This is a genomic window from Streptomyces sp. NPDC088553, assembly GCF_044752965.1.
Lineage (GTDB): Bacteria > Actinomycetota > Actinomycetes > Streptomycetales > Streptomycetaceae > Streptomyces.
Genome location: NZ_JBIVMG010000005.1, coordinates 496,268 through 551,931, shown reverse-complemented (window position 1 = coordinate 551,931; position 55,664 = coordinate 496,268). Strand labels below are relative to the sequence as shown.

51 protein-coding genes (1 of these 51 cut by a window edge) are annotated in these 55,664 nt (G+C 72.5%); 15 read left to right on the top strand and 36 right to left on the bottom strand.

What is annotated here, in order from left to right:
* The 6 genes from ACIP8Z_RS19390 to ACIP8Z_RS19365 all read right to left on the bottom strand — a co-directional run.
* Positions 1 to 393, bottom strand: partial view of a GMC oxidoreductase gene (locus ACIP8Z_RS19390; RefSeq protein WP_402084851.1) — the start only. Its footprint begins 1,419 nt before the window's first position; the window shows 393 of its 1,812 coding nt (coding positions 1-393); its start codon is at positions 391 to 393; its stop codon lies off the left edge, out of view.
* Between the two features lie 53 nt (positions 394 to 446).
* Complete coding sequence (locus ACIP8Z_RS19385; RefSeq protein WP_402084848.1) at positions 447 to 2,111, bottom strand: succinic semialdehyde dehydrogenase; 1,665 nt, start codon at positions 2,109 to 2,111, stop codon at positions 447 to 449.
* Between the two features lie 152 nt (positions 2,112 to 2,263).
* Positions 2,264 to 4,096, bottom strand: a complete 1,833-nt coding sequence (locus ACIP8Z_RS19380) for a serine/threonine-protein kinase (protein WP_402084845.1) — start codon at positions 4,094 to 4,096, stop codon at positions 2,264 to 2,266.
* Positions 4,097 to 4,232: 136 nt separating this feature from the next.
* Complete coding sequence (locus tag ACIP8Z_RS19375; RefSeq protein ID WP_402084843.1) at positions 4,233 to 7,511, bottom strand: protein kinase; 3,279 nt, start codon at positions 7,509 to 7,511, stop codon at positions 4,233 to 4,235.
* A gap of 159 nt (positions 7,512 to 7,670) precedes the next feature.
* A complete protein-coding gene (locus ACIP8Z_RS19370; RefSeq protein WP_402084840.1) occupies positions 7,671 to 10,139 on the bottom strand; it encodes a protein kinase in 2,469 nt (822 codons plus the stop codon).
* A 186-nt stretch (positions 10,140 to 10,325) separates the two neighbouring features.
* Positions 10,326 to 12,032, bottom strand: coding sequence for a glycerol-3-phosphate dehydrogenase/oxidase (locus ACIP8Z_RS19365; RefSeq protein WP_402084838.1), 1,707 nt, complete (start codon positions 12,030 to 12,032; stop codon positions 10,326 to 10,328).
* Positions 12,033 to 12,303: 271 nt separating this feature from the next.
* Here ACIP8Z_RS19365 and ACIP8Z_RS19360 point away from each other — a divergent pair, with 271 nt between their 5' ends.
* Both ACIP8Z_RS19360 and ACIP8Z_RS19355 read left to right on the top strand, forming a co-directional pair.
* On the top strand, positions 12,304 to 13,545 hold the full coding sequence (locus ACIP8Z_RS19360) for a nucleotide sugar dehydrogenase (protein ID WP_402084835.1): 1,242 nt from the start codon (positions 12,304 to 12,306) through the stop codon (positions 13,543 to 13,545).
* A 114-nt stretch (positions 13,546 to 13,659) separates the two neighbouring features.
* Positions 13,660 to 14,148 carry a hypothetical protein gene (locus ACIP8Z_RS19355; protein ID WP_402084832.1) on the top strand — a complete coding sequence of 163 codons (489 nt, stop codon included), beginning with the start codon at positions 13,660 to 13,662 and terminating at the stop codon, positions 14,146 to 14,148.
* A gap of 71 nt (positions 14,149 to 14,219) precedes the next feature.
* Here the strand turns inward: ACIP8Z_RS19355 and ACIP8Z_RS19350 are convergent, their stop codons facing one another.
* The 4 genes from ACIP8Z_RS19350 to ACIP8Z_RS19335 all read right to left on the bottom strand — a co-directional run bounded on the left by ACIP8Z_RS19350 (position 14,220) and on the right by ACIP8Z_RS19335 (position 18,585).
* On the bottom strand, positions 14,220 to 15,344 hold the full coding sequence (locus ACIP8Z_RS19350) for a GuaB3 family IMP dehydrogenase-related protein (RefSeq protein WP_402084829.1): 1,125 nt from the start codon (positions 15,342 to 15,344) through the stop codon (positions 14,220 to 14,222).
* 106 nt (positions 15,345 to 15,450) lie between these two features.
* On the bottom strand, positions 15,451 to 16,953 hold the full coding sequence (guaB, locus tag ACIP8Z_RS19345; RefSeq protein ID WP_030318555.1) for an IMP dehydrogenase: 1,503 nt from the start codon (positions 16,951 to 16,953) through the stop codon (positions 15,451 to 15,453).
* A 168-nt stretch (positions 16,954 to 17,121) separates the two neighbouring features.
* The gene (locus ACIP8Z_RS19340; RefSeq protein WP_030318557.1) at positions 17,122 to 17,724 is read right to left on the bottom strand and encodes a sigma-70 family RNA polymerase sigma factor; all 603 of its coding nucleotides are present in this window, start codon (positions 17,722 to 17,724) and stop codon (positions 17,122 to 17,124) included.
* Positions 17,725 to 17,973: 249 nt separating this feature from the next.
* Positions 17,974 to 18,585 (bottom strand): response regulator transcription factor, encoded by a 612-nt coding sequence (locus ACIP8Z_RS19335; RefSeq protein WP_003948568.1) that lies wholly within the window; start codon positions 18,583 to 18,585, stop codon positions 17,974 to 17,976.
* Positions 18,586 to 19,017: 432 nt separating this feature from the next.
* Between ACIP8Z_RS19335 and ACIP8Z_RS19330 the strand changes: the two genes are divergently transcribed.
* Positions 19,018 to 19,407 carry a WhiB family transcriptional regulator gene (locus ACIP8Z_RS19330; protein WP_319310577.1) on the top strand — a complete coding sequence of 130 codons (390 nt, stop codon included), beginning with the start codon at positions 19,018 to 19,020 and terminating at the stop codon, positions 19,405 to 19,407.
* A gap of 109 nt (positions 19,408 to 19,516) precedes the next feature.
* Here the strand turns inward: ACIP8Z_RS19330 and ACIP8Z_RS19325 are convergent, their stop codons facing one another.
* Entirely contained in the window at positions 19,517 to 20,434 is a 918-nt protein-coding gene (locus ACIP8Z_RS19325) for a LysR family transcriptional regulator (RefSeq protein ID WP_402084826.1), read from the bottom strand.
* Positions 20,435 to 20,515: 81 nt separating this feature from the next.
* Between ACIP8Z_RS19325 and ACIP8Z_RS19320 the strand changes: the two genes are divergently transcribed.
* Together ACIP8Z_RS19320 and ACIP8Z_RS19315 are read left to right on the top strand one after the other, a co-directional pair.
* Entirely contained in the window at positions 20,516 to 21,190 is a 675-nt protein-coding gene (locus ACIP8Z_RS19320) for an MOSC domain-containing protein (RefSeq protein ID WP_402084823.1), read from the top strand.
* A 61-nt stretch (positions 21,191 to 21,251) separates the two neighbouring features.
* Positions 21,252 to 22,025 (top strand): SDR family oxidoreductase, encoded by a 774-nt coding sequence (locus ACIP8Z_RS19315; protein ID WP_187623396.1) that lies wholly within the window; start codon positions 21,252 to 21,254, stop codon positions 22,023 to 22,025.
* 31 nt (positions 22,026 to 22,056) lie between these two features.
* On the opposite strand, the gene ACIP8Z_RS19310 is transcribed toward ACIP8Z_RS19315, so the two are convergent.
* Positions 22,057 to 23,883, bottom strand: coding sequence for a DUF2264 domain-containing protein (locus tag ACIP8Z_RS19310; protein WP_402084820.1), 1,827 nt, complete (start codon positions 23,881 to 23,883; stop codon positions 22,057 to 22,059).
* Between the two features lie 209 nt (positions 23,884 to 24,092).
* Here ACIP8Z_RS19310 and ACIP8Z_RS19305 point away from each other — a divergent pair, with 209 nt between their 5' ends.
* The 5 genes from ACIP8Z_RS19305 (at position 24,093) to ACIP8Z_RS19285 (ending at position 29,440) form a co-directional block, all read left to right on the top strand.
* The gene (locus tag ACIP8Z_RS19305) at positions 24,093 to 25,190 is read left to right on the top strand and encodes a substrate-binding domain-containing protein (protein WP_402084818.1); all 1,098 of its coding nucleotides are present in this window, start codon (positions 24,093 to 24,095) and stop codon (positions 25,188 to 25,190) included.
* A gap of 123 nt (positions 25,191 to 25,313) precedes the next feature.
* Entirely contained in the window at positions 25,314 to 26,642 is a 1,329-nt protein-coding gene (locus ACIP8Z_RS19300) for an ABC transporter substrate-binding protein (protein WP_402084815.1), read from the top strand.
* A gap of 4 nt (positions 26,643 to 26,646) precedes the next feature.
* Positions 26,647 to 27,546, top strand: a complete 900-nt coding sequence (locus ACIP8Z_RS19295) for a carbohydrate ABC transporter permease (protein WP_402084812.1) — start codon at positions 26,647 to 26,649, stop codon at positions 27,544 to 27,546.
* Positions 27,543 to 28,400 carry a carbohydrate ABC transporter permease gene (locus ACIP8Z_RS19290; RefSeq protein WP_402084809.1) on the top strand — a complete coding sequence of 286 codons (858 nt, stop codon included), beginning with the start codon at positions 27,543 to 27,545 and terminating at the stop codon, positions 28,398 to 28,400. Before ACIP8Z_RS19295 ends, ACIP8Z_RS19290 begins: the two co-directional genes overlap by 4 nt.
* A 17-nt stretch (positions 28,401 to 28,417) precedes the next feature.
* Positions 28,418 to 29,440 carry a hydroxyacid dehydrogenase gene (locus ACIP8Z_RS19285; protein ID WP_402084807.1) on the top strand — a complete coding sequence of 341 codons (1,023 nt, stop codon included), beginning with the start codon at positions 28,418 to 28,420 and terminating at the stop codon, positions 29,438 to 29,440.
* Positions 29,441 to 29,959: 519 nt separating this feature from the next.
* Here the strand turns inward: ACIP8Z_RS19285 and ACIP8Z_RS19280 are convergent.
* Entirely contained in the window at positions 29,960 to 30,154 is a 195-nt protein-coding gene (locus tag ACIP8Z_RS19280) for a hypothetical protein (RefSeq protein WP_402084805.1), read from the bottom strand.
* A 52-nt stretch (positions 30,155 to 30,206) separates the two neighbouring features.
* On the opposite strand from ACIP8Z_RS19280, the gene ACIP8Z_RS19275 reads away from it, so the two are divergent.
* On the top strand, positions 30,207 to 30,905 hold the full coding sequence (locus tag ACIP8Z_RS19275) for an ester cyclase (RefSeq protein ID WP_402084803.1): 699 nt from the start codon (positions 30,207 to 30,209) through the stop codon (positions 30,903 to 30,905).
* Between the two features lie 71 nt (positions 30,906 to 30,976).
* On the opposite strand, the gene groL is transcribed toward ACIP8Z_RS19275, so the two are convergent.
* The 4 genes from groL to ACIP8Z_RS19255 form a co-directional block, all read right to left on the bottom strand.
* Entirely contained in the window at positions 30,977 to 32,605 is a 1,629-nt protein-coding gene (groL, locus tag ACIP8Z_RS19270) for a chaperonin GroEL (protein ID WP_189831601.1), read from the bottom strand.
* A gap of 110 nt (positions 32,606 to 32,715) precedes the next feature.
* Positions 32,716 to 33,024: a co-chaperone GroES gene (groES, locus tag ACIP8Z_RS19265; protein ID WP_073810087.1), complete on the bottom strand. Its 309-nt coding sequence runs from the start codon at positions 33,022 to 33,024 to the stop codon at positions 32,716 to 32,718.
* A gap of 175 nt (positions 33,025 to 33,199) precedes the next feature.
* On the bottom strand, positions 33,200 to 33,391 hold the full coding sequence (locus ACIP8Z_RS19260; protein WP_402084800.1) for a hypothetical protein: 192 nt from the start codon (positions 33,389 to 33,391) through the stop codon (positions 33,200 to 33,202).
* Positions 33,388 to 34,314 carry a polysaccharide deacetylase family protein gene (locus ACIP8Z_RS19255; RefSeq protein ID WP_402084798.1) on the bottom strand — a complete coding sequence of 309 codons (927 nt, stop codon included), beginning with the start codon at positions 34,312 to 34,314 and terminating at the stop codon, positions 33,388 to 33,390. The genes ACIP8Z_RS19260 and ACIP8Z_RS19255 overlap by 4 nt, the downstream gene beginning before the upstream one ends.
* 129 nt (positions 34,315 to 34,443) lie before the next feature.
* Between ACIP8Z_RS19255 and ACIP8Z_RS19250 the strand changes: the two genes are divergently transcribed.
* On the top strand, positions 34,444 to 35,631 hold the full coding sequence (locus tag ACIP8Z_RS19250; protein ID WP_402084795.1) for a methyltransferase domain-containing protein: 1,188 nt from the start codon (positions 34,444 to 34,446) through the stop codon (positions 35,629 to 35,631).
* A 30-nt stretch (positions 35,632 to 35,661) separates the two neighbouring features.
* Here the strand turns inward: ACIP8Z_RS19250 and ACIP8Z_RS19245 are convergent, their stop codons facing one another.
* From ACIP8Z_RS19245 to tsaB, 8 genes are all read right to left on the bottom strand, one after another.
* The gene (locus ACIP8Z_RS19245; protein ID WP_402084794.1) at positions 35,662 to 36,297 is read right to left on the bottom strand and encodes a hypothetical protein; all 636 of its coding nucleotides are present in this window, start codon (positions 36,295 to 36,297) and stop codon (positions 35,662 to 35,664) included.
* Positions 36,298 to 36,318: 21 nt separating this feature from the next.
* On the bottom strand, positions 36,319 to 37,524 hold the full coding sequence (locus ACIP8Z_RS19240) for an RNA polymerase sigma factor (protein ID WP_402085317.1): 1,206 nt from the start codon (positions 37,522 to 37,524) through the stop codon (positions 36,319 to 36,321).
* An 89-nt stretch (positions 37,525 to 37,613) separates the two neighbouring features.
* On the bottom strand, positions 37,614 to 37,979 hold the full coding sequence (locus tag ACIP8Z_RS19235) for a YciI family protein (RefSeq protein WP_402084791.1): 366 nt from the start codon (positions 37,977 to 37,979) through the stop codon (positions 37,614 to 37,616).
* 111 nt (positions 37,980 to 38,090) lie between these two features.
* The gene (locus ACIP8Z_RS19230; RefSeq protein ID WP_402084788.1) at positions 38,091 to 38,936 is read right to left on the bottom strand and encodes a polysaccharide deacetylase family protein; all 846 of its coding nucleotides are present in this window, start codon (positions 38,934 to 38,936) and stop codon (positions 38,091 to 38,093) included.
* A gap of 65 nt (positions 38,937 to 39,001) precedes the next feature.
* Positions 39,002 to 39,256, bottom strand: coding sequence for a hypothetical protein (locus ACIP8Z_RS19225; protein WP_383866509.1), 255 nt, complete (start codon positions 39,254 to 39,256; stop codon positions 39,002 to 39,004).
* Positions 39,253 to 40,368, bottom strand: coding sequence for a tRNA (adenosine(37)-N6)-threonylcarbamoyltransferase complex transferase subunit TsaD (tsaD, locus tag ACIP8Z_RS19220; protein ID WP_402084786.1), 1,116 nt, complete (start codon positions 40,366 to 40,368; stop codon positions 39,253 to 39,255). Before tsaD ends, ACIP8Z_RS19225 begins: the two co-directional genes overlap by 4 nt.
* Positions 40,358 to 40,828, bottom strand: coding sequence for a ribosomal protein S18-alanine N-acetyltransferase (rimI, locus tag ACIP8Z_RS19215; protein ID WP_402085315.1), 471 nt, complete (start codon positions 40,826 to 40,828; stop codon positions 40,358 to 40,360). The genes tsaD and rimI overlap by 11 nt, the downstream gene beginning before the upstream one ends.
* 23 nt (positions 40,829 to 40,851) lie before the next feature.
* On the bottom strand, positions 40,852 to 41,508 hold the full coding sequence (gene tsaB / locus ACIP8Z_RS19210; protein ID WP_030318607.1) for a tRNA (adenosine(37)-N6)-threonylcarbamoyltransferase complex dimerization subunit type 1 TsaB: 657 nt from the start codon (positions 41,506 to 41,508) through the stop codon (positions 40,852 to 40,854).
* 120 nt (positions 41,509 to 41,628) lie between these two features.
* On the opposite strand from tsaB, the gene ACIP8Z_RS19205 reads away from it, so the two are divergent.
* Positions 41,629 to 42,171: a hypothetical protein gene (locus tag ACIP8Z_RS19205; protein ID WP_402085312.1), complete on the top strand. Its 543-nt coding sequence runs from the start codon at positions 41,629 to 41,631 to the stop codon at positions 42,169 to 42,171.
* Between the two features lie 103 nt (positions 42,172 to 42,274).
* Here the strand turns inward: ACIP8Z_RS19205 and ACIP8Z_RS19200 are convergent, their stop codons facing one another.
* The 8 genes from ACIP8Z_RS19200 to ACIP8Z_RS19165 all read right to left on the bottom strand — a co-directional run bounded on the left by ACIP8Z_RS19200 (position 42,275) and on the right by ACIP8Z_RS19165 (position 50,384).
* Positions 42,275 to 42,466, bottom strand: coding sequence for a hypothetical protein (locus ACIP8Z_RS19200; RefSeq protein WP_402084784.1), 192 nt, complete (start codon positions 42,464 to 42,466; stop codon positions 42,275 to 42,277).
* Positions 42,467 to 42,600: 134 nt separating this feature from the next.
* Positions 42,601 to 43,101 carry a tRNA (adenosine(37)-N6)-threonylcarbamoyltransferase complex ATPase subunit type 1 TsaE gene (tsaE, locus tag ACIP8Z_RS19195; RefSeq protein WP_030318610.1) on the bottom strand — a complete coding sequence of 167 codons (501 nt, stop codon included), beginning with the start codon at positions 43,099 to 43,101 and terminating at the stop codon, positions 42,601 to 42,603.
* A gap of 10 nt (positions 43,102 to 43,111) precedes the next feature.
* Positions 43,112 to 44,302 (bottom strand): alpha/beta fold hydrolase, encoded by a 1,191-nt coding sequence (locus tag ACIP8Z_RS19190; RefSeq protein WP_402084781.1) that lies wholly within the window; start codon positions 44,300 to 44,302, stop codon positions 43,112 to 43,114.
* Between the two features lie 10 nt (positions 44,303 to 44,312).
* Positions 44,313 to 45,461 carry an alanine racemase gene (alr, locus tag ACIP8Z_RS19185; RefSeq protein WP_402084779.1) on the bottom strand — a complete coding sequence of 383 codons (1,149 nt, stop codon included), beginning with the start codon at positions 45,459 to 45,461 and terminating at the stop codon, positions 44,313 to 44,315.
* A gap of 227 nt (positions 45,462 to 45,688) precedes the next feature.
* A complete protein-coding gene (locus ACIP8Z_RS19180) occupies positions 45,689 to 47,152 on the bottom strand; it encodes an NAD(P)H-hydrate dehydratase (RefSeq protein WP_402084777.1) in 1,464 nt (487 codons plus the stop codon).
* A 193-nt stretch (positions 47,153 to 47,345) separates the two neighbouring features.
* The gene (locus tag ACIP8Z_RS19175) at positions 47,346 to 47,714 is read right to left on the bottom strand and encodes a holo-ACP synthase (RefSeq protein ID WP_402084774.1); all 369 of its coding nucleotides are present in this window, start codon (positions 47,712 to 47,714) and stop codon (positions 47,346 to 47,348) included.
* A 24-nt stretch (positions 47,715 to 47,738) separates the two neighbouring features.
* Positions 47,739 to 49,586, bottom strand: coding sequence for a glutamine--fructose-6-phosphate transaminase (isomerizing) (gene glmS / locus ACIP8Z_RS19170; protein ID WP_402084771.1), 1,848 nt, complete (start codon positions 49,584 to 49,586; stop codon positions 47,739 to 47,741).
* Positions 49,587 to 49,625: 39 nt separating this feature from the next.
* The gene (locus ACIP8Z_RS19165; protein ID WP_402084768.1) at positions 49,626 to 50,384 is read right to left on the bottom strand and encodes a hypothetical protein; all 759 of its coding nucleotides are present in this window, start codon (positions 50,382 to 50,384) and stop codon (positions 49,626 to 49,628) included.
* 223 nt (positions 50,385 to 50,607) lie between these two features.
* Here ACIP8Z_RS19165 and coaA point away from each other — a divergent pair, with 223 nt between their 5' ends.
* Positions 50,608 to 51,576, top strand: a complete 969-nt coding sequence (gene coaA, locus ACIP8Z_RS19160; protein WP_319310629.1) for a type I pantothenate kinase — start codon at positions 50,608 to 50,610, stop codon at positions 51,574 to 51,576.
* A 2-nt stretch (positions 51,577 to 51,578) separates the two neighbouring features.
* Positions 51,579 to 52,538: a DUF389 domain-containing protein gene (locus tag ACIP8Z_RS19155; RefSeq protein WP_402084766.1), complete on the top strand. Its 960-nt coding sequence runs from the start codon at positions 51,579 to 51,581 to the stop codon at positions 52,536 to 52,538.
* A gap of 68 nt (positions 52,539 to 52,606) precedes the next feature.
* Here ACIP8Z_RS19155 and glmM read toward each other — a convergent pair whose 3' ends face one another.
* The 3 genes from glmM to rplM all read right to left on the bottom strand — a co-directional run bounded on the left by glmM (position 52,607) and on the right by rplM (position 55,084).
* Positions 52,607 to 53,965, bottom strand: a complete 1,359-nt coding sequence (glmM, locus tag ACIP8Z_RS19150; RefSeq protein ID WP_402084764.1) for a phosphoglucosamine mutase — start codon at positions 53,963 to 53,965, stop codon at positions 52,607 to 52,609.
* 118 nt (positions 53,966 to 54,083) lie between these two features.
* Positions 54,084 to 54,596, bottom strand: coding sequence for a 30S ribosomal protein S9 (gene rpsI, locus ACIP8Z_RS19145; protein WP_015035601.1), 513 nt, complete (start codon positions 54,594 to 54,596; stop codon positions 54,084 to 54,086).
* 44 nt (positions 54,597 to 54,640) lie between these two features.
* Entirely contained in the window at positions 54,641 to 55,084 is a 444-nt protein-coding gene (gene rplM / locus ACIP8Z_RS19140) for a 50S ribosomal protein L13 (RefSeq protein WP_017239595.1), read from the bottom strand.
* Between the last annotated feature and the right edge of the window lie 580 nt (positions 55,085 to 55,664).

Genomic DNA, 55,664 nt, shown 5'->3' with positions numbered 1-55,664 from the left:
CAGCTCCTCGCGCCAGTCCGTGATGTCCTTCCACTGCGGGTCGTCGAAGAACGGCGCGAGCGGCTCGTAGAGGGTGTTGGCGTAGTTCAGGGAGCCGCCGCCGACGCCGGCGCCCGCGAGCACCATCACGTTGCCGAGCAGGTGGATCCGCTGGATGCCGTAGAGGCCGAGGGCGGGCGCCCACAGGAAGTTCTTCACGTCCCAGGAGTTCTTCGGCAGGGTCGCGCGGGTGAAGCGGCGCCCGGCCTCCAGGACGCCGACCCGGTAGCCCTTCTCGGTGAGGCGGAGCGCGGTGACCGAGCCGCCGAAGCCGGAGCCGACGACGAGGACGTCGTAGTCGTACGCCTCGTCCTCCGCCTGCTCCTGATTTTGGGTAGGGGGTACCGCGGTCATGGCTCTCCTCGTACGAAAAGGGGACGGTCGGGAGGGGGAGGCGCTGCGCCGGGTCAGCGCAGGCGCAGGGCCTTCATCGCCTTCAGGGACGCGCTCATGAACGCGGCGTACTTCTCGTCGTCCATCCCGAAGGAGGGCGCGAGCGGGATCAGCCGCTGCTGGGCGACGGTCTGGGCCTCGGTGTACTTGAGGATGCCCTCGGAGCCGTGGCGCCGGCCGAGCCCGGAGTCCTTCATGCCGCCCATCGGGGACTGCACGCTGCCGTAGGCGGGGGCGTACCCCTCGTTGATGTTGACGGTGCCGGTGCGCAGCCGGGCCGCGACCGCGTGGCCCCGGCGCGAGTCCTTCGTCCAGACCGAGGAGTTCAGACCGTACGGGGTGGCGTTGGCGAGGTCGACGACCTCGTCCTCGTCGCGGAAGCGGTAGATCGAGACGACCGGGCCGAAGGTCTCCTCGCCGCAGACGGCCATCGGCGCCTCGACGCCGTCGAGGATGGTCGGCTCGAAGAACAGGGGGCCGATGTCGGGGCGCGCGACGCCGCCGGCGACGAGCGTGGCGCCCTTGGCGACGGCCTCCTCGACGTGCTTCGTGACGGTCTCCAGCTGGCGGTCGCCGACGAGCGAGCCCATGTCGGCGCCGTACGCGAGGGAGTTGCCGAGCCGCATGGCCCGGGTGCGGGCGGCGAAGCGGTCCAGGAAGGCATCGGCGATCGACTCGTGCACGTAGAGGCGCTCGATGGAGATGCAGAGCTGGCCGGCGGAGGAGAAGCAGGCGCGGACGGCTCCGGCGGCGGCCTTCTCGATGTCGGCGTCCTTCAGGACGAGCATCGCGTTCTTGCCGCCGAGTTCGAGGGAGACCCCGACGAGCCGGGCGGCGGCGCCCTGGGCGACCTCGCGGCCGGTACGGGTGGAGCCGGTGAAGGAGACGTAGTCGGCGTGCTTGACGACCTCGGGGCCCACGACCGGGCCGTCGCCGAGCACGACCTGGAAGACCTCGGCGGGCAGCCCGGCCTCGATGAGCAGGTCACGGGCCCACAGCGCGGTGAGCGCGGTCTCCGTGTCGGGCTTCATGACGACGGCGTTGCCCGAGACGAAGGCGGGGAGCGCGTCGCCGACGGAGAGTTCGAGCGGGTAGTTCCAGGGGGCGATCTGCCCGACGACACCGCGCGGCTGGCGCAGCTCGGTGACCTTGGTGAGGGTCGGCACGACGCCGGTGTGACGGCGGGGCTTCAGGTACGAGGAGGCCTTGCGGCCGTAGTGGCGGGCGGCGACGGCGACCGCCTGCACCTCCTCGTGGGCGTGCAGGCGCGCCTTGCCCGTCTCCAGCTGGATGAGGTCGAGGACCTCGGACTGGCGCTGGAGGACCAGGTCGTGGAAGCGCAGGAGGACGGCGGCGCGGGCCCTGACCGGGGTGGCGGCCCAGGCGGCCTGGGCGCCACGCGCGCGCGTGAAGGCCTCGGCGACGTCGTCGGGGGTGGACTCGGGCAGGTCCGCCAGCTTCGCCCCGGTGAACGGCGTGTGGTTGGCGGTCCGGCCGGAGCCGACGACACCGCGCGTGAGCCGGGCGACCACCTCGGGCGTCACGACGTCGGCGGCCGTGCGGGCGCCGGCGGGCGCGGCCGCGACCGGATTGGTCGCCCCGGCGGGCGCGGCGGCTCCGGCCTGCGCGGCGGGGACGTCGGGAACCGAGGGGGCGGCGGGGGCCTGCGAGTCCGTCATGGGCCCGAGCGTAGGCGCCGTTCCGCCCTTTGGGTACCCGTCGGTAACGCGTTTTCACCGGGTGCGCACATCACGCCAGCGATCACTGGCATATAAGCCCTGATCAGGGGCTTATGGCTGTGAGGAGGCCCGAGCCGGAGATTTCACCGGGTTCAGTCGCCCGGTGCCCGCCAGTGCTGGAGGACGACGTCGAACTGCTGGCGGGTGGTCTCCCAGCTGGACTCGGGGGACGACATGTAGATCGCGTACTCGGTGCCGTCGTCGGCGTAGTACATGAGGTCGATCGCGTGCCGCGGCCCGGGGAAGTCCCGCTTCTCCGTCCAGGTGAACTCCCACAGGCTGGACCGGACCTGGTCGCGATAGGTGGTCTGGCCGAGCTTGACCCGGGTGTACTCCATCCGCTTCGCGACGATGCGCTCCAGGTCGAGCGCGTGCATGTACGGGTTCTCGAAGTCGGGGCTGGGGTCGATGTTGATCCGGATGCGGTGACGGCCGTTGTCCGGGGTGTAGTCGATGTTGTCGCCCTCCGTCTGCCGCTTCCAGCCCTTCGGCACGACGATGCTGAAGCCCTCCCGGTCATCGACGCGGTGCCAGCCGTCCGGGATGTCGCTCGGGGTGGCCCGGGTGGTGGTGGGGGCGGGAGCGGTGGTCGGGGCGCGTCCGCCGTCGCCGCGGTCGCCGCCCGCGTAGTTCATGGCGGCGAATACCGCGCCGCCCGCGACGAGGCCGGCGAGCAGCGCGGCCAGGACGGCGGTACGCCAGCTCCTGCCGCGGCCCGAACCGGAGGCGGCGGGGTCGGCGGACGGCGGTACGACGGTGGGCGGGGAGGACTGCTGCCCATGGGTTCCGTGGCTCCCCTGGGTTCCCTGGGGCGGGTGGGACTGCTGAGAGGACTGGAGCGAGCGGGACTGCTGTGACGACTGGCTGGACTGGTGGGACTGGTGAGACTGGTGGGATGACTGGGCCTGGTGGGGCCACGGGGCGAGGCCGGACGGGGTCGTGGCCCGCGCCGTGCCCGTCGGCCCCGGGCCGTCGGACTGCTCCCCCAGCGTGACGAGGTCGTGGCCGGAGACGGAACCGTCCCCGGTCGCGTCCAGGTCCTCCCGCGCCACCCGCTGGGTCGGTACGTACGCCTGCGCCGCCGCCGGCGTACGCCCCTCCATCGCGTCGAGCAGCATCCGACCGGCCTCGTCCGCCTGCGGCCGCTGCGCCGGGTCCTTCCGCAGCAGGGCCACGATGACGGGGGCCAGCGGCCCCGCCTTCTCCGGGTACGGCGGCTCCTCGGCCACCACGGCCTGCATGGTGCTGATCGGCGAGGTGCGGCGGAACGGCGAGGTGCCCTCCACCGCCGTGTACAGGGTGGCGCCGAGCGACCAGAGGTCGGAGGCGGGACCGGGGTCGCCGCCCCGTACGCGCTCGGGGGCCAGATAGTCGATGGAGCCGACGAGTTCACCGGTCCGGGTGATCGTCGCGTCGCCCTCGATCGCCGCGATCCCGAAGTCGGTGATCAGGACGCTCCCGTCACGGGCGAGCAGGACGTTGCCCGGCTTGACGTCCCGGTGCAGCACCCCGGCCGCGTGCGCGGCGCGCAGCGCGCCGAGGACGTGGAGACCGATCCTGGCCGCCTCGTGCGGGTCGATCGGGCCCTTCTCCTTGGCGGCGTCGGCGAGCGAGGGCCCGTCGACGTACTGCATGACGATCCACGGCCGGTCGTCGTGCTCCAGGACGTCGTGGACGGTCACCACACCCGGGTGCGTGATCCGAGCGGCGGCCCGCGCCTCCTTCTGCGTACGGGCGTGCAGCACGAGGCGGTCGGCCTCCGCCACGAACCGGCCGGCCGTCAACTCCTTCACCGCCACGACGCGGTGAAGCACCTCGTCGTGGGCGCGCCAGACCTTGCCCATGCCGCCGCGTCCGATGGACTCGCCCAGCCGGTAGCGCCCGGCGAGCAGCAGCCCCGCGCCTGTGCTCTGAGAATGTTCCACTTGCCCCCGCCCGTTCCTTCGGATGCCAGGTTACGGAGGGGGGCACGGGTGGCGGAACCTCGGGGCCGCCATAGGAACAGCACTGTGACCGGGGGCCGATGGGCATTCCGGGCACCCCCTCCCGACACGGTCCCGCTCAGCGGCCCGGACGGAACCCCTTCGTGGCCTCGTCGAAGATCTCGGAGACCTTCTCGCTCCGGTCCTCCGGGCCGATGACCTGCACGACGTGGTACCGGCCTCCGGCGATCAGGGCGAGGTTGCGGACGAACACCTGACGGCCCGTGCTGTCCAGCCACCAGTAACTGCCCGTGGCCGTCGCCGTCGTACCGATGTCGACCCGGCGCGTGTCGTCCGACCGCGACCAGCTCGACCCCCGGAACGGCTCAAGTTCGCGTTCCCTGGAGTTCTGGTACTCCAGCGGGTCCGAGCCGTTGTCGCCGACGCTGTCGCGGCCGGGGACGACGATCATCGTGAAGTCGCCGCTGGTGTAGCGCACTTGGTCGGCGTCGTTGATCGGGCTGCGCCGCCACCCGTTCGGCACCCCGATCCGGAACCCCTCGGGGTCCTGCCGCAGCGTGTACCCGGCGGCGAGGGCCGGGGCCGAGGGGTCCGCGGCGGGCGGGGTGGTGCGCGGGGTGGCCGGCGGTCCGCTGGTCGGCGGGGCCGTGGTCGGCCCTTCCGTCGCGGGCGGAGGGCTCGCGGACGCGGTCGTACGCGGGGCCTGGCCGGCCGTGGGAGTGGTCGGCGTGGTCGGCTCCTCCCCGTCGCCGGACATGAAGAGGACGGCGTACGCGACGGCCCCGCCGAGCAGCAGGAAGACGAGGACCAGGAGCGTACGGCCGAGGGCCTGCGGGGAGCCCGGGGGCCGCGAGGACGCCGGCCGGCCGCCGCGCGTCTTGGCCGCGCGGGGGGCACGGGGCGGTCTGGGCGCTCTGGAGGCGCGCTGCGGGATCTCCTCGTGGAACGACTCCTGGAAGTCCTCCCGGTACTCCTCGCGGACGTCGTCCCGCACGGGGGCGGGCCCGTACTCGCGGGCGTGGAGCTCGTCGTGACGGGCGTGCGCCTCGGCCGGGGGGCGCGGGTCCTTGCCCCGCTTGTGGCGGTGCCGGCCCGCTCCCGCTCCCCCGCGCCGACGGCGTACGAGCTCGCCGCGCCGGCGCACGATCGGCAGCCGCTTCGCGTCGAAGGACGGCAGCGGTACGACTCCGACACCGGCCTCCGGCTCAGGAGCCGAACGCACGAGGGAACGCAGCCAGCCGCGCAGTTCCTCGAAGTCGGGTCGCTCGGTGGGGTCCTGGCGCAGCAGGGACTCCACGACCGGGCGCAGCGGGCCGCACTCCTCGGCGAAGGCGGGCGGTTCGGCGCAGACCAGCTGGACGAGCTCGGCGGCGCTGTCCTCGGGGTAGGGGGCGTGACCCTGGACGGCCCGGTAGAGGAGCGCGCCGAGCGCCCACAGGTCGGTGGCGGGGCCGATCGGCGGGGCGAGGCGCCAGTTCTCGTGGACGGGACCGGCCTGTTCGGGCGCCCAGCGCTCGGTGACGGCGCCGACGACCGCGATCCGGGTCTGCCGGGCCCGCTCGGCGGCGAGCCGGGTGGTGGGGCCGCGGTCCGCCTGGGCCTGGGCCGGGATCCTGGCCGGCTCCAGGGCCGCCTCCCGCGCGCCGGCGGGGACCGGGAGGCGTGCGGGGTCCGGGGTGGCGGCCGTGTAGCCGGCGGGCAGGGCCGGGCGGCCCGAACCGGGCAGCACGGGGCCCCGGCCGGGGCCCGAACCGCCGCCGGCCGGGATAGGCGGGGAGCTGTCGCGCGAGGCGTGCGGGCCGTCGCTCCAGTTGCCGGCGAGCATCACGCGCGGCGGCGGACCCGCCTGCGGACCCGGGCCGTACGGCTCGTCGCCGTCGTCCTCGTCGTCCTCGTCGTCGTCCGCCACCCGCGCCCACCACTGCGGCTCGGGCGCACCCGCCGCCTGCGCGGTCGGCGCCGGGGGCGGCTCGGGCGGGTCCGTCGGCGCGGGGCGCTGCACGGGCAGGGCCCCGGTCTCGCCGAGCTTGGCGGCGGCGCGCGCACCGGCCCGGTAGGCGGCGATGGCCCCGGCGCGGGCGGCCCGCACGTCGGCGGTGGGCGGCACGGGCGAGGGCCGCGTCTCGGCGGCGGGCACCGCGGGCAGCGCCCGGCCGTAGGGGTCGGAGCCGTAGCCGCCGGGGGCGTTCCCGTAGGGGGAGGGCGATCCGGTCTCGTCCGGACCGGATGCGGGGTCGTATGGGCCGGGTTCGGGGTCGTATGGGCCGGGTTCGGGGTCGTACGGGTCGGACTCGGAGGCGTACGTGTCGGACTCGGGGACGTACGTGTCGGACTCGGGGACGTACGTGTCGGTCTCGGAGGTGTACGGGTCGGACTCGGGGACGTACGTGTCGGACTCGGAGGCGTACGGCGCGGACTCGGAGGTGTACGGCGCGGCTTCGACGGCGTACGTCTCGTCGCCGTGGCCGTACCCGTACCCGTAGCCGTGGTCCGGCCCCGGCTGCTCGTCCGGCCCCTCTGCCGGCCCGTCGAGCAGCTCATCGACCAGTTCCCCGGCCGGCTCCTCGACCGCCTCCTCTGCCTGCTCCTCTGCCGGCTCCTCGAACTCGTCCGTCCCGTACGGGACGTGCCCGTCGCCCTCCTCGTACACCTCCGCCTCGTACAGCTCGGAGCCGTACTCCTCCGTGCCGTACCCCTCGGAGCCGTACCCCTCGGAGCCGTACTCCTCGGCCTCGTACGCCCCGTCCCCGTACTCCTCCACCGGCGCCTGCCACGCCGTCGTGTCCGGATCCGGCTCCGGTACGGGCGCGTACCCGCAGAGGGCCTCCTCCGCGGCGCCCACCGCGAGGCCCGTGAGGACCACCCGGCCGTCGTCGCAGACGAGCACGGTCCGGGCGGTGATGTTCCGGTGCACCCACCCGTGGGCGTGGAGCGCGCGCAGGGCGGTGAGGACGTCGGCGCCGATCTCGGCCGCGCGGTAGGGGTTGAGCGGCCGCTCGGCGAGGAGCGCGGCCAGCGGCCGGGCGGCGATGCGTTCGCTCACTATCCAGAGCGAACCGGCCTCCGCGAAGACGTCGAAGACCTGGTCGAGCAGGGGATGGTCGGGGATCTGCGCGGCGGCCTGGGCCGCCTCGATCGCCCGGCGGACGACGGGCTCGGCCGGGCGGCGGGTCGCCCGCCCCGCGGCGCCGTAGGGGCCGGCCGGGCCGCCCTCGCCGTCGAGCACCTCGGCGTCGACGAACTCCGGCAGCGGCACCTGGCGGACCAGGACCTCCTGCCCGCTGAACGTGTCGAAGGCGCGCGTCCCGGCCGGGTCGTACGCGTCCGTGTCCGCGTCCGCCGACGGCAGCGGCAGGCGGTAGCGGTCCGCGAGCACCCTTCCCGCGTAGTCGTCCACGACGCCTCCCCACGCGCGCACGCTGTCCCCCGTGGACCCGCGGACCCCTCGGGATCGGGCGGGATCACGCGAGTCCGACAATTCCGGTCCGGCACCGTGCAGTTATCGGCTCTGTTCGGCTGCGTACGGTCCTCGAACTCTCACGATACGTGCCGTTGCTCAGTCCTTGGGGCTGAACGTGGCGAACGCCGTCTCGCGCAGCGTCTTGCACTCCGCGCCGTTCCACTCCTCCGCCTTGCAGCTGATCATGATGGAGTAGCCGTGCTCGGCGTCCACCTTGAAGCCGCGGTTGAGCACATGGACGCGCATGCCCTGCTGGGTGCGCTCGAACTCCCAGTCCGCGACGGTCGGGTAGCCGTTGTAGGAGACCGTCCGGATGCCGAAGTGCTTGTAGTTCTTGCTGGTGGCGGCCACGCCGATCTTGCCGAGCTCCCAGGCGGCCGCCGCGTTGTCCTTCGGGGTGGAGTTGAAGTCGACCTGGATGCGCGGGAAGCCGCCGCTCTCGCTGAATATCCCGCCGCCGCTGTAGCCCGGGATCGAGCGGAGCGTGTACGTGGCGGGCATCGCCATGGAGAAGTGGAAGCGGTCGTTGGTGACGAGGGTGTAGCCCGCGGGCAGCTGCGCACCCGCGCCGCCGCCGGGCTTGCCGCTCGGCGTGGTGCCGGTGCCGTTCGACCCGCCGGACCCGTCCGTGGAACCGGTGGAGCCCGTGGAGCCCGTCGTGCCGTTGCCGCCCGTCGACCCGTTCGAGCCGTTGTCGCCGGGCTGCGCGCCGCCCTGCTGCCCGGCGCCGCCGGGCGACTCGCCCTTGCCGGCGTCCGATCCACCGGAGCCGTCACCGCCGGCGGAGGCGCCGGCCGAGGCCGTGGTGCCCCCGCTGTCCTTGCCCTGGTTGCCCTCGTCGCCGCCCCTGAGGGAGACCGCGAGGATCGTCCCGAGCAGGGCGAGTACGGCGACCGCGGCGATGATCACGAGCGTGCGGCGCGGTACGACGTCGGTCAGCGACGCGCGGGCCTGAGCCGGTCTGCCACCGCCCGGCCGCGGCGCGGAGGTGGGCACCGCCGCCGTCCTGGCGGTCGGCGTCGACGACGCCGCCGGCCCGGGCGTCACGGAGGCCGCCGCGTTCCGTACGGACTTCAGCGCTCCCCGCATCCGGTCGGCGGACGCGTCGGGCGCCTTGCCCCGGTCGGCCGCCGGGGGCACCGGAGGCTGGTCGGGGCGCGGCGGCAGCGGTACGACCCTGGTGACCTCGGGGGAGACCGGGGGCACCGGGTCGGGCGCGTCGAGCACCGCGCGGAGCAGGACCCGCGCGCGGGCGTCGTCGAGCCGCTGGGCCGGGTCCTTGGCGAGGAGGCCGTAGATGACCTTCTCCAGCTCGGGTCCGGCGTTCTTCGGCGGGTCGACGGGCTCGGTCATCACCGCCGTGAGGGTGGCGATGGCGGAGCCCTTGTCGTACGGCGGGCTGCCCTCGACCGCCGCGTAGATCAGCCCGCCGAGCGACCACATGTCGGCGGCGGGACCGGGCTTGTGGCCGCGGGCGCGCTCGGGCGAGATGTACGAGGGGGCGCCGACGAGCATGCCGGTGGAGGTGATCGAGGGGTCGCCCTCGACCTGGGCGATGCCGAAGTCGGTGAGGACGACCCGGCCGTCCTCGGCGATCAGCACGTTGGACGGCTTCACGTCGCGGTGCAGGATGCCCTCGCGGTGCGCCGAGCGCAGCACGTCGAGGATGGCGAGGCCGACCTCGGCGGCGCGCCGGGGCGTGAGCGTGCCGTCCTCGCGGACGGCGTCCGCGAGGGACTTGCCCTCGATGAGCTCCATGACGATCCACGGACGGTCGTCCTCGTCGACGACGTCGTAGACGGTCACGGCGCCGTTGTTGCGGATCCGGGCGATGGCCTTGGCCTCGCGCAGGGTCCGGGTGATGAGGCGGCGCTTCTCGTCGTCGTCGATGCTGGTGGGGAAGCGGAGTTCCTTGACGGCGACGGTACGGCCGAGGGTCTCGTCGACCGCGCGCCACACGGTGCCCATGCCGCCGCGGCCGAGGACCCCGCCGAGCCGGTAGCGGCCGGCGAGGAGCCGGCCCTCGTTGGCCGGGGCCTTGCGCCCCCGGTCACCACCGGTGCCGCGTGCGGAACCCCGCGCCGGGGGACGGTCGCTCTCGCCGTCACCGTCGCCCGCGCCGAACCCGGCCCGCCCGGTCGACGGCTCGGTTCCCCGCAGCCGCCCGCCGGACGCGCCCTGAACGTCCTTCACGTCCGGACCGCCCGGGGCGTCCTGAACGTCCTTCACGTCCCCGGCACCCGAGTCCTTCACTCCTCCGGCACCCGAGTCCCGCGCGCCCGCCGAATCCACCGGACCCGCCGGCTCCACGGACCTCGTGGGCTTCACCAGGTCCGCCGGAACCGCGGAGTCCGCAGCCGACGCGGCGGATACCGCCGGTGCCCCGGCTCCCTCCGCACCCCGCCCGACCTGCGCGTTCTCCGCGTCCTGTGTGCCGTTCGCGTCGTCCCGCTCCGGCTCACGCGCGGCCGGGACCACTCCTCGGTCGCCGTCGGTCGCGGCCCCCGCGGCGGCGTCCCGCCCGGGGTCCTTCGCCGTGTCCCGCGACTGCTCCGCCTCCGACATGCGTCCCCTCTGCGATCCCTGATCTTCGCCGCGTCTGCCGCTTCCCGCGCGATGCGGTAACCCGCCCTGGAAGAGAGGCCATTGTCCCTCACCTCAGGACGGGTGGCGCCCCCGGGTCCGTACTCCGGGATGACGACGCCCCCGCACACCTCCCAGGTTCCCACCCCGCGCGTCCCGGACGTCCCGTCAGATCGGCACGATGTCCGGCGCCCCGAGCCGGGCGGCGTCCGCCGTCAGGTCGTCGGGCTGCCGCTGCGACTCCCGCTCGGCCTCGACCCGCTTCTCGTAGTGCTCGATCTCCTTCTCGATCTGGTGCTCGTCCCAGCCGAGGACCGGCGCCATCAGTTCCGCGCACTCGCGGGCGCTGAGCGTGCCCCGGTCGAAGGTCTCGATGGAGATTCTGGTGCGCCGGGTGAGGACGTCGTCGAGGTGCCGTGCGCCCTCGTGGGAGGCGGCGTAGACGATCTCGGCGCGCAGGTAGTCGTCGGCGGCCGGGAGCGGTTCGGCGAGGGTGGGGTCGGCGGCGATCAGGTCGAGGATCTGCTCCGTCAGGGAGCCGTACCGGTTGAGGAGATGCTCGACCCGGACGACATGCAGGCCGGTGCGGGCGGCGATCCTGGCCCGGGCGTTCCACAGGGCCCGGTAGCCCTCGGCGCCGAGCAGCGGGATGTCCTCGGTGACGCAGGGGGCGACCCGCTGGTCGAGGCCGTGCACGGCCTCGTCGACGGCGTCCTTGGCCATGACGCGGTACGTCGTGTACTTGCCGCCGGCCACCACGACCAGGCCGGGCACCGGGTGGGCGACGGTGTGCTCGCGGGAGAGCTTGCTCGTGGCGTCCGACTCTCCGGCGAGCAGGGGGCGCAGGCCCGCGTAGACCCCTTCGACGTCGTCCCGGGTGAGCGGGGTGGCGAGCACGGTGTTCACATGCTCCAGGAGGTAGTCGATGTCGGCGCTGGACGCGGCGGGGTGCGCCTTGTCGAGGTCCCATTCGGTGTCGGTGGTGCCGACGATCCAGTGCCGGCCCCAGGGGATCACGAAGAGCACGGACTTCTCGGTGCGCAGGATCAGCCCGGTGGACGAGTGGATGCGGTCCTTGGGGACGACGAGGTGGATGCCCTTGGAGGCGCGGACGTGGAACTGGCCGCGCTCGCCGATGAGGGCCTGGGTGTCGTCGGTCCACACCCCGGTGGCGTTGACGATCTGCTTCGCCCGGATCTCGTACTCCGCGCCGGCCTCGACGTCCTGGACGCGGGCGCCGACGACCCGCTCGCCCTCGCGCAGGAAGCCGATGACGCGGGCCCGGCTCGCGGCCAGGGCGCCGTAGGACGCGGCGGTGCGCACGAGGGTGGTGACGAAGCGGGCGTCGTCCATCTGGGCGTCGTAGTACTGGAGGGCGCCGACGAGGGCGTCCTTCCTGAGGCAGGGGGCGACCCGCAGGGCGCCGCCCCGGGAGAGGTGCCGGTGGACGGGCAGGCCGCGGCCGTGCCCGGAGGAGAGGGACATCGCGTCGTACAGCGCGACGCCGGAGCCCGCGTAGAACCGCTCCCAGCCCTTGTGCTGGAGCGGGTAGAGGAAGGGGACCGGCTTCACCAGGTGGGGTGCGAGCCGCTCCAGGAGCAGTCCGCGCTCCTTGAGGGCCTCGCGGACCAGGGCGAAGTCCAGCATCTCCAGGTAGCGCAGGCCGCCGTGGATGAGCTTGCTGGACCGGCTGGAGGTGCCGGAGGCCCAGTCGCGGGCCTCGACGATGCCGGTGGAGAGCCCTCTCGTGACGGCGTCGAGGGCCGTCCCGGCGCCGACCACCCCGGCGCCGACCACCAGCACGTCCAGCTCGCGCTCGGCCAAGGCGGCGAGCGCCTCGGCGCGCTCGGCAGGTCCCAGTGTCGCTGTCCTCACGGCTTGCCTCCCGTCGTCCCCGTCGTTCCCCGTCGTTCCAGCGCGCGAACCGGGCCCCTGTGGTCCGGCTCACAGCTCGATTCTGGCCCTCCCCGGCGACTTCAGCCACCGCCTCGCCACCGACCTGTGGATAACACTCGGCGACCTTCGGCCGCACAATGCGGCATATCGGTCATATTTACGCCTAGTCTGACATTGCGCTCGACCCGTTCTGTCCACCGGGCTTGCGCGTCGCGTTCCCTCCGGCTATCGGGAAGGACGGCCCACCCCCATGCCCGCTGATCTCGCCGTCATCGGCCTCGGCCACCACGGACTCCCCCTGGCCCAGGCCGCCGTCGCCGCAGGCATCGACACCATCGGCTACGACACCGATCCCCGCCCCGTCGCCGAACTCGCCGCCGGCCGCTCCCCGGTCGACGGCTCCCTCACGGTCCCGGAGATCCGCCGGATGCTCTCGGGGGGCTTCCGGCCGACCGCCAACCCCGCCGAACTCGGCCGGGTCCGCACCGCCGTCCTCTGCGCCCCTACCCCCCTGGGCCCCGACCACGCCCTCGACCTCACCGCCGTCACCGACGCGGCCCGCGCGCTCGCCGCCCGGCTGCGCCCGCACACCACCGTCCTCCTCGAATCCCCGGTCCCCCCGGGCACCACCGAGGGCCTGCTCCGGGACCTCCTCGAAGAGGGCTCCGGCCTGCGCGCCGGACGCGACTTCCACCTCGCGTACTCCCCCGGCCGCCTCGACCCCGGCAGCCGTACGCACGGCTTCGCCGGCACCCCCAAGGTCATCGGCGGCCTCACCCCGGCCTGCACCGAGGCGGCGGCCGCCTTCTACGGCCGGCTCACCGACAAGGTGGTACGCGCGCGTGGCCCCCGCGAGGCGGAGACGGTCAAGCTCCTGGAGACCAACTTCCGGCACGTCAACATCGCCCTGGTCAACGAGATGGCGGTGCTCTGCCACGAACTCGGCGTCGACCTGTGGGACGTCATCCGCTGCGCCGAGACCAAGCCCTTCGGCTTCCAGGCCTTCCGCCCGGGACCCGGGGTCGGCGGCCACGGCGTCCCCGTCGACACCGTCGGCGCCCACCGCCCGCTCCGCCTCGTCGAACTCGCCGGCCAGGTCAACGAGCGCATGCCGCAGTACGTCGTCCAGCGCGCCGCCACCCTCCTCAACGAGCACGGCAAGTCGGCCCGCGGCGCCCGGGTCCTGCTGCTCGGCATCACGTACAAGCCCGACCTGCCGGACCGCCAGGGCTCCCCCGCCGACGAGATCGCCCGCCGTCTGATGGACCTGGGCGCGGCCGTCAGCTACCACGACCCGCACGTCCCCGACTGGCGCGTCCGTGAACTCCCCGTGCCCCGCGCGGACTCCCTCTACGAGGCCGCCGCCCACGCCGACCTGACGGTCCTGCTCCAGCACCACCGCACGTACGACCTCCAAGGCCTCGCGGTGAAGGCCCAGCTCCTCCTCGACACCCGCGGCGCCACCCCCACGGGCACGGCCCACCGTCTCTGACCTGCACAGCCGGGGCCAAAACTGTTGTGCCCCTGTCATAGGCGGGTGCTAATCTCCGGGCCTCTCGTATGCACGCACACCCGTGCTGCTTCTGTCCCTGGGGGGATCCGCACCATGAGCCAGCCCGTCCCGCCGCCCGGCAACCCGTTCGCCGGCGGCCCCGCGCCCGAGCAGTACCCGGTCGCGCCGCCGCCGGCGCCCGCCCGTGACAACGTCGCCCTCGGCCTGGTCGCCGCGCTCGTCGCGGCCCTCGTCGCGGCCGGTGTGTACGGCGCCGTCATCGGCGGCGTCGAGCGCGAGATCGGCTGGGCCGCCGTCGGCGTCGGCTTCCTCACCGGCCTCGCCGCCGGCAAGGTCGGCGGCCGCAACCCCGTCCTGCCGGTCGCGAGCGCGGTGCTCGCCCTCGGCGCGGTCTACCTCGGCCAGCTCCTGGGCATCGCGATCCTCCTCTCCAAGGAGCTGGACGTCTCCGCGACGGAGCTCTTCCTCCAGGAGTTCGGCCTGCTCACCGAAGCCTGGAACGAGACCAAGGACGGCCTGACGTTCCTGTTCTTCGGCATCGCCGCCTTCGCCGCGTTCTCCGGAGCCAAGAAGGCCTCGTAGCCGCCGCGTGTACGAGGAGGGGCCCCGCACCACCCGGTGCGGGGCCCCTCCTCGTACGTACGGAACGGACGTCAGCGCTTGTGCTGGGAGTCCGCGACCGTGACCTCGACGCGCTGGAACTCCTTGAGCTCGCTGTAGCCCGTGGTGGCCATCGCGCGGCGCAGGGCGCCGAAGAAGTTCATCGAGCCGTCCGGGATGTGCGACGGGCCCGCGAGGATCTCCTCCGTGGTGCCGACGATGCCCAGGTCGACCAGCTTGCCGCGCGGCACGTCCTCGTGGACGGCCTCCATGCCCCAGTGGTGGCCCTTGCCGGGCGCGTCCGTGGCGCGGGCCAGCGGGGAGCCGATCATGACCGCGTCGGCACCGCAGGCGATCGCCTTCGGCAGGTCGCCGGACCAGCCGACCCCGCCGTCGGCGATGACGTGCACGTACCGGCCGCCGGACTCGTCCATGTAGTCGCGGCGGGCCGCGGCCACGTCGGCGACCGCGGTCGCCATCGGGACCTGGATGCCGAGCACGTTGCGCGTGGTGTGCGCCGCGCCGCCGCCGAAGCCGACGAGGACACCCGCGGCGCCGGTGCGCATCAGGTGCAGGGCCGCGGTGTACGTGGCGCAGCCGCCGACGATGACCGGGACGTCGAGCTCGTAGATGAACTGCTTCAGGTTCAGCGGCTCGGCCGCGCCCGAGACGTGCTCGGCGGAGACCGTGGTGCCGCGGATGACGAAGATGTCCACGCCGGCGTCGACGACGGCCTTGGAGAACTGCGCGGTCCGCTGCGGGGAGAGCGCGGCGGCGGTGACGACACCGGAGTCGCGCACCTCCTTGATGCGCTGCCCGATCAGCTCTTCCTTGATCGGGGCCGCGTAGATCTCCTGCAGACGGCGGGTCGCGGTCGCCTCGTCCAGCTCGGCGATCTCGTCGAGCAGCGGCTGCGGGTCCTCGTACCGGGTCCAGAGACCCTCCAGGTTCAGGACGCCCAGGCCGCCCAGCTCGCCGATGCGGATCGCCGTCTGCGGCGACACGACCGAGTCCATGGGGGCGGCCAGGAAGGGGAGCTCGAAGCGGTAGGCGTCGATCTGCCAGGCGATCGAGACCTCCTTCGGGTCCCGGGTGCGCCGGCTCGGAACGACGGCGATGTCGTCGAACGCGTACGCCCTGCGGCCGCGCTTGCCGCGCCCGATCTCGATCTCAGTCACGATGTGTGGCCTTTCCCTCTACGTCTGCGCCTACCAGTATCCCCGACACAAGCGTGAGGGGCGGCTCCGGCCACATGCCGGAACCGCCCCCACGCGTCGCGCTGTGTTACTTCCTGCTGTAGTTCGGCGCCTCGACCGTCATCTGGATGTCGTGCGGGTGGCTCTCCTTGAGGCCCGCGGACGTGATCCGGACGAAGCGGCCCTTCGACTCCATCTCCTCGATGGTGGCCGCGCCCACGTAGCCCATGGTCTGGCGGAGGCCGCCGACGAGCTGGTGCAGGACGTTGGCCAGGGGGCCGCGGTAGGGCACCTGGCCCTCGATGCCCTCGGGCACGAGCTTGTCGTCCGAGGCGACCTCGGCCTGGAAGTAGCGGTCCTTGGAGTAGGACCGGCCCTGGCCGCGGGACTGCATCGCGCCGAGCGAGCCCATGCCGCGGTACGACTTGAACTGCTTGCCGTTGATGAACTGCAGCTCGCCCGGGGACTCCTCGCACCCGGCGAGCAGGCTGCCCAGCATGACCGTGTCGGCACCGGCGGCGAGCGCCTTGCCGATGTCTCCGGAGTACTGCAGACCGCCGTCGCCGATGACCGGGACGCCGGCGGCGCGGGCGGCGAGCGCCGCCTCGTAGATGGCGGTGACCTGCGGGACACCGATGCCGGCGACCACACGGGTGGTGCAGATGGAGCCGGGGCCCACGCCGACCTTGACGCCGTCGACACCGGCGTCGATCAGGGCCTGCGCGCCGTCACGCGTCGCGACGTTGCCGCCGATGACGTCGACGCCGACGCTGGACTTGATCTTCGCCATCCAGTTGAGGGCGTTGCTGTTGTGACCGTGGGAGGTGTCGACGATCAGGAAGTCGACACCGGCCTCGGCGAGGCCCTGGGCACGCTCGAGCGCCTCGGGGCTGGCGCCGACGGCCGCGCCGACGAGCAGACGGCCTTCCTTGTCCTTCGCGGCGTGCGGGTACTTCTCCGCCTTGACGAAGTCCTTGACCGTGATGAGGCCCTTGAGGATGCCCGCCTCGTCGACCAGCGGCAGCTTCTCGATCTTGTGGCGGCGGAGCAGCTCCATGGCGTCCACGCCGGAGATGCCGACCTTGCCGGTGACGAGCGGCATCGGGGTCATGACCTCGCGCACCTGGCGGCTGCGGTCCGACTCGAACGCCATGTCGCGGTTGGTGACGATGCCGAGGAGCTTGCCGGCCGGGTCGGTGACCGGGACGCCGCTGATGCGGAACTTGGCGCAGAGCGCGTCGGCCTCGGCCAGCGTCGCGTCCGGGTGCACGGTGATCGGGTCGGTCACCATGCCGGACTCGGAGCGCTTCACGAGATCGACCTGGTTGACCTGGTCCTCGATGGACAGGTTGCGGTGCAGCACGCCCACGCCGCCCTGCCGCGCCATGGCGATGGCCATGCGGGACTCGGTGACCTTGTCCATCGCCGCGGAGAGCAGCGGGATGTTCACGCGTACGTTGCGGGAGATGCGGGACGAGGTGTCGACCGCGTTCGGGAGGACCTCGGACGCGCCCGGCAGCAGCAGCACGTCGTCGTAGGTCAGCCCGAGTGTCGCGAATTTCTCGGGCACTCCGTCGACGTTTGCAGTCATGACACCTTCCCCAAATGGCCTTGATCGGTGCGGATGTCCATGCTAACGGGCTGAAGCGGTGTCTCATTCCACGATCAAGATCAGCCGCAAGCTTTGGACATTCGCACGTGTACGAAAGGGACGACTGACCCCGGTGACTCTTACTGGCTGGCCACCGCCGCCACCTGACTACTGCTCGGCCAGCGCCCTGAGCCGGCTGAGCGCGCGGTGCTGCGCGACCCGGACGGCCCCCGGGGACATGCCGAGCATCTGCCCGGTCTCCTCGGCGGTCAGCCCGACCGCGACGCGGAGCACGAGCAGTTCGCGCTGGTTCTCCGGGAGGTTGGCGAGCAGCTTCTTGGCCCACTCGGCGTCGTCGCTGAGGAGCGCGCGCTCCTCCGGGCCGAGGGAGTCGTCGGGCCGCTCGGGCATCTCGTCGGAGGGCACGGCCGTGGACCCCGGGTGCCGCATGGCGGCCCGCTGGAGGTCGGCGACCTTGTGTCCGGCGATGGCGAAGACGAAGGCCTCGAAGGGCCTGCCCGTGTCCTTGTAGCGCGGCAGTGCCATCAGGACGGCGACGCAGACCTCCTGGGCCAGGTCCTCGACGAAGTGCCGGGCGTCGCCGGGCAGCCGGTTGAGACGGGTGCGGCAGTACCGCAGCGCGAGCGGATGCACCCGTGCGAGCAGGTCGTGCGTCGCCTGGGCGTCGCCCTCGACCGCACGGTGCACGAGCGCGCCGATCTCCCCCTGCCCGGCAGGCATGGGGGACCCCACGGTCTCGTCGTCGCGCATCGCTCCATGGTGCCCCGACGCCTCGGCGTTCGTGGCACCGCGTCCATAGTTGTGCACCGAAGCGTTATGAGCAGGTGCGCCGGAACTGGAACCCATCTCCCGCGCCCTCCCCTCCCGCTCGATCGACTCGTCCCCGAGGAACTCCACATCTCAAGGATGCGGCATCGCGCGGGGAAGTGACACAAGCCCGCCCCGCCCACTCCACGACGGACGCGGGCGCGGACGGGGAGGTGGCCGGTGACCTGCGATTCAGCGGACCAGGCCCCAGCGGAATCCGAGGGCGACCGCGTGCGCCCGGTCCGAGGCGCCCAGCTTCTTGAAGAGACGCCGGGCGTGGGTCTTGACCGTGTCCTCGGAGAGGAAGAGCTCGCGCCCGATCTCGGCGTTGGACCGGCCGTGGCTCATGCCTTCGAGGACCTGGATCTCGCGCGCGGTGAGGGTGGGCGCGGCGCCCATCTCGGCCGAACGGAGCCGGCGCGGGGCGAGCCGCCAGGTCGGGTCGGCCAGCGCCTGGGTGACCGTGGCCCGCAGTTCGGCGCGCGAGGCGTCCTTGTGCAGATAGCCGCGGGCGCCCGCGGCGACCGCGAGGGCGACGCCGTCGAGGTCCTCGGCGACCGTGAGCATGATGATGCGGGCGCCGGGGTCCGCGGAGAGCAGCCGGCGGACGGTCTCCACGCCGCCCAGGCCGGGCATGCGTACGTCCATCAGAATCAGGTCCGAGCGGTCCGCGCCCCAGCGGCGGAGGACTTCCTCGCCGTTGGCCGCGGTGGTCACGCGCTCGACACCGGGCACGGTCGCGACCGCGCGGCGGAGCGCCTCTCGGGCAAGCGGGGAGTCGTCGCAGACGAGGACGGATGTCATGCCTGACCTCCGCGGCTCTCGCAGCTGTAGCGCGTCACCTTGAGCCTCCAGGGCTGTACGTAATCGTCACCTGTGCGATTGACGCTCTCGGACACCTGCCCGATCGCTTGTTCCTTCAACCGCCTCCGCACTCTCAACGACGGTCACTCGAAAGAGTTACGGGTCGGACGGCACCCTTCGGCACTCTACGTGAGGGGTCGTACGCGGAGGAGAGCGACGCGGCCCATCTGCCCAACATCGAAAGCTATGCCCCATTTAGCGGGATTTCTTCCCTTTTCGCAGTGTCTGTGGCTAGATTCGCAATGAGTCATATTTACATCTACTTAGACAGTAGGTGTACCGACCGGACCCGCGGGGCACCGAGGAGCCCCGGCCATCAGCCATCCACCCGCCCACCTATCCGTTCGACACGGTTTCAAGGGGACTAGCGCAATGGCAGATTTCTCCCGCCTTCCCGGACCCAACGCCGATCTGTGGGACTGGCAACTGCTCGCGGCCTGCCGCGGCGTCGACAGCTCCCTGTTCTTCCACCCCGAGGGAGAGCGCGGCGCGGCACGGAGTGCGCGTGAGAACTCGGCGAAAGAGGTCTGCATGCGGTGCCCGGTACGCGCGGAGTGCGCGGCACACGCACTCGCCGTGCGGGAGCCCTACGGCGTATGGGGCGGCCTCACCGAGGACGAACGCGAAGAGCTCATGGGACGCGCGCGCAATCGCCTGATCACGACGGCGCCGACGACCACGTCGGTCGCGTCCGCGGCTTCCGTGACATCCATGACGACATCGGCGTCGGCAGCAGGCCGGCCGATTGTGGAGCGCATGTGAAGGAACGTTTCCTCAACTAAGCACCGAACCTGAGCACCACCCACACCCGGAGCACGAACGACCGGATCACCGACAACCGGAGCCGCGCCCACGCGCGCGAGGCGGCGTCCTACGCGCGCGTGGCGGCCCGGGTCAGTTCGTCGAGCGTGGCGGCGACGGCCGGCACCTGCGCCAGGTCGGGCAGGGTCAGGGCCACGATCTCCCGCTCCACGGCGGGCTCCACGGCCACGGTCCGCGCCCCCCTGGGCCGTACGGACTCGATGGCCAGCTCCGGCAGGACGGCCACGCCGAGACCGGCGCCGACCAGGCCCACCACGGCCGGGTAGTCGTCGGTGGCGAAGTCGATACGGGGGGTGAAGCCCGCCTCCTCGCACACGTCCACGAGCTGACGGCGGCAGCGCGGGCAGCCCGCGATCCAGGACTCGTCGGCCAGTTCGGCCATGCCCACGGACCCGGCCCCGGCGAGCGGGTGCCCCTCGGGGACCAGACCCACCAGGCGGTCGGCCAGGATCGGGCGGACGACCAGGTCGTCCCACTCGGCCTGCCCGTCGGCCGGCCGGCCGGCCGTCCCGCCGGCGTACCGGAAGGCGAGGGCCACGTCGCAGTCGCCCTCGCGGAGCATCTCGATCGAGCGCGGCGGTTCGGCCTCGACGAGCGAGACGCGGGTGCCGGGGTGCGCGGCCCGCAGCGCGGCGAGCGCGGTGGGGACGAGCGTGGAGCTGCCGCTGGGGAAGGAGACCAGCCGGACCCGGCCCGCGCGGAGCCCGGCGATCGCGGCGACCTCCTCCTCGGCGGCGGTGAGCCCGGCGAGGATGCCGGAGGCGTGGCGGACCAGGACCTCACCGGCCTCGGTGAGGCGCATCTCGCGGCCCGTTCGGATCAGCAGCGGCGTGCCGGCGGAGCCTTCGAGGGCCTTCATCTGCTGGCTGACGGCGGGCTGGGTGCAGCCCAGTTCGCGCGCGGCGGCCGAGAAGGAGCCGGTGGCGGCGACGGCGCGCAGGACGCGGAGATGACGGGCCTCGATCATGCGTTCCAGCATAAGCGCATCTTGGGTGAAGTCCCACTTTTCCGCCTTCAGCTTTGAGACGGGTGCCCGTAAAGTGCCCACATGACCTTGCTGAGTGTGAATGTGGGCCGCGCCAAGGCCGTGGACTACACCGAGGCCGCGTCCGGCCTGACCGCCATCGACAAGCGCCCCGTCGAGGGGCCGGTCCGGATCGAGGCGCCCGGGGCGCCCGGCGTCGGCAGGAGCGGGCTCGCCGGGGACACGGTCTGCGACCTGCGCTTCCACGGCGGCGACGACCGGGCCGCGTACGCCTTCGCGCGCGAGGACCTGGACCGGTGGGAGCGCGAGCTCGGCCGCCCGCTCGCCAACGGCTGTTTCGGCGAGAACCTCACGACCGACGGCCTCGACGTGAACGGCGCCCTGATCGGCGAGCGCTGGCGGATCGGCGAGGAGGTCGTCCTGGAGGTCACCGGCGGCCGCATCCCCTGCCGTACGTTCGCCGGCTTCCTGGAGGAGAAGGGCTGGGTCAAGCGGTTCACGCGGTCCGAGGCCGGTCCGGGCGCGCTGCTGCGGGTGATCGTGCCGGGCGAGATCCGGGCCGGCGATCCGATCACGGTCGTCCACCGGCCCGACCACGACATCACCGTCGCGCTGCTCCACCGCGCCGCGACCACCGAACGCGCCCTGCTCCCCCGGACGTTGGTCGCCGCCGAGTGGATGGAGTCCGGACTCCTCGCGCTCGCACGCCAGTACGCGGAGAAGTACGCGCGCGCGTAGTCCGCGTCTGGTCGGCGGTACGCGGACAAGAACGCCTCCACCGTGGCACTACCGTGCCCGTATGACGACTGCACTGATTACGGGCGCCACCGCGGGCATCGGGGCCGCTTTCGCGCGGAGGCTCGCCGCGGACGGCCACGATGTCGTGCTCGTGGCCCGGGACATGAAGCGGCTCCGTGAGCAGGCGACGGAGCTGCACGACCGCCACGGCATCGAGGCCGAGGTGCTCGCGGCGGACCTCGCCGAGGAGAAGGGCATCGCCGCCGTCGAGGCCCGCCTCTCGGACCCGAAGCAGCCGGTGGACATGCTCGTGAACAACGCCGGCTTCGGCAACAAGGGCCGCTTCCTCGAAGTGTCCATGGCCGACGAGCTGAAGATGCTCACGGTGCACTGCGAGGCGGTGCTGCGGCTGACCTCGGCGGCCGCCGCCTCGATGAAGGAGCGCCGGCGCGGCTCCGTGGTCAATGTCGCCTCGGTGGCGGCCTTCGTGCCCCGCGGCACGTACGGGGCGTCGAAGGCCTGGGTCGTGCAGTTCACCCAGGGCGCCGCGCGGGACCTGGCGGGCAGCGGCGTACGGCTGATGGCGCTCTGCCCCGGCTTCGTACGGACCGAGTTCCACGAGCGGGCCGGGATGGGGACGGACAACATCCCGGGCTGGATGTGGCTCGACGCGGACAAGCTGGTGACGGCGGCGCTCGCGGACCTGGACCGGGGGAAGTCGCTGTCGATCCCCGACCCCCGCTACAAGGCCCTCATGGGTGTGGTGAAGCTGGCGCCGCGCGGGCTCCTCGGCGGGGTCTCCTCCAAGGCGGGCAGGAAGTACGGGCCGAAGTAGCCCGCTCGGCAGGCCTGCCCACCAGGCCCGTTCACCCGGCGCGTGCGTCGAGGTCCAGTCGCGTGGTGGTGCCGTCCTGCCAGGTCACGTCGAGGGTGTGGCCGGTGACCCGGACGGCCGCGAGGTCCGTGACGGGGGCCGGGGCGGGCTCGGCGGTGAGCGAGGCGAGCGCGACGAAGAGGGTGGCCGGGCCGCTCGTGGCGCCGTGCAGGGCGAGGGTGCGGCTGCCGGGCCCCTGGAGGGTCTCCCCGGTGGGGAGTTCGGTGGCGGGGGCGGCGGCTCCGTGGTCCGCGGGGTAGCCGTGGACCGGGTGCAGCTGCGCGTGCGGCCCCTCGGGAGTGGTGGCCCAGCCCGTCTGCCGCACGGGCGTCCCCTCCGGGGCACCGAGGACCAGGTGGGCGCGGACCTCCGCGCGGCCGTGGGCGAGGGTCGCGGAGACGACCCGGACGCCGGGGTACGGGGTGTGCCGTGAGGCGGCCCAGCCGGGGCCGGTGCCGGCGGGTGCGGCGGGTCCCCGGGTGGTCGGCCTCCCCTCGACGAGCAGCGCGAAGTGGTTGTCGGCGGGGGCCGGTCCGGTGGTGGGTCCCGTGCGGGTCGCGTACGCCTGGCGGGCGTAGCCGGGGTCGTCCTCGCCGGCCTCGGCGCTGTGCACATGGTTGCTGCCGTGGTTGTGGAGGCGTACGAGTCCGTCGGCGGCGGTGGTCTGGACGAGCAGCCCGGCCGGGGCGAAGGGACGGACGGTGTCGGCGCGTTCGGCCGGCAGGGGTTCCTCGCGGTCGGTCCAGGCGGGGTGGCCGGCGGGCAGGAGGAGGCCGAGGAAGCCCTTGGACGCCCAGTACGGGGAGCCGGGGCCCGAGTACTCCTGGACCAGGGGCGCGTACGGGCCGTGCCAGCCGAGCGTGAGGAGCCCGTCCGGGTCGGTGGCGCCGCGGTCGAGGAAGTACCGCAGGGTGCCGGAGGCGAGGCGGCGGGTGGCGCCGGGGGTGAGCGGGGTGTGCCCGGTGAGGATGCCGAGCCAGGGGGCGGCGGCCGCGGCGAAGCGGTAGATCAGGGAGCGCCCGTACGGGAGCGGGGCGCCGTCGGCGTCGAAGAGGTGGACGTGGTCGCCGAGATGGGCGCGCAGGCGGGGCCCGTACCGGTCGAGGAGCTCCCGGTCGCCGGCGAGGTGGGCGTGGAGGACCGGGTAGAAGTGCAGGGCCCAGCCGTTGTAGTGGTCGAAGGCGCGGTTGTCGCCGTCGCTGTACCAGCCGTCGCCGAGGTACCAGTCCTCGATCCGGGCGAGGGAGCGGTCGACGGTGGCGCCGGCCCGGTCGGTGTCGACGCCGGCGTCCTGGAGGAAGCCGGCGACGGTGAGGCCGAAGAGCCACCAGTTGTTGTCTACGGGCGAGGGGCCGAGGGCGGGGCGGAGCCAGTCGACGACCCGCTCGCGGGTGCGGTCGTCGAGCCGGTCCCAGAGCCAGGGGCGGGTGAGGCGGAGGCCGAGGGCGACGGAGGCCGCTTCGACGATCGCCTGACGGGTGTCGGTGGTGAGGGGCCAGGAGTCCTCGTCCGCACGTCCCGGCGTCGCGGTTCCGGTGGCGAGCCCCTCCGCGTACCGGTCGAGATGCCCGTGCGGGTCCTCGCCCCGCGCGCCCGCGACCCGGAGCGCCGCGAGGAGGAAGGTGCGGGCCCAGCCCTCCAGGCCGTCGGAGCGGGCTCCGGACCAGCTGGGCCGGGGGCCCGGCAGATGGATGAGTCCGAGCCGAGGTGAGGCGAAGGGGCGTACCGCCAGGAGGAGTCGGTCGGCCGCGGCCTCCCAGTGGGCACGGGTCCAGCCGGTGTACGGGCTGAGCTCACGGTTCTCGGGCGGCGTGGGCATGATGCTCCCTGTGGCTCCCTGGGGCGTGCTCGGGAACGTTCTCGGGCTCCCCCGCGATGACGACTGCGTCGCCGGGAATCCTGGACAGGCTCCGATCGGACGTCAAGAGAATCAGAGCGAATGATCGAAATTTCTTCCGTTCGATCATTCAGGGGCCGTGCGTGATCTAAGGTCGGGGAACCACCACCACCGCGAGGGGGAACTGCGCCGTGCGCGAGAGTGCTGCCGAACGACACGACCGACTGCTGGCCCTGGTGCGCGAGCGCGGCACCGCCCGCGTCGCCGAACTGGCCGAGCGGCTCGGGGTCTCCCCCGTCACCGCCCGCAGGGACGTCGAACTCCTGGCCGGCCGGGGGCTGCTCGACCGGGTGCACGGCCAGGTGTCCTGGCCCGAGCGGCGGGGCGCCCCGGGCGGCGGACGGACCGGCGAGGGCCTGGTCCTCGGCCTGCTCGCGCCCTCCGCCACGTACTACTTCGCCGAGGTCATCCGCGGTGCGCACGAGGCGGCCGCCCGCGCCGGCGCCCGGCTCGTCCTGCGCGTCTCGGACTACCGGCCGGAGGAGGACCGGGCCCGCACCGAGGGGCTGCTCGCGGCCGGCGCCGAGGGCGTCCTCGTCGCACCGGGCTGGCGGGGGCCCGAGGATCAGCGCGCGTACGGCGACTGGCTGGCCGAACTCCCCGTACCGGCCGTGCTCCTGGAACGCCGGGCCGAACCCGGCAGCCCGCTGGACGGCCTCGACCGGGTCGCCTCCGACCACGCCCACGGCGTCCTGCTCGCCCTGCGCCACCTGCTCGCCCTCGGCCACGCGACCCCGTTGCTCGTGGCGCGCCGGGACTCGCCGACCGCGCTCGCGGTGCGCGCCGGGTACGCCGAGGCGCTGGGCACCCTGGGCCTCGCGGAGCCCCGGCCGGTCATCGACTCCGTACCGGCGGAGGCGGATCCGGAGGGCTTCGAACGGGCGGTACGGGCGCTGCACGAGGCGGTCGGGTCCGGCCTGGCGAGCGCGGCCCTGGTGCACAACGACGTGGACGCGATCGAGATCGTGCAGCGCCTCGCCGAGCTGGGCGTACGGGTGCCGCAGGACCTGGCCCTGATCGCGTACGACGACGAGGTCGCCGCGCTGGCCGACACCCCGCTGACGGCGGTCGCGCCGCCGAAGCGGCAGGTGGGGCGGCACGCCACGGAACTCCTGGTGGAGCGGCTGACGGAGGGCCCGGACGAGGACGCGGCACGGCGTCATCTGGGGCTGTTGCCCAGGCTGCGGGTCCGGGCCTCGTGCGGGGCGCGCACGACGCCGTCCGCCTGAGTTTCGGGCGACTTACGTCTGATCTTTTTTCGATCAATCAATCTTTCGCTCTTGACTTCGGTCATGAACGGTCACAGGATCACGGCCACAACCTCCCCGCCGCCGCCCTTCAGGAGTCGTGCCGTGACCCGTAGTTGGAGCAGAACGTCCCGTGTCATAGCCGGCACCGCCACCGCCCTCGCCGTCCTCACGGCCTGCGGCGGCAGCGGTGACGACACAGCGAACAGCACGGCGAACAAGCCGAACGGGCCCGTGACCATCACCTTCTGGGGCTGGGCCAAGGGTTCCAAGGACGTCGTCGACGCCTTCAACGCCTCCCACACCGACATCCAGGTGAAGTTCGAGGAGATCCCCTCCGGCACCGCCGGCGGCTACGCCAAGATCTCCAACGCCGTGAAGGCCGGCAACGCCCCCGACCTCGTCTCCATCGAGTACTCCTCGCTCCCCGAGTTCGTGAGCTCCGGCGCCCTCCAGGACATCGGCGGCGAGTTCACCGAGGCCGACCGCGCCAAGCTGCTCCCGCAGACCGTCGAACTCACCACCCTCGGCGGCAAGTCCTGGGCCGTCCCCTTCGACGCCGCCCCGCAGGCCTTCTTCTACCGCAAGGACCTCTTCGCGAAGTACAAGGTCCAGGTCCCCACCACCTGGGACGAGTTCAAGAAGGCCGCCGAGCAGGTCAAGAAGGCCGACGCCAAGGCCCGTATCGCCACCTTCTTCCCCGACGACCCGACCACCTTCCAGGCCATGGCGTGGCAGGCCGGAGCCCAGTGGTTCAAGGCCGAGAACGACACCTGGAAGATCAACACCACCGACGCGGCCACCACCAAGGTCGCCGGCTACTGGCAGGGCCTCCTCGACGCCGGGCTCGTCCACAAGAACGCCTCCTTCAGCCCCGAGTGGACCGGCTCCCTCAAGAACGGCACCACCATCGGCTACCTCGGCGCCTCCTGGGGCGCGGGCGTCCTCAAGGGCACCCTGCCCGAGCAGAGCGGCAAGTGGGGCGTCGCCCCGATGCCCAGCTGGGACGGCAAGCCCGCGAGCGGCATGCTCGGCGGCACCTCCTTCGCCGTGACCAAGGACAGCAAGCAGCAGGCCGCGGCCGTCACCTTCGCCGAGTGGATGTCCACCACCGAGGCCGGGGTGAAGGCCCGGATCGCCTCCGGCACCTCCTCCGCCTTCCCCGCCGCCGCCGCGCTGCGTCCCGTCGCCAAGAAGGCCTTCGACGCGAGCTACTACGGCGGTCAGGACATCTACGCCCTCTTCGAGGCCGCGGGTGCCTCCATCAGCCCGAACTGGGCCTGGGGCCCGACCACCGGCACCACCAACACCACCATCAAGGACCACTTCGGCAAGATCACCCAGGGCGGCCCCGGCATCACCGACGCCGTCAAGGCCGGTCACGACGCCACCGTCGCCGAACTCACCAAGCGCGGCCTGAAGGTCGAGGGCTGACCGGATGAAGGCCCGCACCCGCGCCGCCACGATCCTGCTGACCCCCTTCTTCCTGCTGTTCACCGCGGTGATGGTGGTGCCGATCGGATACGCGGTCTGGCTCAGCCTCTTCACCGAGAAGCAGTCCGGACTGGGCTTCGGCGGCACCGAGACCGTCTTCACCGGCCTCGACAACTACACCGCGGCGCTGGGTGACCGGGCCTTCCGCGAGGGCTTCGGCGTCCTGCTCGGATACTGCCTGCTCTACATCCCGCTGCTGCTCGCCGGGGCCCTCGGCCTCGCCCTCCTGCTCGACTCGGCGCTCGCCCGCGCCCGCCGCTTCTTCCAGCTCGCGCTCTTCCTGCCGCACGCCGTCCCCGGCATCATCGCCGCCCTGATCTGGGTCTACCTGTACACCCCCCAGCTCAGCCCGGTCGTCCAGGCCATGGAGGCCGGAGGCATCGGCTTCGACTTCTTCTCCCCCGAAGGCGCCCTGCCCTCCATCGTCAACATCGCGCTGTGGGAATGGCTCGGCTACAACATGGTCATCTTCTACGCGGCCCTCCAGGCCATCGACCGCTCCGTCCTCGAAGCGGCCACCGTCGACGGGGCCGGCGCCTGGCGCATCGCCTTCTCCGTGAAGGTCCCGCTCGTCAAGGCCTCGCTCGCCATGGTCGCCCTCTTCACGATCATCGGCTCCCTCCAGCTCTTCACCGAGCCGCTGATCCTCAACAAGGGCACGGGCTCCGCCGTCACCTCCACCTGGACGCCGAACATGTACGCCTACACCGCGGCCTTCGACCGCAACGACTACGGACTCGCCGCCGCGGCGTCCGTACTCCTCGCCCTGACGGCGGCGCTGCTGTCGTTCGCGGTGACGCGGATGACGGGCCGCCGCAAGGCCGGGAAGGAGCGCACGGCATGAGCACCCGACCCCGCACCGGCTCCGTCTGGCTCTCCAAGGCGGCCGTCAACGGCGCCCTCGTCCTCGCCGTCGTCTACATGCTCTTCCCGCTGGTCTGGCTGCTGACCGCCGCCACCAAGGACGCCGGCGGCCTCCTCGCCGGAAACGCCCTCTCCTTCGAGGGCTTCGACCTGGGCGGCAACCTCACCCGGCTCGCCGAGTACAACGACGGCATCTACTTCCACTGGTACGCCAACAGCCTGCTGTACGCCGGACTCGGCGCCCTCGCCTGCTCGTTCGTCAGCGTCGCCGCCGGATACGCCTTCCACGTCTACGACTTCCGGGGCAAGGAGCAGCTCTTCGGCCTCGTCCTCCTGGGCGTGCTCGTCCCCACCACCGCGCTCGCCCTGCCGATGTACCTCCTCGCCAGCGAGGTCGGCGTCGTCAACACCTACTGGGCCGTCCTGGTCCCCGTCCTCGTCAACCCCTTCGGCGTCTACCTCGCCCGGGTCTTCTGCGCGGGCTACATCCCCGACGAGGCCCTGGAGGCCGCCCGGATCGACGGGGCCGGCGAGCTGCGCGTCTTCTGGTCCATCGGCCTGCGCATGGTCATGCCCGGCTTCGTGACCGTCTTCCTCTTCCAGTTCACCGCCGTCTGGAACAACTTCTTCCTCCCCCTGGTGATGCTCTCGGACCAGAAGCTCTTCCCGCTGAGCCTCGGCCTGTACGCGTGGAACAGCAACGCCCACGGGGAACCCGAGTTCTACCCCCTCGTCGTCACCGGATCCCTGCTCGCCGTCGTCCCCCTCGTCGTCGCCTTCGTCTCCCTCCAGCGCCACTGGAAGGCCGGTCTGACGGCCGGCAGCGTCAAGTGAGGAGCTCAGGTACCACGATGCACCCGACCACTGACAACCGCCCCGCTCTGCTGCTCGCGATGGGCGAGGGCGTGGCCGAACGCCTCCTCACCGACACCCACCGCACCCGCCTCGGCACGCTCACCCGCACGGACCCGCACCTGGTCGCCCACGACCTGACGTCCCGGGACCCGCGGATCACCACCGCGCTCGCCGAGGCCGAGATCCTCCTCACCTGCTGGGGAGCGACCCCGCTGACCACCGACGTCCTGGACCGCGCCCCGCGCCTGCGGGCCGTCGTCCACGCGGCCGGCTCGGTCAAGCACCACATCACCGAGGCCTGCTGGGACCGCGGCCTGCGCGTCACCTCGGCCGCCGCGGCCAACGCGCTGCCGGTCGCCGAGTACACGCTCGCCGCGATCCTCTTCGCCGGGAAGCGGGTCCTCGGCTCGGCCCAGCGGTACGCCGAACTCCGCGCCGACCACACCTGGCTCACCGAGTCCGCCACCTGGGGCAACTACCGTCGCACGGTCGGCATCGTGGGCGCCTCCCGGATCGGCCGCCGGGTGATCGAGCTGCTGCGCCCCTTCGACATCGAGATCCTCCTGTACGACCCGTACGTCGACGTCCCACCCTCCGGCGTGGAACTGGTCACCGACCTCGACGACCTGTGCGCCCGCAGCACGGTGGTCTCCGTCCACGCCCCCCAGCTCCCGTCCACGGACCACATGATCGGCGCGCCCCAACTGGCGGCGATGCGCGACGGAACGACCCTGATCAACACGTCCCGGGGCTCCCTGATCGACGAGCGGGCCCTCCTCCCCCACCTGACCTCGGGCCGCCTCCACGCGACCCTGGACGTCACGGACCCGGAGCTCCCGCCCCCCGACTCCCCCCTCTACACCCTCCCGAACGTCCTGCTCACCCCGCACGTGGCGGGCTCCCTGGGCAACGAACTCCACCGCATGACGGACCAGGCGCTGGGGGAGGTGGGGCGGTACGTGCGGGGCGAACCGTTCGCGGAGGAGGTACGGGCGTCAGACCTCCAGCGCTCGGCGTAGGCGGTCGGCCTCGGCCGGGACGAGGGCAACCCCTTCGGGCGGGACGGCGAGCACGGCCGGCCGCTCCCCCAGCATCTCCCGTGCTCCGGCGGCCAGTTCCTCGTGCGCGAGCAGGTCGTACGGGAGACCGCCCGCCTCCAGGAGACGCTTCAGCTCGCGTTGCGCCCGTGCGGATCGCGTGGGCCTTCGGGGACGGTGCCAGGGTTCGTACGACCGCGGTCCGGAGCGGATGGTCCTCGGGGACGTCGGCCGGGAGCGGCGGGTTCGGGCGGCCCGCGACGATCACCCGGAGGCCGTACGGCAGCAGGCTCGCGATCGAGTGGGCGTCCGCTCCCGTCGTCACGCCCCTGTCCTCGTCCAGCCCGTCCACGAGGAGGACCAGTCGCGCGCCGCGCAGGCCTCGGCGGCTGAGGCGTACAGGCGAGGGAGGTGGGCCTCCCGGGTCGCGTCCGTCAGCGCCGTCTTCCCCGCCCACGCGTCCGCGCGCCAATGCGCGTACGCCGGACCCGAGTCGGCGTGTCAGAACGCGGCCGGCTCGGCCAACTCCCTCTCCCGCCCGACGAGTTCCGGCGGGGCGATCCGGCGGACCTGCTCCCGGTAGGCCGAGCGGACCGCCTCCCCGGCCCCGACCGTGATCCGGTTGTGGTTGCCGACCACCACGATTCCCTCGCCGTTGTCGACCGTGACGGACCGCTCTCCCCCTGCCCGCTCCATGCGTCCCACCTAGACTGGAGGGGTCCCACCTGGGCCGGGATCGGGAGGCGTCATGACGTTCACGCAGATCATCGACTTCAAGACCAGCCGGATCGACGACATGAGCCGGCTCATGGACCGGTGGATCGAGCAGACCAAGGGCAAGCGGACGGCCACGCACAGCGTTCTCGGCAAGGACCGGGCGGATTCCACGCATCTCGTGGAGATCGTGGAGTTCCCGTCCTACGACGTGGCCATGCGGAACTCGCAGCTTCCCGAGACCGACCGGATCTTCCGGGAGATGGTCGCGCTCTGTGACGAGATGCCGACGTTCACCGACCTGGACGTGGTCCGGGACGAGGCGATGTACAAGAACAACGCCCGGCGCTTCCTGGAGATGATCGCGACCGAGCCGGAGCTCGCGCTGCTCGACGAACTGCTCGCCGAGGGCTGCCACTTCCGCAATCCGGCCAACGCGCAGGACACCATCGGCATGGACGCGTTCCGGCGCGAGGTGGAGATGTGGCGGGGCGGCTTCGACTTCGCCTTCACCGTCGACGACCAGATCGCCGAGGGCGACCGGGTCTGCACCCGCTGGACCTGGAAGGCGACCCACAACGGCGACTTCATGGGGCTCCAGCCCACCGGCATGGAAGTGGTCATGACCGGGGTGATCATCCACCGCTTCCGGGACGACGGGAAGATCGTCGAGGGCTGGTGGCAGTACGACATGCTCGGGCTGATGTCGCAGCTCGGCGCCGTGGAGGGTTAGCGGGAGAAACGCCGAGGCCCGGTGCCCCCGCGACGGGGGCACCGGGCCTCAGTGATCGGTTACGGCACGCGTCAGTGCGAGTGGCCGTGACCGTGGCCGTGACCGTGGTCCGCCGGCTCCTCTTCCTTCTTCTCCACCACGAGGGTCTCGGTGGTGAGGAGGAGGGAGGCGATCGAGGCGGCGTTCTCCAGCGCGGAGCGCGTCACCTTCACCGGGTCGATGACGCCGGCCTTGACCAGGTCGCCGTACTCGCCGGTCGCGGCGTTGAAGCCCTGGCCCTTGTCGAGCTCCGCCACCTTCGAGGTGATGACGTAGCCCTCGAGGCCGGCGTTCTCGGCGATCCAGCGCAGCGGCTCGACGGCGGCGCGGCGGACGACCGCGACACCCGTGGCCTCGTCGCCGGTCTTGCCGAGGTTGCCCTCGAGGACCTTGACGGCGTGGACGAGCGCGGAGCCACCGCCGGAGACGATGCCCTCCTCGACCGCGGCGCGGGTCGCCGAGATGGCGTCCTCGAGGCGGTGCTTCTTCTCCTTCAGCTCCACCTCGGTGGCGGCGCCGACCTTGATCACGCACACGCCGCCGGCCAGCTTCGCGAGGCGCTCCTGGAGCTTCTCGCGGTCCCAGTCGGAGTCCGTGGACTCGATCTCGGCCTTGATCTGGTTGACGCGGCCCGCGACCTCGGACGAGTCGCCGCCACCGTCGACGATCGTGGTGTCGTCCTTGGTGATGGTGACGCGGCGGGCGGTGCCGAGCACGTCCAGACCGGCCTGGTCGAGCTTGAGGCCGACCTCCTCGGCGATGACGGTCGCACCGGTGAGGGTGGCGATGTCGCCGAGCATGGCCTTGCGGCGGTCACCGAAGCCGGGGGCCTTGACGGCCACGGCGTTGAAGGTGCCACGGATCTTGTTCACGACCAGGGTCGACAGGGCCTCGCCCTCGACGTCCTCGGCGATGATCAGCAGCGGCTTGCCGGCGCCGGCCTGGATGACCTTCTCCAGGATGGGCAGCAGGTCCTGGATCGAGGAGATCTTGCCCTGGTTGATCAGGATGTACGGGTCGTCGAGGACGGCCTCCATACGCTCCTGGTCGGTCACCATGTACGGGGACAGGTAGCCCTTGTCGAAGGCCATGCCCTCGGTGAAGTCGAGCTCCAGGCCGAAGGTGTTGGACTCCTCGACGGTGATGACACCGTCCTTGCCGACCTTGTCCATCGCCTCGGCGATGAGCTCGCCGACCTGCTGGTCCTGCGCGGAGAGCGCGGCGACGGCGGCGATGTCGGACTTGTCCTCGATCGGACGCGCGGTGGCGAGCAGCTCGTCGGAGACGGCCTTGACGGCGGCGTCGATGCCCTTCTTCAGGGCGGCCGGGGAGGCACCCGCGGCGACGTTGCGCAGACCCTCGCGGACCAGGGCCTGGGCGAGCACGGTGGCGGTGGTGGTGCCGTCACCCGCGATGTCGTTGGTCTTGGTCGCCACCTCCTTCACCAGCTGGGCGCCGAGGTTCTCGTACGGGTCCTCGATCTCGACCTCGCGGGCGATCGTGACACCGTCGTTGGTGATGGTGGGGGCGCCGAACTTCTTGTCGATGACGACGTTGCGGCCCTTGGGGCCGATCGTCACCTTCACCGTGTCGGCAAGCTTGTTGACGCCGCGCTCAAGGGCGCGACGGGCGTCCTCGTCGAACTTCAGGATCTTCGCCATGGGAGCGGTTCAGCCCTCTCGGAATGGGGTGGAACGAACCGCGCCCCCGGACGCCCGGTGCGGGGTCAAGGGGCGCAGCTCAAAGCATCTGCTTCAGATACTTCGGTGAATTACTTCTCGACGATCGCGAGCACGTCGCGAGCCGAGAGGACGAGGTACTCCTCGCCGTTGTACTTCACCTCGGTGCCGCCGTACTTGCTGTACAGCACGATGTCGCCGGTCTGGACGTCGAGCGGCAGACGCTCGCCGTTCTCGAAGCGCCCCGGGCCCACGGCCAGGACGACGCCCTCCTGGGGCTTCTCCTTGGCGGTGTCCGGGATGACCAGGCCAGAGGCGGTGGTCTGCTCGGCGTCGAGCGGCTGGACCACAATGCGGTCCTCGAGCGGCTTGATGGCAACCTTGGAGCTGGTGGTCGTCACGATCCGACCTCCCCCTTCGGAGATCTCGGGGTTAACTGTCTGAGGTGGCGACCAGGTGGATCCGTCGTCGCGGGTGCCGGACCTGCCCGTCGCTCTGTTGGCACTCTCCAGTGGTGAGTGCCAGAGCCGAGACTATGACCGCGATTAGCACTCGGTCAAGCGGAGTGCCAATTCCTCACTCGTGGCGGTGCGCTTCCGGCCGCGGGAGCGCGCCGTCGGCCCCGTCGGCCGGCTCCGCCCCGCCGGTGCCGACGCGTTCGACGGCCTTCCGGCCGAGCCGCTCGATCGAGTCCACGGTCGAGGCGCAGCCGGTCAGCCCCAGCACGAGTACGGCGGCCAGGAGAGGCAGCGCCCGCCGTCCGCTCACACGTAGTCCTCGAGCTTCGCGACGGCGTACCCCTTGGCCGTGATCACGTTCATCACCCGGCGGATCATGTCGGGCATGGTGCCCTTCCAGTCCGCCTTGCCCCGGAAGTGGGTGAGGACGATGTCGCCGGGGTGCAGGTCCCGGTCCCACTCGCGCCACTCCATGTGGTCGGGGAAGGCCTCCGAGGCCCACAGCGGGACGGCCTTGACGCCGCAGGTCTTGGCGGCGCGCAGGGTGTCCTCGTTGTAGTTGCCGTAGGGCGGGCGGAAGAGCGGGGGCCGCTTGCCGAATCGTTTCTCGATGACGTCCTGCATGCCGCAGATCTCGCGCTTCTGCTGCTTGTACGAGAGTCCGGGCAGGTAGCGGTGGTTGAGGGTGTGGTTGTGCAGGGACACCCCGCCCTCCTGCGATTTCTGCATCCGGGCGAAGTAGCCGTAGTCGTCCTTGACGACGTAGTCGCTGAGGAAGGCGCTGTAGGGGATCCGCAGCTCCTTCATCATCCTCAGCAGTTCGGGGTCCTTCTCGGAGCCGTCGTCGATCGTCAGGAAGACGATCTTCTGCTTGGTCGGGACGGTGGTGAAGACGGGCGGCAGGTCCTCGCCGTCGGTCTCGAATCCCTTGCGGGTGGTGATCTTCGGCTTGACGGCGGGCGGGGCCGGGGCTTCGAGCGGGGGCTTGGCGAGGCCCCACTTCCTGGCGGCGAGCACGCGGGCGGCGCGGCGCTCGCGGACCCGCTCGACGTACGCGTGGAGCGCGCCGGCCGCGGCCTGCTCCTGGGCCCGCGCCTGCTGACCGGCGGCGGGGGCGGGCGCGCCGCGGTCCGGCTCGGCGCTCTCGGAGCAGCCGGTGGCGGCGGAGGCGAGGGCGGCGACGACGAGCACCGCCCCGAGCGCCCGGGAGGAACCGTGCACACCTTTTGCCATCATTTATTCCTTTTGTCGTACGAGTCGTATGGCGCCGCATCCTGTCAGCGCGGAGGCCCCTTCACGGGTACGACACCGCCATACGTGCCCTCGGTCCCCCGGCCGGCCCACAGCGTCACAGGGCCCACAATGGGACGGGTGACCGACCTCGCCTCCTTCGCCCCGCTGCTCACCCCCGAGGGGCAGACGCTCCTCACGGCCCTCCGCGACCACGACCCCGCCCAGGAACTGGCGGTCGTCTCCCGGCTGCGCCGCGACCACTCCGCCGAGCTGGTGACGGCGGCCGTCGGGCAGGCGCGGCTGCGGCAGCGGGCGGTGGCGAAGTTCGGCGCGGAGGACGCGTACCGGATGTACTTCACGCCGAACGGCGTCGAGCAGTCGACGCGTGCCTCGGTCGGCACGTACCGGGCCGGCCGGATGAAGGCGCTCGGGGTCCGGAGCGTCGCGGACCTCTGCTCCGGGATCGGCGGCGACGCGATCGCGCTGGCGCGCGCCGGGATCTCGGTCCTCGCCGTGGACCGCGACCCGCTGACGGCGGAGGTCGCCCGCGCCAACGCCGAGGCGCTCGGCCTCGCGGAGCTCATCGAGGTGCGGTGCGCGGACGTCACCGAGATCGACACCGCCCGGTGCGACGCGGTCTTCGTCGATCCGGCGCGGCGCGGCGGCCGGGGCCGCATCTTCGATCCCGAGGCGTACTCCCCGCCGCTCTCCTGGGCGGTCGAGGCGGCCCGCAAGGCCCCGCACGCGGCGCTCAAGGTGGCCCCGGGCATCCCGCACGAGGCGGTCCCCGCGGAGGCCGAGGCCGAGTGGATCTCGGACGGCGGGGACGTCAAGGAGGCCGTCCTCTGGTTCGGCACGGAGCCGGGGGCCCGCCGCGCCACCCTGCTCCCCTCGGGCGCCGGCCTCCTCGGCCGCGGCCTCCCCGACCCGGCGGTCCGTCCGGTCGGCCGCTACCTCTACGAGCCGGACGGCGCGGTCATCCGCGCGCACCTCGTCGCCGAGGTGGCGGAGGACCTGGCCGGCGGCCTGATCGACGAGACGATCGCGTACATCACGGCGGACGAGCTGATCCCGACGCCGTACGCCGCCGCGTACGAGATCACCGACGAACTCCCCTTCAACCTCAAGAAGCTGAAGGCGCTGCTGCGGGAGCGCGAGGTCGGCACCCTGACGGTGAAGAAGCGCGGCTCGGCGGTCGAACCCGAGGAGATCCGCCGCAAGGTGAAGCCGAAGGGCCCGAACGCGGCGACGGTCCTGCTCACCCGCGTCGCGGGAGCCCCGACGATGCTGATCGGCCACCCGGCGGGCGGTCGGTGACCTCCGTCAGGACGCCACCGACGGCCCCTCTCAGGACTCCGCGGTCGGGCCGCGCCCCGTCAGCCGCACCGCGAAGCGGTAGTGGCCGATGGACTTCGCCAGGCCCGTCAGGCCGGTGACCCAGAGGATCATGGCGACGCCCATGCCGTAGGCGACCAGGCCGTACCCGTCATTCCGGCTGACGCCCGCCGGGACCGCGAAGCCCAGCCAGAGGCCGAGGCCGCACATCACGAAGGACAGCAGCAGCCAGCAGGCGCTGAGGACGGGGGCGCGCAGCCGGGCGTCGGTCGGGCCGTGCCGGTCCAGGACCGCCCACTGGGTGAGGCGTTCACGGACCGTCCGGTCGAGCCGCAGGCTGCGGACCGTCAGCCACACGGCCGGGACGAGGACCCCGATGCCGAGGACCGACGTGACGAGCCCGGTCATCACCATCAGCGGGTCGAGGGCGGGCTGTCCTATCGCGATGAGCAGGACGCCGACCAGCCCCCAGCCCAGTTGGAGGAGGCAGAACCAGAGCAGGAACATCGCGAGCCGCGCGCCCCCGAGCAGCCGCCTGCCGAGCTCGTCCAGGGCCCGCGCCCGGTCGGCGAGCCGCGCGTCCCGGTCGGGCCAGCTGCGGATCTCGGCGGGCGGGGGCGGTGGGGGCAACGGGTTGCGCGGGGACATGCCAAGCACCCTAAGGGCGCGTCACGGCAGGTCCAACTCCCGCGCCTTCCCCCGCAGCAGCGCCCGTTCGCTCTCGTTGCGGGTGAGGTCCGCCGCCCGCTCGAACTCGGCCCGTGCCTCCGCCGCCCGTCCGAGGCGGGCCAGCAGGTCGCCGCGGACGCTCGGCAGCAAGTGGTAGCGGGCCAGGTCCGGTTCGGCGGCGAGGGCGTCGACGATCGGCAGGGCCGCCGCGGGGCCCTCGGCCATCGACACGGCGACGGCGCGGTTCAGCTCGACGACCGGCGAGGGGGCGAGGGCGCCCAGCTTCCCGTACAGCGCGGCGATCGTCGCCCAGTCCGTCTCCTCGTACGAGGCGGCCCGGGCGTGGAGGGCGGCGATCGCGGCCTGGAGGGCGTACGGCCCGTACGAGCGGCCGTCCCCGGCGCGTTCGAGCGCGGCGTATCCGCGCCGGATGAGGAGCCGGTTCCAGCGCCGCCGGTCCTGCGCGGCGAGCAGCACCGGCCGCCCGTCGGGCCCGGTCCTGGCCGCCGTCCGGGAGGCCTGCAGCTCCAGCAGGGCGACGAGGCCCTGAGCCTCGCCCTCCCGCGGGACGAGCGCGGCGAGGACGCGGGCGAGCCGCAGCGCGTCCTCGCAGAGGCCGGGACGCAGCAGGTCGTCGCCGGCGGTCGCCGCGTACCCCTCGTTGAAGATCAGGTAGACGACCTCCAGGACGGAGCCGAGCCGGGCCGCCCGGTCCTCCCCGTACGGCACCTCGAACTCCACGCCCGCCTTCGCGAGCGCCCGTTTGGCGCGGGTGATCCGGGCCGCGACGGTCGCCTCCGGCACGAGGAAGGCGCGGGCGATCTCGTCCGTGCGGAGCCCGCCGACGAGCCGGAGGGTGAGGGCGGCGCGGGCCTCGGCGGAGAGCACCGGGTGGCAGGCGGTGAAGATCAGCCGCAGCACGTCGTCGTCGATGTCCCCGGGGCCCGAGGGCTCGGGATCGTACGACTCCTCCGTGAGCGTGCGGCCGACCTCCGCGAGCTTCCGCGCGTACGTCTCGCGCCGCCGCACCAGGTCGACGGCCCGGTGCTTGGCGGCGGCCGTCAGCCAGGCTCCCGGGCGCTCCGGGACGCCTGTCCCCGGCCACTGCTCCAGGGCGGCGACGAGCGCGTCCTGGGCGATCTCCTCGGCGATGCCGACGTCGCGGACGATCCGCGCCACCGTGGCGATGATCCGCGCCGACTCCATCCGGAAGACCGTCTCCAGCGTCTCCTCGACCGTCTGTGCCGTCACGTCTCACATGACAGCACAGGAACGGCTCCGTCAGCGGTCGGCCCTCAGCCCTCCGGCATCTCCTCGACCTCGCGGACCTCAAGACCGACCTTCCACTGCGGCGGGTGCACGGCGAGGAACCGCTTCCCCCACTCGACGGCCTCGGCCATGTCCTTGCACTGGAGCATCGCGTACCCGCCGACGACCTCCTTGGTCTCGGTGAACGGTCCGTCGGTGAACGACAGCTTCCCGTCCGACCAGGTGATCCGGGTGGCCTCGGAGGTCGGCCTGAGCCCGGCGGTGTCCACCATGGCCCCGGCCTTGGTGATCTCCTCGAAGAGCGCGCCCATCCGCTCCTCGAAGCCGGGGTCGGCGCTCTCCATGTCGATGGTGTTCTCCTCGATGCGGACGAGGGACAGGAAGCGGGGCATGACGACTCCTCGATGACGCGGTGGCGGGGCCGTTCCCCGCCTTCCACACATACGTCGAACGGGAGGAGCCCGCATCGACGACGCGCGAGAGGTTTTTCCGCCGTGCTCGGCTCAGACGTAGTCCTCCAGGCGCGCCACCGTGAAGCCCTGCTCCTGGATGCGGCGGAGCATCGTCGCCGTCATCTCGGTCATCGTCCTGCCCTTGAGCTCGGAGGGGCCGCGGAAGTGGGCCAGGATGATGTCGCCGGGGTGCAGCTTCTTGTCGCCGCGCTGGTACTGCATGTTCTTGATCTGCATGGACTCGCGCCACAGCACGATCGCGTCGACGCCGCACGTGCCCGCCGCCGCGCGCGTCGCCTCGTTCCAGTTGCCGTAGGGCGGGCGGAAGAGGCGCGGGGTCGTGCCGTACCGCTGCGCGAGCTTCGTCTGCTGGCCGCATATCTCCCGGCGCTGGGCGTCCTGGGAGAGGGTGCGCAGGTTCGGGTGGGTGAGCGTGTGGTTGGCGAGCCCGTGGCCCTGGGCGACGAGCGGGGTGAAGTAGCCGTAGTCGGCGCGGACGGCCGCGTCCGTGAGGAACATCGTGACCGGGATCCTGAGGTCCTTCATCATCGTCACGAACGCGGGGTCCTTCTCCGCGCCGTCGTCGATGGTGATGAAGACGATCTTCTCGGTGGTCGGTATCTCGCTGATGACGGGGACCGGGCCGCCCGGCGTGCGCGTCACCGGCTTGACCGCCGGCGGGGCGGGCGGGGCCGGGAAGGGCTTGAGGCCCCAGCGGCGGTACGCGGCGGCGGCCGCGGCCTCGGGCGCCTCGGGTGCCTTCCGCCCGGCGGAGGGGTCGGCCGCGGGTGCGTCCGTCGTCGCCGCGGCGGCGGGACCGGGGTGCTCCGCCCCGCAGCCGGTCACCAGGAGAGCGGCGGCGGTCAGCGCCGCCCACAGCGCGATCGTCTTCTTCACGCGCTGTGGGATGCCGGATTCGATCGAAAGGTTGCTCTATTTTCGGTCGCGTGTCGCTCGTCCGGCTATTCGACCGATTCGAAGCGCCAGCGGTGGACCGGACGGGTGATCAGCTCCGCGTCCGGCTCCGGCAGCTCGGGCAGCTCGGCGTCGAAGGTCTCCGCCTCCCACCAGGTGAGGACGAGCACCCGGTCCTGCGGGGCCCGGAAGACCTCCCGGCGGACCGGCTCGCGGGCGAGGACCCGCGCCCTGGCCCATTCCAGGAGCTCGGCTCCCCGGCCCTGTGCGGCCCTTGCCTCCCACATGAGGGTGAGCCTCATGAGTACAGGTTCTCCTTGCTGACCTCGTGCACATGATCGTGGTCGTGGGAGTGGCCGTGCGCGTGCGCGCCCGGCACGTGCGGGTCCGTCACCGGCAGCGAGGAGTCCGCCGACAGTTCCAGGTCGGAGGCGGGCCGGTTGCGGGCCACCATCTCGGAGCCGAGGGCCGCGACCATCGCGCCGTTGTCCGTGCACAGTCCGGGCCGGGGCACCCGCAGCCGGATGCCGGCCCGCTCGCAGCGTTCCTGGGCGAGGGCCCGGAGCCGCGAGTTGGCGGCGACGCCGCCGCCGATCATCAGGTGATCGACGCCCTCGTCCTTGCAGGCCCGGACGGCCTTGCGGGTGAGGACGTCCACGACCGCCTCCTGGAAGGACGCGGCGACGTCCCGGACCGGCACGTCCTCGCCGGCCGCCCGCTTGGCCTCGATCCAGCGGGCCACGGCGGTCTTGAGGCCGGAGAAGGAGAAGTCGTACGCGGGGTCCCGGGAGCCGCTCAGACCGCGCGGGAACGCGATGGCGGCCGGGTCGCCCTCCTTGGCGAGCCGGTCGATGACCGGTCCGCCGGGGAAGCCGAGGTCGAGGACCCGGGCGATCTTGTCGAAGGCCTCGCCCGCCGCGTCGTCGATGGTGGCGCCCATGGGCCGCACGTCGGAGGTGATGTCGGAGGAGAGCAGCAGCGAGGAGTGGCCGCCGGAGACGAGCAGCGCCATCGTCGGCTCGGGCAGCTTGCCGTGTTCCAGCTGGTCGACGCAGATGTGCGAGGCGAGGTGGTTGACGCCGTAGAGCGGCTTGCCGAGGGCGTACGCGTAGGCCTTGGCCGCCGAGACGCCGACGAGCAGCGCGCCCGCGAGGCCGGGGCCGGCCGTGACGGCGATGCCGTCGAGGTCCTTCGCGGAGATCCCGGCCGTCTTGAGGGCGCGCTCGATCGTCGGGACCATCGCCTCCAGGTGGGCGCGGGAGGCGATCTCGGGCACGACGCCGCCGAAGCGGGCGTGGGTGTCGACGCTGGACGCGACGGCGTCCGCGAGGAGCGTGGTCCCGCGGACGATGCCGACGCCGGTCTCGTCGCAGGAGGTCTCGATGCCGAGTACGAGCGGTTCGTCAGCAGCCATCAGAATCAGTCTCAGTTCCTTGAACGGTCAGTCGCATCACGAGCGCGTCGACGTTTCCGGGCTGGTAGTAGCCGCGCCGGAAACCGATGGGCTCGAAGCCGAAGCGCTCGTAGAGCTTCTGGGCCCGGGTGTTGTCCACGCGCACTTCGAGGAGCACCTCTTCGCATTCGAAGGCGGTGGCGTGGTGGAGCAGGTCGGTGAGGAGCCGGGCGCCGAGCCCCGTACCCCACTGGTCGCGGGCGACGGCGATCGTCTGGACGTCGCCGAGTCCGCCGGCCGCGGCGAGCCCGGCGTACCCGGCGAGCCTGCCCTCGGGGGTCTCCGCCACGATGTAGCGGCGGGTGGCCCGCGGTCCGCGCGCGTGCGCGAGCTCCGACCAGAACATCCCCGCCGACCAGGCGTCCTCGGGGAACAGCTCGTCCTCCAGGGCCAGCACCGGTGCGATGTCCCACCAGCGCATCTCGCGCAGTTCCACGGCGCCGGTCACTTGGGGGTGACCACCTTGTAGTTCTTCGGCACCTGCGCGTCGGGCCGGCGCAGGTACATCGGCAGCGGGTCGAGGAAGCCGCCCTCGCCGGCCGCGAGCCGCTCCGCCGCGAGCGCGGCGAGCGCGGCCGCCGACTGGTGCTCGGGGTCGCGGGCGTCGGGGAAGGCCTCGGGGTAGAGGCGGGCGCCCGCGCCGACGACGGGGAGTCCGGCGAGCCGCTCGGCGATCTCGGCGGGCCGGTCGACGGCCGCGTCGGTCACCCGCGTACGGGAGTCGTCGTACCGCGCCCAGTAGACCTCCTTGCGGCGCGCGTCCGTGGCGACGGCGAACGGCTCGTCGATCCCGGAGGCGTACGCGAGGCCGTCGAGGGTGCACAGGCCGTGCACCGGGACGCCGAGCGCGGAGGAGAAGGCCGCGGCCGTGACGAGACCGACCCGGAGGCCGGTGTACGGCCCGGGGCCGACGCCGACGACGATCCCGGTGACCGCGTCGAGTTTCAGCCCGGCCTCCTTGAGGACCCGGTCGACGGCGGGCAGCAGCAGCTCCCCGTGGCGGCGGGCGTCGACCTGACTCGACGAGGCCACGACGGCCTCGCCGTCGTGGAGGGCGACGGTGACGGCGGGGGTGGCGGTATCCATGGCGAGCAACAGCACGCGAACAGCCTACGGCTCCCGGGCACGGTGCCCCGCCCCTCGCTCCCCCGGCTGCTACCGTCACCCTTCGATACGTTCGTACGAGAGGTGGGCACGGTGGCACGGAGCAGCTCGGGATTCGTGGCCGGGCTCACGGCGGCGGCCGTCGCCGCGGTCTGCTTCCTGGCGTACCAGGCCTCGGCGAACGCTCCCGCCGATCTGTCGGCCGAGCCCCGGACCCCCGCCACCTCCGCCCCGTCGATCTCACCGAGCGGCGGGCCGAAGCAGCCGGCGAAGGACCCCCTCGCCGTGCCGGCGGCCTCCGGCAGCGGCGAGCGCGTCGTGTACTCCCTCGCCGACCGCCGGGTGTGGCTGGTCGACGCGAAGGGCAAGGCCACCCGGACGTTCACGGTGATGCCGAGCACGGTGCACCCGGCGCCGGGCGCGTACAGCGTGACCTCCCGCTCGGGCTCGGTCCGCGGCTCGGACGGCGTGCAGATCGAGCACGTGGTGCGGTTCGCGACGGCCCAGGACGTGGCGATCGGCTTCAGCGCGGCGGTCGACGGCTCGACGCCGAAGCCGGACCCGACGAAGAAGACCGGCGGCATCCGCATGAAGCGGGTCGACGGTGACGCGCTGTGGACGTTCGCGGTGATCGGCGCGAAGGTGGTCGTGGTCGCGTAGGGCGGACCGCTTCCGGACCTGTCGTAGGGCGGACCGCTTCCGGACCTGTTGCCCCGTCCTCGGGGCGGCGCGGCTCGGCCTCGCCGCCCCAGGGCTTTCCCGGCTACGCGGCTCTGCCGCGCACGACCCGCACGATCCGCTCGACCTGCCCGGCCCTCGCCCCGCGCTCCTCGTCCGCCCGGTCCGGGCGCCCGGCCGGCGGGGTCGAAACGGCGCGGGCGGCCGCGCAGGATGCCAGCAGCTCACTCATCGAGACGTGGTCCCGGACGGGTTCCGCGCGCTTCGGCGTCGCCATGCATGCCTCCCGTAGGTTAGGTTCACCTAACCAGCTTGTGCATCCATGTCACCACGGCACGTAGGAACGACGCAACACCTTCCCGACACGTTGTCGGAAACTACGTACGACCGTGGGGCCGCCGGTACGGCCGGTCAGAGCACGCCCAGGTCCTCGTCGGCCCAGCGCGGGCCGATCCCGCGCAGCACGACCGTGCGCCGGTCGTCGTCCGTGTCGCCGGTCACCCGGTGGATCAGCAGGTGCAGCCGGTCGTCCGTCAGCTCCTCGACCTTCCCGTCACCCCATTCGACGACCACGACCGACTCGGGCAGCGAGACGTCCAGGTCCAGGTCCTCCATCTCGTCGAGGCCGCCGCCGAGGCGGTACGCGTCCACGTGCACCAGCGCGGGGCCGCCGACCAGGGACGGGTGGACACGGGCGATGACGAAGGTCGGGGAGGTGACGGCGCCACGGACGCCGAGGCCCTCGCCGAGGCCCCGCGTGAGGGTGGTCTTCCCGGCGCCGAGTTCACCGGTGAGCATGACGAGGTCGCCGGGGCGGAGGATCTTCGCGAGGCGGCGGCCGAGCTCCTGCATCTGCTGGGGGGAGTCGATGGCGAGGGTGGCGCCGGAGACGGGCGGGTGCGCTGCTTCCATACCCGCCAACTTAACCGTTGTGGGTCTCCGGCCTCACCGTGACGGTCGCCGCCGCCGTCTCCGGGACGGCTCCCGCCCGGACGAGCAGGTCGGCGAGCCGGTCGGTGACCGCCTCCGGGTGCTCCAGCATCACCAGATGGCCGCCGTCCGGCACGATGACGAGTTCCGCGTCCGGGAGGAGATCGGCGATGGCCTCGGTGTGGGAGCTGGGGGTGACCAGGTCCTGGTCGCCGGCGAGCGCGAGCACCGGGAGGTCACGGAGGACCGGCAGCGCGGCGGCCTTGTCGTGGTCGGCGAAGGCCGGGTAGAAGGCGGCGACGACGTCGATGGGGGTGGACTCGATCATCCGCTCGGCGAAGCGGGCGACGGCGGGGTCCACGTCCCGGGAGGCGAACGAGTACTTCTTGATGAGCCCGGCGAACAGGTCCGCGGTCGCCCGTCGGCCCCGTTCGACCAGCTCGGCCTGGGAGCCGAGCGCGCGCAGCACACCGGGCAGGACCCACCGGACGGCGTTGACGCCCGCGATCGGAAGGCCGTAACTGACCTCCCCGAGCTTCCCGGCGGACGTACCGACGAAGGCGACGCCGACGACCCGGTCGCGGACGAACTCCGGGTACCGGTCCGCGAGCGCCATGATCGTCATGCCGCCCATCGAGTGCCCGACGAGGACGAGCGGGCCCTCGGGCGCGGCGACGTCGAGGACGGCCTTGAGGTCGCGGCCGAGCTGGTCGATGGTGACGGGCACGGCGTCGGCGCCGGACTGGGCGACACCCTGACCCGAGCGGCCGTGGCTGCGCTGGTCCCAGTGGACAGTGCGGACGAGACCGCGCAGCGCGGCCCGCTGGAAGTGCCAGGAGTCCTGGTTGAGGCAGTAGCCGTGGCTGAAGACGACGGTCACGGGGGCGGGCTCCTTGCGCCCGAAGAGCCGCCGCCGCCGGGCCGGCGGGGTGTCCGCCGCGACCTCGTCGACCTCGTAGTACAGGACGGTCGAGTCGTCGGCGAGGGCCCGGCCCGGAGTCCCGCGCAGCCCGCCGTACGGGCCGGTGGAGTCGAGGGCGAGCCGCGCCTTCTGCCGTACGGACCGGCCGACCGTGAGGCGCTCGACGGCCACCCCGGCGGCGGCCCCCGCCGCGAGGACGCCTATCGCGGCGCCGGCGAATCCGGCGCGGCGCCACGTACCGGTGCTGCTGGACTCGCCCATGGGCCCCCCTTTATCCGCCCAGATACACGCGCGGGACGCGCGCGCCGATCCGGGTGACGATCTCGTACGCGATGGTGTCGGCGGCCACCGCCCAGTCCTCGGCGGTCGGTTCGCCCCGGTCGCCGGGTCCGAACAGCACGGCCTCGGTGCCCGGAGCGGGCTCGTCCCCGCCCAGGTCGACGACGAACTGGTCCATGGCGACGCGTCCGGCGACGGTACGGACGGTGCCGTCGACGAGGACGGGGCCGCGGCCGGAGGCGTGCCGGGGGACGCCGTCGGCGTAGCCGAGCGGGACGAGCCCGAGGGTCGTCTCGGCGTCGGTGACGTAGTGGTGGCCGTAGCTGACGCCGTGGCCGGCAGGGACCCGCTTGACGAGGGCGACGCTCGCCTTGAGCGACATCACCGGCCGCAGCCCCAGTTCGGCGGAGGTGCCCAACTCCGGGCTCGGCGACACGCCGTACATGGCGATACCGGGACGGACCAGGTCGAAGTGGGCCTCGGGGAGGGTGAGGGTGGCCGGCGAGTTGGCGATGTGCCGGACCTCGGGCTCGACGCCGGCCTGCTCGGCGTGGTCGAGCATCGAGCGGAAGACGTCGAGCTGGGCGGCGATGGAGGGGTGGTGCGGCTCGTCGGCGCAGGCGAGGTGCGACCAGAGCCCGGTGACCTTGACGAGCCCGTCGGCCTCGGCCTTCAGGGCCGCTCCGACCAGCTCGGGCCAGTCGGCGGGCTGGCACCCGTTGCGCCCGAGCCCGGTGTCGGCCTTGAGCTGGACGCGCGCGGTGCCGCCGGTCCTCCGGGCCGCCTCGACGACCTCCTCCAGGGCCCACATCCCGCTCACGGACATGTCGAGACCGGCCTCGATGCCCTGGTCCCAGGGGTCGCCGGGGGTCCAGAGCCAGCACATGACCGGCACGTCCGTGATCCCGGCGGCGCGCAGCGCGAGCGCCTCGTGCGGGGTGGCCGTGCCGAGCCAGTCCGCGCCCGCGTCCAGGGCGGCGCGGGCACAGCGGACCGCGCCGTGTCCGTACGCGTCGGCCTTGACCACGGCCATGATCCGGACGTGGGGGGCGACGCGGGCGCGCAGCGTGCGGACGTTCGCACGCAGCGCACCGAGGTCGATCTCGGCGCGGGCTCTGCGGGGCGGCGGTGTCTCAGTCATCGCGCCCAGTCTCTCAGGTGTCAGCTCCCGGGCCGCTTCCCCCAGATGTAGACCCGGTCACCCTTGCGCAGCACGTCCCGGAGTTTCCGGGCGTGGCGGCAGCTGAGATCGACGCAGCCGCGGCCGCCGGTGGGCGTGGCGAGCCCGACGGCCGGGGAGCGAGCCGGGAGAGGCGCCCGGCGGAGCGGGTCCAGCCGACCGGGGTGGGGTGGGGGAAATCCATGCCCCTACAGCCCCTCCGTCACATCCCGCCACGCACCCCCCAGCGCCCCCGCCACCTCCCCCGCCGTGACCGGCCCGCCCCCCGACGCCCGCCGCGCCGCGAGACCGTGCAGATACGCCGCGCACGACGCCGCGTCCACCGGGCGCAGGCCCGCCGCGAGCAGCGAGCCCGCGAGGCCCGACAGGACGTCCCCGCTCCCCGCCGTCGCCAGCCACCCGGTCCCCGTCGGGTTCACCCGCACAGCGCCACTCGCGGCCGCCTCCGTCCCCGGCCCGCACACCAGCGTCGTCGACCCCTTGAGCAGCACCGTCGCCCCGAACCGCGCCGCCAGCTCCCGTACCGCTGCGAGCCGCCCCGCCTCCACTTCGTCCCGGGTCGCGCCGAGCAGCGCCGCCGCCTCCCCCGCGTGCGGGGTGAGCACGGTCGGCGCGCTGCGGGCCCGTACGAGCGAGGGGTCGAGCCCCCGCAGCCCGTCCGCGTCCACGAGCACCGGCACGTCCGAGGCGAGGACCTCCGCGACGCCCGGCTCGTCGCCGAGCCCCGGCCCGACCACCCATGCCTGCACCCGCCCGGCGCGGTCCGGCGGCCCCGGGTGCACCAGGGTCTCCGGGTGCGCCGCGATCACCGCGTCCGCCGCCGGCCCGACGTACCGCACCGCTCCCGCGCCGCCCCGCAGCGCCCCCTCGACGGCGAGCACCGCCGCCCCCGGATAGCGCGCGGACCCGGCGACGACGCCGAGCACCCCGCGCCGGTACTTGTCGCTCTCGGCGCCCGGTACGGGCAGCAGCCGCGCCACGTCCTGGTGCTGGAGCGCCTCCAGGTCGGCCACGCCCGGCAGTTCGCCGCCGAGTCCGATGTCGACGAGCCGCAGCGCGCCCGCGTAGGACCGCGCCGGGTCGACGAGCAGGCCCGGCTTGTACGCCCCGAAGGTCACCGTCACGTCCGCCCGCAGCGCCTCCCCCGCCACCTCCCCCGTGTCCGCGTCGACGCCGCTCGGCAGGTCGACGGCGACGACGACGGCGTCGGAGCCGCGCGCTGCGCGGGCGACGGGCACGGCGTCGGGCCGGAGCCCGCCCCGCCCGCCGATGCCGGTGATGCCGTCGAGGACGAGATCGGCGGCGGCGAGCGGTTCGAACGGGTCGTCGTGGGCGCTGTCCACGACCCGGCCCCCCGCCGCCCGCAGCGCCGCGAGCCCGCCCTCGTGCGCGCGCTCGCCGAGGAGGACGGCGGTGACTCCGGCGCCGCGCCGGGCGAGCCGGGCGCCGGCGTAGAGGGCGTCGCCGCCGTTGTCGCCGCTGCCGACGAGGAGGGCGACCCTCGCCCCGTACACCCGTCCCTTCCCGAGGAGCGAGCAGCAGGCGGCGGCGAGTCCGGCGGCGGCGCGTTGCATGAGCGCGCCTTCGGGGAGTCGGGCCATGAGGGCGGCTTCGGCGGCCCGTACGGTCTCCACGCGGTAAGCGGTACGCATGGTCGCAGTCTGCCGCAGCCCCCGGACGGCCGCCCGCCGCAACCCCCGCACGCCCGCCCGCCGCCGCACCGGCGGCACCACCCCCTGGGCGCGCGCGGCGCCCACACCCGACGCCTGCCCTGGCGGCCGCACGCACACGACCAGGGGCCCGACCGTCCTCCGACGGCCGGGCCCCTGGTCGTACCTCCCGCGCCTACGCCTCCGCGATCACCACGGCGGACGCCACCCCCGCGTCATGGCTCAGCGACACGTGCCAGTGCTGCACGCCCAGCTCGGCCGCCCGCGCCGCCACCGTCCCGCTCACCCGCAGCCGCGGCTGCCCGGTGCCCTCGACGTACACCTCGGCGTCCGTCCAGTGCAGCCCCCCCGGCGCGCCGAGCGCCTTCGCGAGGGCCTCCTTCGCGGCGAACCGCACCGCGAGGGAGGCGGGCCCGCGCCGTTCGCCGCTGGGGAGCAGCAGTTCGCTCTCGACGAAGAGCCGCTGGAGCAGCCCCGGTGTCCGCTCGATCGACGCGGCGAAGCGGTCGATCTCGGCCACGTCGATCCCCACCCCGATGATCATCTGCTCACCTTCACACGCACACACTCACTCCACGGTCACGGACTTGGCCAGATTGCGCGGCTGATCGACCTCGTTGCCCCGCGCGGTGGCGAGCTCGCAGGCGAAGACCTGGAGCGGCACCGTGGAGACCAGCGGCTGGAGCAGCGTAGGCGTGGCCGGGATGCGGACGAGGTGGTCGGCGTACGGGACGACGGCCTCGTCGCCCTCCTCGGCGATCACGATGGTGCGGGCGCCGCGGGCCCGGATCTCCTGGATGTTGGAGACGATCTTGTCGTGGAGCACGGAGCGGCCCTTGGGCGAGGGCACGACCACGACCACCGGCAGGTCCTCCTCGATGAGCGCGATCGGCCCGTGCTTGAGCTCTCCGGCGGCGAAGCCCTCGGCGTGCATGTACGCCAGTTCCTTGAGCTTCAGGGCGCCTTCGAGGGCCACGGGGTAGCCGACGTGCCGGCCGAGGAAGAGGACGGTGTCCTTGTGGGCGAGGGAACGGGCCAGCGCCCTGACGGGCTCCATCGTCTCCAGGACCCGTTCGACCTCGTCACCGATCCGGGCCAGCTCGCGGACCACGGCGTGGATCTCGTCGCCCCACTTGGTGCCGCGCACCTGGCCGAGGTAGAGCGCAAGGAGGTAGCAGGCGACGAGCTGGGTGAGGAAGGCCTTGGTGGAGGCGACGGCGACCTCGGGCCCGGCGTGGGTGTAGAGCACGGCGTCGGACTCGCGCGGGATCGTCGAGCCGTTCGTGTTGCAGACGGCGAGCACCTTCGCGCCCTGCTCCCGCGCGTGCCGCAGCGCCATCAGCGTGTCCATGGTCTCGCCCGACTGGGAGATCGCGACGACGAGGGTGCGCTGGCCGAGGATCGGGTCGCGGTAGCGGAACTCGCTGGCGAGCTCGACCTCGCAGGGGATGCGGGTCCAGTGCTCGATGGCGTACTTGGCGATGAGACCGGCGTGGAACGCGGTGCCGCACGCGATGATGACGATCTTGTCGGCCTCGCGGAGCACGGCGTCGGGGATGCGCACCTCGTCGAGGGTGAGCCGGCCGGTGCCGTCGATCCGGCCGAGGAGGGTGTCGGCGACGGCCTTGGGCTGCTCGGCGATCTCCTTGAGCATGAAGTAGTCGTAGCCGCCCTTCTCGGCGGCGGAGGCGTCCCAGTCCACGTGGAAGGCGCGGACGTCGGCGGGCGCCCCGTCGAAGTCGGTGACGGTGACGCCGTCCCTGGTCAGCTCGACGACCTGGTCCTGGCCGAGCTCGATGGCCGACCGGGTGTGGGCGATGAACGCGGACACGTCGGAGGCGAGGAAGTTCTCGCCCTCGCCGACACCGACGACGAGCGGCGAGTTCCGGCGGGCGCCGACGACCACGTCCGGCTGGTCGGCGTGCACGGCGACCAGGGTGAAGGCCCCGTCGAGCCGCCGGCACACCAGCCGCATGGCCTCCGCGAGGTCCCCGGCGGAGGAGAACTCCTCGGCGAGGAGGTGGGCCACGACCTCGGTGTCCGTCTCGGACAGCAGGTCGTGGCCGCGTTCGGTGAGCTCGTCCCGGAGGGCGGCGAAGTTCTCGATGATGCCGTTGTGGACGACGGCGACCCGCCCGGCGTTGTCCAGGTGCGGGTGCGCGTTGGCGTCGGTCGGGCCGCCGTGGGTGGCCCAGCGGGTGTGTCCGATGCCCACGGACCCGCCGGCGAGCGGCCGGTCCACGAGCTCCTTCTCCAGATTGACGAGCTTGCCCGCCTTCTTGGCCGCGGCGAGCCCACCGTCGGAGAGCACCGCGACACCGGCCGAGTCGTAGCCCCGGTATTCGAGCCTCTTGAGGCCCGCGACCACCACATCAAGCGCCGACTGCCCGCCGACGTATCCCACGATTCCGCACATGACGGCAGCCTACGGCGGAAGGCGCCCGAAGGGCCGGAGTCAGGACAGCTTGGCGGCCTGCGCGTCGATGACGGCCTGCGGCAGCGTCTTGGCCCCGCCCGGGAGGAGGCTGATCGTCGAGAACGACGCGAGCGTGTTGCCCTGGCGGAAGACGACGAGCTTGCTGACGAACGGCTGGCCCTCCATGTCGGAGGTGACGGTGAAGGCGACGGCCTCCTCACCGGCGGTGACGGTCTCCGGGGCGACCTTGGAGACCTTCGTCTTCTCCTTGAGGTGGACGACGTGGAAGCCGCCGGCGCACTCCGCGCCGGCCTTCTTCACCGAGGCGAAGGCCTCCTGCGCGCCCTGACCGTCGTACGAGCCGAGCGTCACCGCCGTGACCTGGGCACCGAGCCCGCCGAGGAGCGCCTCCTCGGGCGAGGCCGACGCGCCCTTCTTCGGCTCTTCGAGGACCTTGCGCTCCGCCGACGCGACGGGCGAGCCGGGCGAGATGAAGGACATGGCGTGGGCGATCGGCGCACAGGTGGCCTTGTCGGCGGTGACCGAGGCCGCCGGGACGACGTCCCCGGTCTCCGTCTTCTGCACCTGGTAGCCCTTGAGGTCGGCCCGCTCGACGATCGCCTTCTCCAGCTCGGCGTCCGACAGCGTCTTGGCGGCGGGCGCGCTCGTGGCGGAGGCGCTGGGCGCACCGGTGCCCCCGGTCTTGCCGCCCTTGTCATCGCTCTTCTCCCCGCCACCGCAGGCGGTGACGAGCAGGGCGAAGGAGACGGCGGTGGCGGCGACGGCGGCGCTTCTCATGGACGTACGCATCTGAGCTGGCTCTCTGTTTCTCTTCGTGGTTCACAACATGCCGCCCGAAGGACGGCTCCCCCCGCGTGAAGTCGTGAAGTGATCAGGTCAGGAGCCCACGCGGCATCAGAAGGATCACCTTAGGCGAGGGGTCGGACAACGCCTTTTCCGCGTGACCCACCCCACGGCCCCGCGCCGCCCACGAAGCCGCGTGACCCCCGACAATGGCGGGGTGATCACTTCGCCGCCACGAAGCGCCAACGGCACGACGCCCTACGTCGACCTCACCCGCGCCGAGTGGAGCGCTCTGCGCGACAAGACCCCGCTCCCCCTCACCGCCGACGAGGTCGAGCGGCTCCGCGGTTTCGGGGACGTCATCGACCTCGACGAGGTACGGGACATCTACCTCCCCCTGTCCCGGCTGCTCAACCTGTACGTGCAGGCCACCAGTGGACTGCGGGGCGCCCTCAACACCTTCCTCGGCGAGAGCGCCGAGCAGCGCGGCACTCCCTTCGTCATAGGAGTCGCCGGTTCGGTCGCCGTCGGGAAGTCGACGGTCTCCCGTCTCCTCCAGGCCCTCCTCGCCCGCTGGCCGGAGCATCCGCGCGTGGAGCTGGTCACCACGGACGCCTTCCTCTACCCGATGGAGGAGCTGAAGGCCCGCGGCCTCATGTCCCGCAAGGGCTTCCCCGAGTCGTACGACCGCCGGGCGCTGACCCGGTTCGTCGCGGACATCAAGGCGGGCAAGGACGAGGTCACGGCCCCGGTCTACTCACACCTCATCTACGACCGCGTCCCCGGCGAGCGCCTCGTCGTCCGCCGCCCGGACATCCTCATCGTCGAGGGCCTGAACGTCCTCCAGCCGGCCCTGCCCGGCAAGGACGGCCGCACCCGCGTCGGTCTCGCCGACTACTTCGACTTCTCGGTGTACGTGGACGCGCGCCCCGAGGACATCGAGCGCTGGTACCTCAACCGCTTCCGCAAGCTGCGCGACACCGCCTTCCAGGACCCCGACTCGTACTTCCAGCGCTACACCCAGGTCTCCGAGGACGAGGCCCTCGACTACGCGCGCACCATGTGGCGGACCATCAACAAGGTGAACCTCCTGGAGAACGTCGCTCCGACGCGCGGCCGGGCGACTCTCGTCGTCCGCAAGGGCCCGGACCACAAGGTGCAGCGGCTGAGTCTCCGTAAGCTCTGAGGATGCTGCATCTCCGGATGATCGTGCCGCCCGACCGCACCGAGGCCGCGGTCGAGGTGATCGAGTCGACCGTCGGCACCACCCACCTGGTGGTGCTCCCGGCCGCGGCCCGGGAGCCGGCCGGTGACGTGGTCATGTGCGACGTGGCCCGCGAGGCGGGCGACGAACTCCTCAAGGAACTGCGCGGGCTGAGGATCGATCAGGACGGCTCGATCGCGGTCGAGAACATCGACTTCTCCCTCTCCACGCGCGCGGACACCGCCGAGAAGGAGGCTCCGGGCGAGCCCGCGGACGCGGTGATCTGGGAGCAGCTGGAGGGGGCCACGCACGAGGAGTCGACGCTCTCGATCACGTACAGCGCGTTCATGATCCTGGCGACGATGATCGCGGCCTGCGGTGTCGTCCTGGACAACGCGATCCTGATCGTGGGCGCCATGGCGGTCGGCCCGGAGTTCGGCCCGCTCGCGGGCGTCTGCACGGCGGTGGTACGGCGCGAGCCGAGGCTGGCGGCACGCTCGCTGATCGCGCTGCTCGTCGGCTTCGCGGCGGCGATCGCGGCGACGACGGTGTTCAGCCTGGGCATGGACGCGCTCGACCTGTTCAGCCGGGACCGGCTCGACGCACCCCGCCCCAACACCAGCTTCATCTGGCAGCCGGACCCGTTCTCGTTCGTCGTGGCCCTGCTCGCGGGTGTGGCGGGCATGCTCTCCCTGACCTCTGCCAAGTCCGGCGCCCTGGTGGGCGTGGCGATCTCGGTGACGACGGTCCCGGCGGGCGCGAACGCGGCGGTCGCGCTCAGCTACGGCGAGTTCGGCCAGATGTGGGGCTCGGTCGAGCAGCTGCTGCTGAACCTGTTCGGCATCATGCTGGCCGGGGTGCTGACCCTGTACGCGCAGAAACTCCTCTGGCGCACCCAGCGCGGCCACTGGCGCCGCGCGCCCGGGGCCCGTAAGGACGGCTGAAAAAGGGCCTCGCCGCACCCGACAGGGGTGCGGCGAGGCCCTCGAAGCATGACGGTGCCTCAGAAAGCCTAGCCCAGCGCCGACTTCACCACGTCCGCGAGCCGCTGCGCCACCGCGCGCGCCTGCTCGATGTCCGCGGCCTCGACCATGACGCGGACCAGCGGCTCGGTGCCGGAGGGGCGCAGCAGGACGCGGCCGGTGGAGCCGAGCTCCTGCTCGGCGGCGCTGACCGCGGCGGCGAGGTCGCCGGAGGTCTTCACCCGGGACTTGTCGACGTCGGGGACGTTGATGAGGATCTGCGGCAGCCGCTCCATCACGCCGGCCAGGTCCGCGAGCGACTTGCCGGTGGCGGCCACCCGGGCGGCCAGCATCAGACCGGTGAGGGTGCCGTCGCCGGTGGTGGCGTGGTCGAGCACGATGACGTGCCCGGACTGCTCGCCGCCGAGCGCGAAGCCGTGCTCCTTCATGGACTCCAGGACGTAACGGTCGCCGACCGCGGTCTGGACGAGGTTCAGGCCCTCGCGCTCCATGGCGAGCTTGAAGCCCAGGTTGGACATGACGGTCGCGACGACGGTGTCCCCCCGCAGCGCACCGGCCTCGCGCATGGCGAGGGCGAGCACGGCGAGGATCTGGTCGCCGTCGACCTCGTTGCCCGCGGCGTCCACCGCGAGGCAGCGGTCGGCGTCGCCGTCGTGCGCGATGCCCAGGTCGGCGCCGTGCTCGACGACGGCGGCCTTGAGCAGCCCGAGGTGGGTGGAGCCGCAGCCGTCGTTGATGTTGAGGCCGTCCGGCTCGGCGCCGATGGTGACGACCTGGGCGCCCGCCCGGGTGAAGGCCTCGGGCGAGACGCGGGCGGCGGCGCCGTGGGCCTCGTCGAGGACGACCTTGAGACCGTCGAGACGGTTCGGGAGGACGGCGATGAGGTGGGCGACGTACCTGTCGAAGCCCTCGTCGTAGTCACGGACCCGGCCGACTCCGGAGCCGGTCGGACGCTCCCAGGGGGCGCCCGTGCGGTGCTCCTCGTACACGGCCTCGATCTTGTCCTCGAGGTCGTCGGCGAGCTTGTGGCCGCCGCGCGCGAAGAACTTGATGCCGTTGTCGGGCATGGCGTTGTGGCTGGCGGAGAGCATCACGCCGAGGTCTGCGCCGAGGACGCCGGTGAGGTGGGCCACGGCCGGGGTGGGCAGCACGCCGACGCGCAGCACGTCGACGCCGGCGCTCGCGAGCCCGGCCACGACGGCGGCTTCGAGGAACTCTCCGGACGCGCGGGGGTCACGTCCGACCACCGCGGTCGGCCGATGGCCCTCGAAGGTGCCCGCCTCGGCGAGCACGTGTGCCGCCGCGACCGACAGGCCGAGCGCGAGCTCCGCCGTCAGGTCCGCGTTGGCCACACCGCGCACGCCGTCCGTGCCGAAGAGTCGTCCCACAGCTGTCCTCCGAGAAATACGTGCCCAAGCATGAAAGAGAAAGAGGTTATGAAAAAACGTACGCCCCGACGGCACGGGCAGTGCCGCCGGGGCGTACGAAAGCAGACCGAGCAGGCGATTAACGCTTGCTGTACTGCGGAGCCTTACGGGCCTTCTTGAGACCGGCCTTCTTGCGCTCGACCGCACGGTCGTCGCGGGAGAGGAAGCCGGCCTTCTTCAGCGCCGGGCGGTTGTTCTCGACGTCCGCCTCGTTCAGCGCACGGGCCACGCCGAGGCGCAGGGCGCCGGCCTGACCGGAGACACCGCCACCCGCGATGCGGGCGATGACGTCGTAGCGGTTGTCGAGCTCGAGCACCTTGAAGGGCTCGTTGACTTCCTGCTGGTGCACCTTGTTGGGGAAGTAGTCCTCAAGGGTGCGACCGTTGATCTTCCACTTGCCGGTGCCCGGAACGATCCGGACGCGGGCGATGGCGTTCTTGCGACGGCCCAGGCCGGCGGCCGGCTGCGGGTCGCCGAAGCGGGACGCGAGCGACTCGGAGGTGTACTCACCCTCGACGAGCTCGGTCTCGGTGGTGTACTCCTCAACGCCCTCGAACTCGTCGACGGGGGTCTCGGGGGTGGTCTCGGCCACGATGCTCCTCAGATTTCTTTCGTTCTTAGGGGGTGTGGCCGGAACTACTGCGCGACCTGGGTGATCTCGAACGGGACCGGCTGCTGCGCAGCGTGCGGGTGGTTCTCGCCCGCGTAGACCTTCAGCTTCGAGATCATCTGACGGCCCAGGGTGTTCTTGGGGATCATGCCCTTGATGGCCTTCTCGACGGCCTTCTCGGGGTTCTTGTCCAGCAGCTCGTCGTAACGGACGGAGCGCAGACCACCCGGGAAGCCGGAGTGGCGGTACGCCAGCTTCTGGGTCTTCTTGTTGCCGGACAGGTGGACCTTGTCAGCGTTGATGATGATGACGAAGTCGCCCATGTCCATGTGCGGGGCGTAGACGGGCTTGTGCTTGCCTCGGAGGAGGTTCGCAGCCGTGGTCGCCAGACGGCCCAGGACAACGTCCTGCGCGTCGATGATGTGCCACTGGCGAGTGACATCGCCGGGCTTGGGGCTGTACGTACGCACTTCGTAGCCTTCGCTTCTTCAGTGGATGGAGTCCAGACACACCTGAAGCGATCATGCAGCTGGGGCCTGCACTGCCGGGATCACTGCCCGTATGCGAGCCACTGGTAACTGCTCCAGGGAACCTGCGTAAGGGCTTTTCGCGTGAAAACGACGAAGCCAATACGCATAACAAACCGCAACACTACCCGCGCCACCCCGGACGGGTCAAAACGCCATGGGACACCGGGGCGCCCCTCCCCCACGCCGCCCTCGCACGCCTCGGCCCCAGGGGGCCTCTCCGGCGTCGCACGGCTGCGCCGGACTCCGCCCGCCGACCGCCCGAGGACCGCGCCCCGCTCGACCCGCCGACCGCCGAGGTCAGCGCGCCCGCTCGACCCGCCGCTCGTCCCACACCGGCTCCGTGCACCCCTCCCCCACGCCGCCCTCGCACGCCTCGGCCCCAGGGGGCCTCTCCGGCGTCGCACGGCTGCGCCGGACTCCGTCCGCCGACCGCCCGAGGACCGCGCCCCGCTCGACCCGCCGACCGCCGAGGTCACCGCGCCCGCTCGACCCGCCGCTCGTCCCACACCGGCTCCGTGGT

What these genes read in the sequence shown, in the direction of transcription:
- ACIP8Z_RS19385 (WP_402084848.1), bottom strand. Translation starts at nt 2,111, where the DNA reads ATGACGGACTCGCAGGCCCCCGCCGCCCCCTCGGTTCCCGACGTCCCC.
- ACIP8Z_RS19370 (WP_402084840.1), bottom strand. Translation starts at nt 10,139, where the DNA reads ATGTCGGAGGCGGAGCAGTCGCGGGACACGGCGAAGGACCCCGGGCGG.
- ACIP8Z_RS19360 (WP_402084835.1), top strand. Translation starts at nt 12,304, where the DNA reads ATGCCCGCTGATCTCGCCGTCATCGGCCTCGGCCACCACGGACTCCCC.
- ACIP8Z_RS19355 (WP_402084832.1), top strand. Translation starts at nt 13,660, where the DNA reads ATGAGCCAGCCCGTCCCGCCGCCCGGCAACCCGTTCGCCGGCGGCCCC.
- guaB (WP_030318555.1), bottom strand. Translation starts at nt 16,953, where the DNA reads ATGACTGCAAACGTCGACGGAGTGCCCGAGAAATTCGCGACACTCGGG.
- ACIP8Z_RS19340 (WP_030318557.1), bottom strand. Translation starts at nt 17,724, where the DNA reads ATGCGCGACGACGAGACCGTGGGGTCCCCCATGCCTGCCGGGCAGGGG.
- ACIP8Z_RS19335 (WP_003948568.1), bottom strand. Translation starts at nt 18,585, where the DNA reads ATGACATCCGTCCTCGTCTGCGACGACTCCCCGCTTGCCCGAGAGGCG.
- ACIP8Z_RS19330 (WP_319310577.1), top strand. Translation starts at nt 19,018, where the DNA reads ATGGCAGATTTCTCCCGCCTTCCCGGACCCAACGCCGATCTGTGGGAC.
- ACIP8Z_RS19325 (WP_402084826.1), bottom strand. Translation starts at nt 20,434, where the DNA reads ATGATCGAGGCCCGTCATCTCCGCGTCCTGCGCGCCGTCGCCGCCACC.
- ACIP8Z_RS19320 (WP_402084823.1), top strand. Translation starts at nt 20,516, where the DNA reads ATGACCTTGCTGAGTGTGAATGTGGGCCGCGCCAAGGCCGTGGACTAC.
- ACIP8Z_RS19315 (WP_187623396.1), top strand. Translation starts at nt 21,252, where the DNA reads ATGACGACTGCACTGATTACGGGCGCCACCGCGGGCATCGGGGCCGCT.
- ACIP8Z_RS19310 (WP_402084820.1), bottom strand. Translation starts at nt 23,883, where the DNA reads ATGCCCACGCCGCCCGAGAACCGTGAGCTCAGCCCGTACACCGGCTGG.
- ACIP8Z_RS19295 (WP_402084812.1), top strand. Translation starts at nt 26,647, where the DNA reads ATGAAGGCCCGCACCCGCGCCGCCACGATCCTGCTGACCCCCTTCTTC.
- ACIP8Z_RS19290 (WP_402084809.1), top strand. Translation starts at nt 27,543, where the DNA reads ATGAGCACCCGACCCCGCACCGGCTCCGTCTGGCTCTCCAAGGCGGCC.
- ACIP8Z_RS19285 (WP_402084807.1), top strand. Translation starts at nt 28,418, where the DNA reads ATGCACCCGACCACTGACAACCGCCCCGCTCTGCTGCTCGCGATGGGC.
- ACIP8Z_RS19280 (WP_402084805.1), bottom strand. Translation starts at nt 30,154, where the DNA reads ATGGAGCGGGCAGGGGGAGAGCGGTCCGTCACGGTCGACAACGGCGAG.
- ACIP8Z_RS19275 (WP_402084803.1), top strand. Translation starts at nt 30,207, where the DNA reads ATGACGTTCACGCAGATCATCGACTTCAAGACCAGCCGGATCGACGAC.
- groL (WP_189831601.1), bottom strand. Translation starts at nt 32,605, where the DNA reads ATGGCGAAGATCCTGAAGTTCGACGAGGACGCCCGTCGCGCCCTTGAG.
- ACIP8Z_RS19255 (WP_402084798.1), bottom strand. Translation starts at nt 34,314, where the DNA reads ATGGCAAAAGGTGTGCACGGTTCCTCCCGGGCGCTCGGGGCGGTGCTC.
- ACIP8Z_RS19250 (WP_402084795.1), top strand. Translation starts at nt 34,444, where the DNA reads ATGGGACGGGTGACCGACCTCGCCTCCTTCGCCCCGCTGCTCACCCCC.
- ACIP8Z_RS19245 (WP_402084794.1), bottom strand. Translation starts at nt 36,297, where the DNA reads ATGTCCCCGCGCAACCCGTTGCCCCCACCGCCCCCGCCCGCCGAGATC.
- ACIP8Z_RS19240 (WP_402085317.1), bottom strand. Translation starts at nt 37,524, where the DNA reads ATGGAGTCGGCGCGGATCATCGCCACGGTGGCGCGGATCGTCCGCGAC.
- ACIP8Z_RS19235 (WP_402084791.1), bottom strand. Translation starts at nt 37,979, where the DNA reads ATGCCCCGCTTCCTGTCCCTCGTCCGCATCGAGGAGAACACCATCGAC.
- ACIP8Z_RS19225 (WP_383866509.1), bottom strand. Translation starts at nt 39,256, where the DNA reads ATGAGGCTCACCCTCATGTGGGAGGCAAGGGCCGCACAGGGCCGGGGA.
- tsaD (WP_402084786.1), bottom strand. Translation starts at nt 40,368, where the DNA reads ATGGCTGCTGACGAACCGCTCGTACTCGGCATCGAGACCTCCTGCGAC.
- rimI (WP_402085315.1), bottom strand. Translation starts at nt 40,828, where the DNA reads ATGCGCTGGTGGGACATCGCACCGGTGCTGGCCCTGGAGGACGAGCTG.
- ACIP8Z_RS19200 (WP_402084784.1), bottom strand. Translation starts at nt 42,466, where the DNA reads ATGGCGACGCCGAAGCGCGCGGAACCCGTCCGGGACCACGTCTCGATG.
- tsaE (WP_030318610.1), bottom strand. Translation starts at nt 43,101, where the DNA reads ATGGAAGCAGCGCACCCGCCCGTCTCCGGCGCCACCCTCGCCATCGAC.
- ACIP8Z_RS19190 (WP_402084781.1), bottom strand. Translation starts at nt 44,302, where the DNA reads ATGGGCGAGTCCAGCAGCACCGGTACGTGGCGCCGCGCCGGATTCGCC.
- alr (WP_402084779.1), bottom strand. Translation starts at nt 45,461, where the DNA reads ATGACTGAGACACCGCCGCCCCGCAGAGCCCGCGCCGAGATCGACCTC.
- ACIP8Z_RS19180 (WP_402084777.1), bottom strand. Translation starts at nt 47,152, where the DNA reads ATGCGTACCGCTTACCGCGTGGAGACCGTACGGGCCGCCGAAGCCGCC.
- ACIP8Z_RS19175 (WP_402084774.1), bottom strand. Translation starts at nt 47,714, where the DNA reads ATGATCATCGGGGTGGGGATCGACGTGGCCGAGATCGACCGCTTCGCC.
- glmS (WP_402084771.1), bottom strand. Translation starts at nt 49,586, where the DNA reads ATGTGCGGAATCGTGGGATACGTCGGCGGGCAGTCGGCGCTTGATGTG.
- ACIP8Z_RS19165 (WP_402084768.1), bottom strand. Translation starts at nt 50,384, where the DNA reads ATGAGAAGCGCCGCCGTCGCCGCCACCGCCGTCTCCTTCGCCCTGCTC.
- ACIP8Z_RS19155 (WP_402084766.1), top strand. Translation starts at nt 51,579, where the DNA reads ATGCTGCATCTCCGGATGATCGTGCCGCCCGACCGCACCGAGGCCGCG.